Origin of the sequence: Rhodococcus sp. ARP2 (assembly GCF_001029585.1) — a bacterium.
GTDB classification, from domain to species: Bacteria; Actinomycetota; Actinomycetes; order Mycobacteriales; family Mycobacteriaceae; genus Rhodococcus_F; species Rhodococcus_F erythropolis.
Map to the genome: position 1 here is coordinate 1 of NZ_LEKE01000118.1, position 57,671 is coordinate 57,671.

52 protein-coding genes (1 of these 52 running past the window's edge) are annotated in these 57,671 nt (G+C 63.0%); 28 read left to right on the forward strand and 24 right to left on the reverse strand.

What is annotated here, in order from left to right; genetic code table 11:
- The coding region (locus ABX74_RS28360; protein ID WP_047890249.1) for a glycosyltransferase family 2 protein at positions 1-200 on the reverse strand (200 nt) is incomplete at its 3' end.
- Between the two features lie 43 nt (positions 201-243).
- Positions 244-1,083 carry a dTDP-4-dehydrorhamnose reductase gene (rfbD, locus tag ABX74_RS28365; RefSeq protein WP_019747764.1) on the reverse strand — a complete coding sequence of 280 codons (840 nt, stop codon included), beginning with the start codon at positions 1,081-1,083 and terminating at the stop codon, positions 244-246.
- 114 nt (positions 1,084-1,197) lie between these two features.
- Between rfbD and ABX74_RS28370 the strand changes: the two genes are divergently transcribed.
- Entirely contained in the window at positions 1,198-2,682 is a 1,485-nt protein-coding gene (locus ABX74_RS28370; RefSeq protein ID WP_047890283.1) for an LCP family protein, read from the forward strand.
- A gap of 21 nt (positions 2,683-2,703) precedes the next feature.
- Positions 2,704-3,417, forward strand: coding sequence for a TIGR03089 family protein (locus ABX74_RS28375; RefSeq protein WP_020969208.1), 714 nt, complete (start codon positions 2,704-2,706; stop codon positions 3,415-3,417).
- A gap of 3 nt (positions 3,418-3,420) precedes the next feature.
- Here the strand turns inward: ABX74_RS28375 and ABX74_RS28380 are convergent, their stop codons facing one another.
- The 7 genes from ABX74_RS28380 to ABX74_RS28410 form a co-directional block, all read right to left on the reverse strand.
- Positions 3,421-5,871 carry an ABC transporter permease gene (locus ABX74_RS28380; RefSeq protein ID WP_047890250.1) on the reverse strand — a complete coding sequence of 817 codons (2,451 nt, stop codon included), beginning with the start codon at positions 5,869-5,871 and terminating at the stop codon, positions 3,421-3,423.
- Positions 5,868-6,665: an ABC transporter ATP-binding protein gene (locus tag ABX74_RS28385; RefSeq protein WP_019747760.1), complete on the reverse strand. Its 798-nt coding sequence runs from the start codon at positions 6,663-6,665 to the stop codon at positions 5,868-5,870. The genes ABX74_RS28380 and ABX74_RS28385 overlap by 4 nt, the downstream gene beginning before the upstream one ends.
- Before the next feature lie 134 nt (positions 6,666-6,799).
- On the reverse strand, positions 6,800-7,492 hold the full coding sequence (locus ABX74_RS28390) for a response regulator (RefSeq protein ID WP_019747759.1): 693 nt from the start codon (positions 7,490-7,492) through the stop codon (positions 6,800-6,802).
- Between the two features lie 35 nt (positions 7,493-7,527).
- Positions 7,528-8,715 carry a sensor histidine kinase gene (locus tag ABX74_RS28395; RefSeq protein WP_019747758.1) on the reverse strand — a complete coding sequence of 396 codons (1,188 nt, stop codon included), beginning with the start codon at positions 8,713-8,715 and terminating at the stop codon, positions 7,528-7,530.
- 17 nt (positions 8,716-8,732) lie between these two features.
- On the reverse strand, positions 8,733-9,128 hold the full coding sequence (locus ABX74_RS28400) for a hypothetical protein (RefSeq protein ID WP_047890251.1): 396 nt from the start codon (positions 9,126-9,128) through the stop codon (positions 8,733-8,735).
- Positions 9,129-9,135: 7 nt separating this feature from the next.
- A complete protein-coding gene (gene purE, locus ABX74_RS28405) occupies positions 9,136-9,648 on the reverse strand; it encodes a 5-(carboxyamino)imidazole ribonucleotide mutase (protein WP_047890252.1) in 513 nt (170 codons plus the stop codon).
- Positions 9,632-10,831, reverse strand: a complete 1,200-nt coding sequence (locus tag ABX74_RS28410; protein ID WP_020907084.1) for a 5-(carboxyamino)imidazole ribonucleotide synthase — start codon at positions 10,829-10,831, stop codon at positions 9,632-9,634. Before ABX74_RS28410 ends, purE begins: the two co-directional genes overlap by 17 nt.
- 191 nt (positions 10,832-11,022) lie before the next feature.
- Here ABX74_RS28410 and ABX74_RS28415 point away from each other — a divergent pair, with 191 nt between their 5' ends.
- Entirely contained in the window at positions 11,023-11,658 is a 636-nt protein-coding gene (locus ABX74_RS28415) for a GtrA family protein (protein WP_047890253.1), read from the forward strand.
- A gap of 26 nt (positions 11,659-11,684) precedes the next feature.
- On the opposite strand, the gene ABX74_RS28420 is transcribed toward ABX74_RS28415, so the two are convergent.
- From ABX74_RS28420 to ABX74_RS28440, 5 genes are all read right to left on the reverse strand, one after another.
- Positions 11,685-13,007, reverse strand: coding sequence for a sensor histidine kinase (locus tag ABX74_RS28420; RefSeq protein ID WP_019747754.1), 1,323 nt, complete (start codon positions 13,005-13,007; stop codon positions 11,685-11,687).
- A gap of 26 nt (positions 13,008-13,033) precedes the next feature.
- The gene (locus ABX74_RS28425; RefSeq protein ID WP_003940916.1) at positions 13,034-13,714 is read right to left on the reverse strand and encodes a response regulator transcription factor; all 681 of its coding nucleotides are present in this window, start codon (positions 13,712-13,714) and stop codon (positions 13,034-13,036) included.
- A 37-nt stretch (positions 13,715-13,751) separates the two neighbouring features.
- Positions 13,752-14,318: a PH domain-containing protein gene (locus tag ABX74_RS28430; protein ID WP_021343702.1), complete on the reverse strand. Its 567-nt coding sequence runs from the start codon at positions 14,316-14,318 to the stop codon at positions 13,752-13,754.
- A 58-nt stretch (positions 14,319-14,376) separates the two neighbouring features.
- Entirely contained in the window at positions 14,377-14,952 is a 576-nt protein-coding gene (locus tag ABX74_RS28435) for an HdeD family acid-resistance protein (RefSeq protein WP_003941007.1), read from the reverse strand.
- A gap of 118 nt (positions 14,953-15,070) precedes the next feature.
- Positions 15,071-15,925, reverse strand: a complete 855-nt coding sequence (locus tag ABX74_RS28440) for a biotin--[acetyl-CoA-carboxylase] ligase (protein ID WP_019747752.1) — start codon at positions 15,923-15,925, stop codon at positions 15,071-15,073.
- 115 nt (positions 15,926-16,040) lie between these two features.
- On the opposite strand from ABX74_RS28440, the gene ABX74_RS28445 reads away from it, so the two are divergent.
- Genes ABX74_RS28445 through ABX74_RS28455 form a run of 3 tightly spaced genes read left to right on the forward strand, consistent with a single transcriptional unit; the run spans position 16,041 to position 18,676 of the window.
- Positions 16,041-17,681 (forward strand): acyl-CoA carboxylase subunit beta, encoded by a 1,641-nt coding sequence (locus ABX74_RS28445; protein WP_003940853.1) that lies wholly within the window; start codon positions 16,041-16,043, stop codon positions 17,679-17,681.
- The gene (locus ABX74_RS28450; protein WP_019747751.1) at positions 17,678-18,019 is read left to right on the forward strand and encodes an acyl-CoA carboxylase subunit epsilon; all 342 of its coding nucleotides are present in this window, start codon (positions 17,678-17,680) and stop codon (positions 18,017-18,019) included. The genes ABX74_RS28445 and ABX74_RS28450 overlap by 4 nt, the downstream gene beginning before the upstream one ends.
- Before the next feature lie 15 nt (positions 18,020-18,034).
- Positions 18,035-18,676, forward strand: a complete 642-nt coding sequence (locus ABX74_RS28455) for a Maf family protein (RefSeq protein WP_007731146.1) — start codon at positions 18,035-18,037, stop codon at positions 18,674-18,676.
- Positions 18,677-18,800: 124 nt separating this feature from the next.
- Here the strand turns inward: ABX74_RS28455 and ABX74_RS28460 are convergent, their stop codons facing one another.
- Positions 18,801-20,105, reverse strand: a complete 1,305-nt coding sequence (locus ABX74_RS28460; protein WP_047890254.1) for an HNH endonuclease signature motif containing protein — start codon at positions 20,103-20,105, stop codon at positions 18,801-18,803.
- A 64-nt stretch (positions 20,106-20,169) separates the two neighbouring features.
- A complete protein-coding gene (locus ABX74_RS28465; protein WP_019747749.1) occupies positions 20,170-21,867 on the reverse strand; it encodes an MFS transporter in 1,698 nt (565 codons plus the stop codon).
- Positions 21,868-22,017: 150 nt separating this feature from the next.
- Here ABX74_RS28465 and ABX74_RS28470 point away from each other — a divergent pair, with 150 nt between their 5' ends.
- The 9 genes from ABX74_RS28470 to ABX74_RS28510 all read left to right on the forward strand — a co-directional run bounded on the left by ABX74_RS28470 (position 22,018) and on the right by ABX74_RS28510 (position 30,962).
- Positions 22,018-23,511, forward strand: coding sequence for a condensation domain-containing protein (locus ABX74_RS28470; RefSeq protein ID WP_047890255.1), 1,494 nt, complete (start codon positions 22,018-22,020; stop codon positions 23,509-23,511).
- The gene (locus ABX74_RS28475) at positions 23,511-24,974 is read left to right on the forward strand and encodes a condensation domain-containing protein (RefSeq protein ID WP_020907076.1); all 1,464 of its coding nucleotides are present in this window, start codon (positions 23,511-23,513) and stop codon (positions 24,972-24,974) included. Before ABX74_RS28470 ends, ABX74_RS28475 begins: the two co-directional genes overlap by 1 nt.
- A gap of 118 nt (positions 24,975-25,092) precedes the next feature.
- Positions 25,093-25,998, forward strand: coding sequence for a sulfurtransferase (locus ABX74_RS28480; RefSeq protein WP_019747746.1), 906 nt, complete (start codon positions 25,093-25,095; stop codon positions 25,996-25,998).
- Positions 25,995-26,411 carry a SufE family protein gene (locus tag ABX74_RS28485; RefSeq protein ID WP_019747745.1) on the forward strand — a complete coding sequence of 139 codons (417 nt, stop codon included), beginning with the start codon at positions 25,995-25,997 and terminating at the stop codon, positions 26,409-26,411. Before ABX74_RS28480 ends, ABX74_RS28485 begins: the two co-directional genes overlap by 4 nt.
- Positions 26,412-26,415: 4 nt before the next feature.
- Complete coding sequence (locus ABX74_RS28490; protein WP_020969197.1) at positions 26,416-27,816, forward strand: condensation domain-containing protein; 1,401 nt, start codon at positions 26,416-26,418, stop codon at positions 27,814-27,816.
- Between the two features lie 138 nt (positions 27,817-27,954).
- Complete coding sequence (locus tag ABX74_RS28495) at positions 27,955-29,751, forward strand: acetyl/propionyl/methylcrotonyl-CoA carboxylase subunit alpha (RefSeq protein WP_019747743.1); 1,797 nt, start codon at positions 27,955-27,957, stop codon at positions 29,749-29,751.
- Positions 29,752-29,827: 76 nt separating this feature from the next.
- Complete coding sequence (locus tag ABX74_RS28500) at positions 29,828-30,253, forward strand: DUF1707 domain-containing protein (RefSeq protein WP_029255031.1); 426 nt, start codon at positions 29,828-29,830, stop codon at positions 30,251-30,253.
- Positions 30,253-30,603 (forward strand): hypothetical protein, encoded by a 351-nt coding sequence (locus ABX74_RS28505; protein ID WP_003940792.1) that lies wholly within the window; start codon positions 30,253-30,255, stop codon positions 30,601-30,603. Before ABX74_RS28500 ends, ABX74_RS28505 begins: the two co-directional genes overlap by 1 nt.
- Positions 30,600-30,962, forward strand: a complete 363-nt coding sequence (locus tag ABX74_RS28510) for a VanZ family protein (protein ID WP_019747741.1) — start codon at positions 30,600-30,602, stop codon at positions 30,960-30,962. The genes ABX74_RS28505 and ABX74_RS28510 overlap by 4 nt, the downstream gene beginning before the upstream one ends.
- Here the strand turns inward: ABX74_RS28510 and ABX74_RS28515 are convergent, their stop codons facing one another.
- Positions 30,963-31,763, reverse strand: a complete 801-nt coding sequence (locus tag ABX74_RS28515; protein ID WP_047890256.1) for a tyrosine-protein phosphatase — start codon at positions 31,761-31,763, stop codon at positions 30,963-30,965.
- Between the two features lie 116 nt (positions 31,764-31,879).
- Between ABX74_RS28515 and uraD the strand changes: the two genes are divergently transcribed.
- From uraD to ABX74_RS28545, 6 genes are all read left to right on the forward strand, one after another.
- A complete protein-coding gene (gene uraD, locus ABX74_RS28520) occupies positions 31,880-32,398 on the forward strand; it encodes a 2-oxo-4-hydroxy-4-carboxy-5-ureidoimidazoline decarboxylase (protein WP_020969193.1) in 519 nt (172 codons plus the stop codon).
- Positions 32,395-32,724 (forward strand): hydroxyisourate hydrolase, encoded by a 330-nt coding sequence (uraH, locus tag ABX74_RS28525; protein ID WP_047890257.1) that lies wholly within the window; start codon positions 32,395-32,397, stop codon positions 32,722-32,724. Before uraD ends, uraH begins: the two co-directional genes overlap by 4 nt.
- A 64-nt stretch (positions 32,725-32,788) precedes the next feature.
- Complete coding sequence (pucL, locus tag ABX74_RS28530) at positions 32,789-33,706, forward strand: factor-independent urate hydroxylase (RefSeq protein ID WP_189637361.1); 918 nt, start codon at positions 32,789-32,791, stop codon at positions 33,704-33,706.
- Between the two features lie 53 nt (positions 33,707-33,759).
- Positions 33,760-35,073 (forward strand): 8-oxoguanine deaminase, encoded by a 1,314-nt coding sequence (locus tag ABX74_RS28535; protein ID WP_262982288.1) that lies wholly within the window; start codon positions 33,760-33,762, stop codon positions 35,071-35,073.
- A 7-nt stretch (positions 35,074-35,080) separates the two neighbouring features.
- Positions 35,081-35,890 carry an FAD binding domain-containing protein gene (locus ABX74_RS28540; protein WP_029537912.1) on the forward strand — a complete coding sequence of 270 codons (810 nt, stop codon included), beginning with the start codon at positions 35,081-35,083 and terminating at the stop codon, positions 35,888-35,890.
- A complete protein-coding gene (locus ABX74_RS28545; protein WP_047890258.1) occupies positions 35,887-38,598 on the forward strand; it encodes a molybdopterin-dependent oxidoreductase in 2,712 nt (903 codons plus the stop codon). The genes ABX74_RS28540 and ABX74_RS28545 overlap by 4 nt, the downstream gene beginning before the upstream one ends.
- Here ABX74_RS28545 and lat read toward each other — a convergent pair.
- Positions 38,595-39,923 carry an L-lysine 6-transaminase gene (gene lat, locus ABX74_RS28550; RefSeq protein WP_047890259.1) on the reverse strand — a complete coding sequence of 443 codons (1,329 nt, stop codon included), beginning with the start codon at positions 39,921-39,923 and terminating at the stop codon, positions 38,595-38,597. The genes ABX74_RS28545 and lat overlap by 4 nt on opposite strands.
- A 66-nt stretch (positions 39,924-39,989) precedes the next feature.
- Entirely contained in the window at positions 39,990-40,454 is a 465-nt protein-coding gene (locus tag ABX74_RS28555; RefSeq protein WP_019747732.1) for an Lrp/AsnC family transcriptional regulator, read from the reverse strand.
- Between the two features lie 30 nt (positions 40,455-40,484).
- On the opposite strand from ABX74_RS28555, the gene ABX74_RS30990 reads away from it, so the two are divergent.
- Positions 40,485-43,319 carry an aldehyde dehydrogenase family protein gene (locus ABX74_RS30990; protein ID WP_411269034.1) on the forward strand — a complete coding sequence of 945 codons (2,835 nt, stop codon included), beginning with the start codon at positions 40,485-40,487 and terminating at the stop codon, positions 43,317-43,319.
- On the opposite strand, the gene ABX74_RS28570 is transcribed toward ABX74_RS30990, so the two are convergent.
- Genes ABX74_RS28570 through ABX74_RS28580 form a run of 3 tightly spaced genes read right to left on the reverse strand, consistent with a single transcriptional unit; the run spans position 43,270 to position 46,488 of the window.
- Entirely contained in the window at positions 43,270-44,055 is a 786-nt protein-coding gene (locus ABX74_RS28570; protein WP_047890260.1) for an alpha/beta fold hydrolase, read from the reverse strand. The two genes, ABX74_RS30990 and ABX74_RS28570, sit on opposite strands and share 50 nt — an antisense overlap.
- Complete coding sequence (locus tag ABX74_RS28575) at positions 44,052-45,116, reverse strand: isopenicillin N synthase family dioxygenase (protein WP_047890261.1); 1,065 nt, start codon at positions 45,114-45,116, stop codon at positions 44,052-44,054. The genes ABX74_RS28570 and ABX74_RS28575 overlap by 4 nt, the downstream gene beginning before the upstream one ends.
- Positions 45,097-46,488 carry a uracil-xanthine permease family protein gene (locus tag ABX74_RS28580; protein ID WP_019747727.1) on the reverse strand — a complete coding sequence of 464 codons (1,392 nt, stop codon included), beginning with the start codon at positions 46,486-46,488 and terminating at the stop codon, positions 45,097-45,099. The genes ABX74_RS28575 and ABX74_RS28580 overlap by 20 nt, the downstream gene beginning before the upstream one ends.
- Positions 46,489-46,622: 134 nt before the next feature.
- On the opposite strand from ABX74_RS28580, the gene ABX74_RS28585 reads away from it, so the two are divergent.
- Genes ABX74_RS28585 through ABX74_RS28595 form a run of 3 tightly spaced genes read left to right on the forward strand, consistent with a single transcriptional unit; the run spans position 46,623 to position 49,374 of the window.
- On the forward strand, positions 46,623-47,186 hold the full coding sequence (locus ABX74_RS28585; RefSeq protein ID WP_003940980.1) for a helix-turn-helix domain-containing protein: 564 nt from the start codon (positions 46,623-46,625) through the stop codon (positions 47,184-47,186).
- A 57-nt stretch (positions 47,187-47,243) separates the two neighbouring features.
- On the forward strand, positions 47,244-48,248 hold the full coding sequence (locus ABX74_RS28590; protein ID WP_020907059.1) for an acyl-CoA dehydrogenase family protein: 1,005 nt from the start codon (positions 47,244-47,246) through the stop codon (positions 48,246-48,248).
- A gap of 34 nt (positions 48,249-48,282) precedes the next feature.
- Positions 48,283-49,374, forward strand: a complete 1,092-nt coding sequence (locus tag ABX74_RS28595; protein ID WP_020907058.1) for an N-formylglutamate amidohydrolase — start codon at positions 48,283-48,285, stop codon at positions 49,372-49,374.
- Between the two features lie 37 nt (positions 49,375-49,411).
- On the opposite strand, the gene ABX74_RS28600 is transcribed toward ABX74_RS28595, so the two are convergent.
- A complete protein-coding gene (locus tag ABX74_RS28600; protein WP_020907057.1) occupies positions 49,412-50,743 on the reverse strand; it encodes an anaerobic C4-dicarboxylate transporter family protein in 1,332 nt (443 codons plus the stop codon).
- Between the two features lie 106 nt (positions 50,744-50,849).
- Here ABX74_RS28600 and ABX74_RS28605 point away from each other — a divergent pair, with 106 nt between their 5' ends.
- On the forward strand, positions 50,850-55,397 hold the full coding sequence (locus tag ABX74_RS28605) for an ATP-dependent helicase (RefSeq protein WP_047890287.1): 4,548 nt from the start codon (positions 50,850-50,852) through the stop codon (positions 55,395-55,397).
- 48 nt (positions 55,398-55,445) lie between these two features.
- Positions 55,446-56,237 carry a DNA-formamidopyrimidine glycosylase family protein gene (locus tag ABX74_RS28610; protein WP_047890262.1) on the forward strand — a complete coding sequence of 264 codons (792 nt, stop codon included), beginning with the start codon at positions 55,446-55,448 and terminating at the stop codon, positions 56,235-56,237.
- On the opposite strand, the gene ABX74_RS28615 is transcribed toward ABX74_RS28610, so the two are convergent.
- Entirely contained in the window at positions 56,224-56,793 is a 570-nt protein-coding gene (locus tag ABX74_RS28615) for a TetR/AcrR family transcriptional regulator (protein WP_019747721.1), read from the reverse strand. The two genes, ABX74_RS28610 and ABX74_RS28615, sit on opposite strands and share 14 nt — an antisense overlap.
- Positions 56,794-56,880: 87 nt before the next feature.
- Here ABX74_RS28615 and ABX74_RS28620 point away from each other — a divergent pair, with 87 nt between their 5' ends.
- Positions 56,881-57,671, forward strand: the 5' portion of a protein-coding gene (locus ABX74_RS28620) for an oxygenase MpaB family protein (RefSeq protein ID WP_019747720.1). It continues 151 nt past the right edge of the window; 791 of the gene's 942 nt are visible here — the first part of the coding sequence; the start codon lies at positions 56,881-56,883; its stop codon lies beyond the right edge, outside the window.

Below are 57,671 nucleotides of genomic sequence, written 5' to 3' on the forward strand. Positions count from 1 at the left end.
CCGATGTTTCCCCCTGTACGAAGCAGACGAACATGCTCGTACTTGGCATCCGCCGCCTCCGGCGCACCATCGGTCGACCCGTTGTCGGCCATGATGACCTGGGGTTTTTCTGTCGTCGCCGCGGCGAGCGTGCTCAAGAAATTCTCGAGATGCTCGCCTGGGGAGTACGTCACCGTTACCACGGCCAGCTTGGGACTCACGCCGGTCAGCCTAGCCGCCCACGGGCACTGCCCCGAACAATGCTCACGCCAGAGCGGCGTGCAGAGCCTCTCGCCACGGACGCAGCGGCGTCATTCCCGCGGTAACCCACGCGCGCTCGGACAAAACCGAATATGCCGGGCGGGGCGCAGGGCGCACGAAGTCCGCGCTGCTGCACGGGCGCACCCGCGCCGGGTCTGCTCCGATCTCCTCGAACACCGCTCGCGCCAACTCGTACCAACTGGCTTGCCCGCCGTTGGTCAGGTGGAACGTCGACGCACCCGTGAAGTCCCGCAGCGCGAGTTCGACGATGCCGCCGGCCAGATCGACGCTGTACGTGGGTGACCCGATCTGGTCGTCCACGACGTTCACGAATTCTCGTTCGGCTTCGAGCCTGCGCATCGTGGCGACAAAATCCGTACCGCCACCCGAATACACCCACGCGGTACGGACAACGGCCACGTCGGCGCCCGACTCTCGTACTGCGATCTCGCCGTCCAGCTTGGTTCGGCCGTAGACCGTCGCGGGACCGGTCGGTGCATCGACGTCGTATGGAGTGCTCGCGTCACCCGGAAAGACGTAGTCCGTCGAAACGTGGATCAACCGCGAACCGGCCCGCGCACACGCTCGCGCGAGATTCAGCGGTCCGATCTCGTTGACCGCCCTCGCTGCCTCCTGGTCGGTCTCGGCGGCGTCGACCGCCGTGTACGCAGCGCAGTTGATCAGCACCGAATCGGGCGAGACGAAGTCGTCGACCGCGCGGCTGTCTGTGATGTCGAGCTCGCGGGAACCGACGGCCGTCACAGTGTGACCCGCCGACGTTGCGAGAGCATCGATACGTGTTCCGAGCTGCCCTCGGGCGCCGGTGAGCAGGATATTCGTCACATGGTTGAGTCTGGCACGCCGCGTCGAGGTACCCGCGGCCGAGCATCGGACCAGTAACCTGAAGGGGTGTCCCACCAGCAACCGCAGCGCCGCGCGCGTCCACGACCTGCGCCGATTCGGACCAAGACGAGCCCGGCTCGCATAGCGGTCGCGGTGCTCTCCGTGCTCGTACTGCTGGTCACCGGGTTCGCATGGCGAGGTGTGGACTCGTTGAGAAACAGCCTTGCCACTGCAAGCGGACTCGGCCTCGGTGGGGGCAAGGACGGAGCCATCGACATTCTGATGGTGGGAACCGACAGTCGCACCGACGCACACGGCAACCCGCTTTCACAAAGCGAGCTCGACTCGTTGCGCGCTGGTGAGGAAGTTGCGTCCAACACCGACACCATCATCTTGATCCGCGTCCCCAACGACGGAAGTTCGGCAACCGCGATCTCGATTCCCCGAGACGCGTACGTCAACGTCCCCGGTATCGGTATGTCGAAGATCAACGCCGCGTTCGGTGCCACCAAGGAAACCGAGCGACTGAAGTTGGTCAACAACGGGTCGTCCGACAGCGACGCAGACAAGAAGTCGACGGAAGCCGGCCGGACCGCGCTCATCGGAGCGGTAGGAAATCTGACCGGCATCACCGTCGATCACTACGCCGAAGTCGGTCTACTCGGATTCGTCCTGCTGACCAACGCAGTGGGCGGAGTCGACGTCTGCCTCAACGCGCCAGTCGACGAACCGATGTCCGGAGCCAACTTCGCAGCCGGGAAACAGACACTCGACGGCGCCGACGCGCTGAGCTTCGTGCGACAACGACACGACCTTCCTCGCGGCGACCTGGACCGGATCGTGCGCCAGCAGGTGTTCATGGCGTCCCTCGTCAGTAAGGTACTCAGCGCAAAAACCCTCAGTGACCCGGGCAAGCTCAGTCAGTTGACCTCGGCCGTTCAGCGTTCCGTCGTCATCGACGACGACTGGGACATCATCGAATTCGCCAAGCAGTTGCAGAATCTGGCCGGCGGAAAGGTGCAATTCGAGACCATTCCCGTTCTCGACATCAACGGCATGACCGATTACGGCGAGTCCATCGTCAAGGTCGATCCCAAGGCCGTCAAGAAGTACATCGCCGGATTGGTCGGCGCCGACAGCGAGGACTCGGAGGAGACCTCCGAGGCACCGACCACCGTGAATGCATCCTCGATCACGGTCGACGTCGCTAATGCCAGTGACGTCGCGGGGTTGGCCAGCGGGGTTTCCGAGGCATTGAGTGCCCTCGGGTACAAGCAGGGACAGGTCGGCAACAACACCGGCTCCTACGTCTCCGAATCGACGGTGTTCGCAAAGTCCGCGGACGACGACGCTGCACTCGCGGTGGCCGAGGCACTCGGCGGTCTGACGGTCAAGGCGGATTCGTCATTGTCCTCGGGCAAGGTTCGGGTTGTCATTGCCGAGGACTACTCCGGACCGCAATCCGCGGATGCGGTATCCCCGTCCGAAGGCGCAGCGACCACGACTGAATCGGCGAGCACCACCGAGACCAGCCCAACCCCGGCACCGCCCGGTCCCCCGATCGATGCAGCCTCCAACGGTCCCCGCTGTGTTAACTGAACGGCTGCGTAAGCTGATTACGTGCCTTCGCCTGTAGACAACCTGACCGACGCCCTCCTCGGACCGATCCTGGCTGCCGACCCGGCCGGCCCTCGCGTGACCTACTACGACGACGCCACCGGTGAGCGCATCGAATTGTCTGCGAGCACTCTGGCCAACTGGGCGGCAAAGACAGCGAACATGGTTCGGGACGAGTTCGCTCTCGAGCCCGGCGGCAAAGTTGCCGTGCTGCTTCCCGCGCACTGGCAGAGCGTCGCCGTCTTGCTGGGTGTGTGGTGGGCAGGCGGTGAGGTCGTCCTCTCCCCCGACGCCGACGCCGAACTGGCTTTTGTCACTGCCGACCGCCTGGACGATGTTGCGGACGTACCGGAAGTAGCCGCACTCTCACTCGACGCGTTCGGCAAAGGTTTGAGCGATCTTCCGCTCGGCGTCGCCGACTACGCAACCTCCATTCGTGTTCACGGCGACCAGTTCCGTAGCGCCGGAGCCGGTTCGGCGCTGGAAGGCCGGTCCGTAGCGGACACGATCGACGCCGCACGGGCATCGGCGAAGAACGTCGAATTGGCGTCGACGGATCGTGTCCTCTCCAGCCGCACGTGGGACACGGCAGACGAATTGATCGACGGGCTTCTGGCCGTTCTCGCCGCGGGCGCCTCACTCGTGCAGGTAGCCCACCCGGACGCGGAAGCTACCGCGCGCCGAGTGGGCACCGAGAAGGTCACGAAGCAGTTCTGAACGCTAGCTCGCGAGAGCTGTCACCGGTGACACCAGCCCCGCCCGCCTAGCGGGGAGCAGTGACGCGATCACACCGCAGATTCCGCCGATCAACACGATGGCTACCAATTGCGCCCACGGCACTGCGCTGAGGGCGACGTCCTCGATCCCGAACACCGAGGCGGTACCGGCTACACCGAACACCATCCCGAACAGCACTCCGATCACCGATGCGACTCCTGCCACCAGCAGTGCTTCCCAGATCAACATGGCTCGAATTCCCTTCTTGGTCAGTCCGAGTGCGCGAAGCAGTCCGGATTCGCGGCGCCGTTCGAGAACGGACAGTGCCATGGTGTTTCCGACGCCGATCAGAGCGATCAACACCGCTACCGACAGCAACCCGGCAACCACCATGAGCATGGTGTCGAGGATCGAATCGAGCGCCGAGCGCATTTCGGTCATTCCTTGAACATCGCTGCCCGGAGCTTCCTGGCGTGCCAGTTCGGTGATGCGGTCGGTGGCAGCGAGCGCCTCTTCGTCGGTGTCCGTCCCCAACCTGACCCAGTAGGAATCGGTGGTCGACGTGGTGGCGGCTGCACCCAGATCGCCTCGATCCAACAGCGCTGGTTGACCTTTCACACCTTCGATCACGCTGACGTTCACGGCACCGCGATCCCCACGCACCGTCGCCGTCTCACCCGCCGAGAGTTTGTATTCGGTCAGGTCAGCGGGTGAGAGCACCAACTGACCGGCCGCGGGTACCGAGATCTCGGTACGCAGAACATCTTTCACCCGAGCAGCGTCGACACCGAACCCGGCCAACGAACCGCGCCCGTCGATCGTCAGTTCGGCCTTGTCCAGACCGCTCACCGCGCCGACGCCGTTGACCGCGGCGATGTCTGTGCCCAACCCTGCGGGAAGCGGTGCCGAACCGGAACTGCTCACCATGACGTCGACGGGGAATTGACTGTCCATCGCCGCGGGTGCGGCTTCCTTGACCGTCGCGATTCCCACGACGAGCGTGCTCGTCAAGGCCACACCGATCAACAGGGCCGTGGCTGTCGCCGAGGTCCGGCGTGGGTTCCGACCGGCGTTGCCTGCTGCCAGGCTTCCCACCGGACCGATCAGTCTCGCCAGCACTCCGCCGGCGGCATTGATCAGCGCGGGCACGATTCGCCCGGACAGTGCTGCGATCCCCAGGAACGAAAAGAGTCCACCGGCAGTCGCCGCCGGCACCTGCTGATTCGTCACTCCCAGAACGGTCATCGCGATTCCCGCGAGCAGTATCACGACGCCCAGAACCCGGCGCACGACCGACACCTGAACGCTCTCGGGCTTGGACTCCATCGGCTGCAGTGCCGCCAGCGGGGAGAGCCTCGTTGCCGCCCGCCCGGGCGCAGATGCAGCGAGCATCGTCATCACGATGCCGACGGCAAGACCGACCAGCACGGTCACCGGGGTGACGCTCAGTGACGAAAGAGGCACCGGCACATCTGCGGCCGTTGCTACGCGACCGATCGCCCAGGCAAGTCCGACACCGAGTCCGACGCCGATCACCGAGGCGATCACGCCGACCGCAGCGGCTTCGCTGCGAATGCTCCGGCGAACCTGTTTGGCTGTGGCGCCGACGCATCGCAGCAACGCGAGTTCCTGAGTGCGCGCGGCGAGCAGAACGGCAAACGTATTGGCGATCACCAGCGCGGCAACAACAACGGCAATGGCACCGAAGGCGAGCAACACCGTGCTGAGGATCTTGGTGCCACCCATGTATTCCGCTGCCGCGTTGTCGGTGGCTTCTTCTCCCGTCAACACGGTGGAGTCCGCGGGCAACGCGCTCGCGATCGAATCCACGAGTTGTTGCTGAGAGCGCGAACCGTCACCGGCGACACGGAACTCACGTTTGGCGCTGTCCCCGGCCCACGCGCTCACCTGCTCGGCGGTGGTGAATATCTTGATCCCACCCAGCCGTTGCGCCGAACCGGAGAGATCGACCAGCCCGACCACCTGCGCGGTGGGCGCAGCGACACCGACCGTCGAATCCCTTGCCGTGACAGTGATTCGGGCACCCGTCGGTATCCCGGAGTCCGCGCTCACCAACACCTGCCCCAGACCGGCCGGAAGCGAACCCTCCGACAAGTTCTCCCAACGCAATTCGGGATTGTCGGCGATCGAGAGAGCATCCCCGTAGGACGCGCCCTTTGCCTCGGAGTCGACGCGAACATACGTCGACACGTCGTCGGCGACTGCCGAGACGCCCGGCACCGCACCCAGCAGTGCTTCCGTCACGCCTGGACCGGAGGCGACGACATCCGTGGTTTCGTATTGCGTCGCAAGTGATTTACTCACACTCGCATCGACCGTCGAGCTCAATGTCAAAGTCGCGACGATGTATCCGACTGCGATCACCACGGCGAGTATCGAAGCCACATAGCGCCCGGCATGTGCCCGCGCCTGGGCAAAGGCCAGACCCCTCATCGCAGTGCACCCGAAACTGCAGGAACATCAGCCAGGTCGTCGGCACCGAGTGCTCGCATGGCACCGATCACCGAGTCGACGGTGGGATGGTCGATCTCTCCGGCAATACGCCCGTCCGCGATCAACACGACTCGGTCCGCATACGACGCCGCCACCGGATCGTGTGTCACCATGACAACCGTCTGACCGGTCTCCCGAACACTGGTGCGCAAGAGGCCCAGAACCTCGGTCCCGGAACGGGAATCCAAATTTCCCGTGGGCTCGTCGGCAAAAATCACGTCGGGCTGCGGCAGTAGTGCGCGGGCGACAGCTACACGCTGCTGCTGACCACCGGACAACTCGTGCGGCAGGTGGTCGAGGCGCTTCGACAGGCCCAGTTTCCCGATCACCTCGTCCATCCACTCGGGCGAGGGTTCACTACCCGCCAGCTTCATCGGCAGCAGCATGTTCTCCCGAGCAGTGAGCACCGGCAGCAGGTTGAACGCTTGGAAGACGAATCCGATTCGCTCGCGTCGAAGTTCGGTGAGTTCTGTGTCGCCGAGTTTCGTGACTTCGGTGTCGCCCAGGAAGACCTGTCCGCCCGAAACCGTGTCGAGCCCGGCCAGGCAGTGCATGAGCGTCGACTTTCCGGAGCCGGACGGGCCCATGATCGCGGTGAACCGCTCACGACCGAAGTCCACGTCGACCCCGCCGAGCGCGTGAACCGTGGTCTCACCGGTGCCGTACACCTTGGTGACACCGCGGGCAGTGATCGCCGGCACTGCGGCTGGTTCCGTCGTGGTGTGCGCATGCATTTTTTGCCCTCCGTAAAGCTTCTCGCTATGACGGAATCGACGTTATTGCAGCGCAAGTGGTCTCCGCGTCGGAGCGCGGGGCGATCTTGGAGAGCCCGGTGTCATCCCGGGGTAGGACTGAACAGGGCTGCGCGTCAGCCCTCGGTGCCGAGGAGATCTGCGCGCCGGACAAGTCCGATCTGGAAGGCAAAGACGACGGCCTGCACACGATCACGTGAATGGGTCTTCGAAAGAACCCGTCCGACATGGGTTTTCACTGTCGTTTCGGAGACGTGGAATTTTGCGGCGATCTCCGAATTCGACAGCCCGTACGCCATGGCCTCGAGCACCTCGACCTCGCGCGGTGTCAGCTCTTCGGGCAACTGCGATTCGGGCGCCGAACCTTCCAGGAGAGGTCCGACGTGCTGAAGCAGTCGCCGAGTGGCCCGAGCTTCGATCACCGCGTCCCCGCGATGCACGGTGCGGATGGCGTCGAGCAACTGTTCCGGTGGCACGTCCTTGAGCAGGAAGCCGCTGGCGCCCGCCCTGATTGCCGACATCACGTACTCGTCGTTGTCGAAGGTGGTGAGCACCACGACCTTCGGCGCATCGGGGTCGGCCAGGAGCCGACGGGTCGCCTCGATGCCGTCCATCTTCGGCATCTGGACATCCATCAGGACGACGTCGACATGTCGGGCCGCCAACTCGGTCAATGCCTGCTGACCGTCCGAAGCCTCGACCACCACGGACAGATCCGGCTGCGAGTCGATGACCATTCGAAAACCTGCGCGGACCAGCTGCTGATCGTCGATCAGTGCCACTGCGATCGGAGCCACGTGTTCGTCCATGCCACTCACCTTAAGACCTTCAGACGTTTCAAGACCTACCCAGACGTTCGTTCATACGGCAGGACGGCCCGGACACTGTATCCGCCGCCTGATTTCGGCCCGGCGGTTACTTTGCCTCCGTGCAGCTTGGCTCGCTCGGCCATTCCGATCAGTCCCTGTCCGCCTGGTGACGATTCGACCAGCGCGGCGCTGCCGCCTCGTCCGTCGTCGGTGATGCCGAGAACGAGTTCGGTTTCAGCCCACGTCATCTCGACGCTCGCCTGTGCTCCTGGCCCCGCATGTTTGAGAACGTTCGTCAGCGATTCCTGGACGATGCGATACGCCGTCAACCCCGCACCCGCAGAGAGTTCGCGTGGTTCACCGGTCACACTGACGGCGATGTCGAGTCCGCTGCTGCGTAACTCGTGGAAGAGACTGTCGATATCGCCGGCGCCCGGGATCACCGAGAAATCCCGGGGCGTGTCCTCACGCAGGACGGACAGAAGCGATCGCATGTCGGTCAACGCTTGGCGACCGGTGGAGGCAATGGTTTCGAGCGCCTGAATTGCAGCCTGAGGATCCTTGGCCGCGCTGTAACGTCCGCCGTCGGCCTGAGCGATGACAACGGTCAACGAATGCGCGACGATGTCGTGCATCTCGCGCGCAATCCTCGAGCGTTCGCTGATCGTCGCGATTTCCGCTTCCTGCGCACGCTCGAGTTCGAGCAACCGTGCGCGCTCGGTCAGACCTTCCAATTGTTTGGTGCGAACTCGACGCAAATCACCGAACGCCCAGACCGCGAGCATGAAGATCATGACGGCCACGGACTGCATGACCTGCGAAGACACCGGGATTCCGTCGTAGCCGAAGTATCGAACAGTTCCGGCAATCGAGCCGAGCAACGCGAGCACCAGGCCGGTGAGCGAACTCCACCGAGCGCCATAGGCGGCCAGCGCGTACAGGGAGATGGGCACGACAACGGCCGATGCGAGCAGTGTGTTGCCGATGAAGATCACGTGTAGAACTGCGAACCCTGCGATCACCATGCCGGAGAGTTCGGGGCGCGAGCGTCGCCATGCCAACGGAACGGTCATACCCAGCGAGACGAACACCGCCAGCGGACTCGCCTCGACCGCAACGACAACGCTGAACAGTGCGGCAACCGTCGCAATGCAGATGTCCACACCGCGAGCATGTTCCGCGCTCCAGCGGACGAAGCGTTCACTAGTCGGAAAACGAGCCATGCCGCCAAGAGTAGCTTTTACTGACGAGCTTTCACTCGGGTGCGGTAACCGCCGTCTTCGAGACCGGCCTCGATTTCGAATCGGTTCCGCGGACCGCGATGACGCAACTCCTCACGCAGGTACAGCAGCCCGAATACGATTCCGTACCTGGCCCATTGGTCCGCGTGAACTGCCTCGTGACGAAGGACGGATCGAGTCGTGTTTCGCCGGGTGAGGTACACACCACCGAGAGTTGTTCCGCCTCTGGCGAACCCGCCGCGCAGCCCGGAAGCGACAAAGATCCCGGACTCGTCGTCGAAGCGGATGTCCGCGCCGAGAATCCCGGCGTAGAACAGGGCGACGCGAGTGACGAATGCGGACTGCGCGCTGCCCCGACTCGCTCGGATCAGCGGCAGCCCACGCCGTGCACACACGAGAAGATCAGCCCAGCAGTTTCTCGCGAAGCGCCTTGTCCTTGTCGAGCACCATCGCCTCGAGGCTCTCCTGGAAAGCCACCATCCGCTGCTGCAGTGCGGGATCCGAAGCGCCGAGGATCCGAGCAGCCAACAGACCGGCGTTGCGAGCGCCGCCGATCGAGACCGTCGCCACCGGGACGCCGGCCGGCATCTGCACGATCGAGAGGAGTGAATCCATACCGTCGAGGTACTTGAGCGGCACCGGAACACCGATGACCGGCAACGGCGTAGCCGAGGCAACCATGCCCGGAAGGTGCGCGGCGCCACCGGCACCGGCGATGATGACCTTGATTCCGCGGCCCGCGGCTTCCTTGGCGTAGTCGAGCATCCGCTGAGGCGTGCGATGCGCCGAGACGACACCGACCTCGAACCGGATACCGAACTCGGCCAGAGCTTCGGCTGCAGCTTCCATGATCGGCCAATCCGAATCGCTGCCCATGATCAGGCCGACCTGCGCGCTCTCACTCACCGTGTACATCCCATCCGTCGGTCCAAACTGCATACGAAAGCCAATGTGCTGCGCGCTCGGCGCGTTCCCGAACTGCGGCAACGTAATTCGGGTCGTCGATGGATCCGGCGCCGCCGACGATGTTGACGTGGCCGATCTTGCGATCCTTGCGCTCACCCTTGCCGTACAGGTGGATCTTCGCATCGGGCATCCGCGCGAAGAGGTGATGGACACGCTCGTCCATCGTCATCTCGGGCGCTTCCGGCGCACCCAGAACGTTTGCCATCACCGTGACCGGCGCGATCGGCGAGGTGTCGCCGAGCGGGTAGTCGAGAACGGCACGCAGATGCTGTTCGAACTGAGAGGTGCGTGCGCCGTCCATCGTCCAGTGACCGGAGTTGTGCGGGCGCATTGCCAGCTCGTTGACCACGAGAGTGCCGTCAGTCGTCTCGAAGAGTTCGACGGCCATCGAGCCGACGACACCCAACTCGGAAGCGATGCGTAGCGCCAATTGTTCGGCTTCCTCGGCAACGGCACTCGAAAGGGCGGGGGCAGGTGCGATCACGACGGCGCACTGGCCGTTGCGCTGAACGGTCTCTACGACCGGCCACGTAGCGCCCTGTCCGAACGGCGACCGCGCAACCATGGCAGACAGTTCCCGACGCATCGAGACCATTTCCTCGACGATCAGCGGAACACCCTTGTCCAGCTGCTCGGTGACAATGGCTTCTGCTTCGTCCTGATCATCGGTGATCCAGACGCCCCGGCCGTCGTAGCCTCCGCGGGTTGCCTTGATGACAAGCGGCCAACCGTGTTCGGCACCGAAACGCACGACGTCTTCCGCCCACGTCACTTCGGCGTACGCGGGTACAGGTGCGCCCAGTTCGGCAAGTTTGCGACGCATCAGCAATTTGTCCTGAGCGAAGATCAGAGCCTGCGGCGGAGGCTGAACGTTCACGCCTTCGGCAACAAGAACCTCGAGATGTTCGGTCGGCACGTGCTCGTGGTCGAACGTCAACGCGTTGGAACCGACCGCTGCGCGGCGAAGAGCGTCGAGGTCGGTGTGGCTACCGAGCACGACATCGGGGCTGACCTGAGCTGCCGGCTCGTCCGCAGTCCCGGAGAGCACTCGGAGCGTCTGGCCCAGGGCCACCGCCGCCTGGTGAGTCATCCTGGCCAACTGTCCGCCACCGATCATGGTGACGACGGGCATGGATGCTTTTGCCGGTCGAGGGGTGGTCGGGCGGGCGGGGATCTGCGCGGGATCGTTGTTGCCGGTCACGGCTCTCTATGTTGTCATGTGCCGTGTTCGCCCGTTCATTCAGCGTTCCCAATCTGTGATTCTGCTGATGAATCCGCGGCAAATTGGTGGTAACGCGGTTTCGTTTCGTAAACTCATCTGTTGTGCCATTTGTCGACGGGGTCATTGCCCGCATACCCCAACCGTTTCGTGACATCGCTCTGCGTCACAGCGAGCTGATCAAATTCGCGATCGTCGGCGGAACTACCTTCCTGATCGACTCGGGCATCTTCTACACACTCAAGCTGTCGATCCTCGAATCCAAGCCGATCACGGCCAAGATCATCGCCGGCGTCGTCGCGGTGATCGCGTCGTACATTCTCAACCGCGAGTGGTCGTTCAAGAACCGTGGTGGCCGTGAGCCAGCGCACGAAGCTGCGCTGTTCTTCATCATCAGCGCCATCGGCGTCGTCATCAGCTTCATCCCGCTCTACATCTCCAGTTACGTCTTCAACCTGCGCGTACCCGAAGTCAGCTTGGCGACGGAGAACATTGCCGACTTCATCAGTGCGTACGTCATCGGCAACCTGCTGCAGATGGCGTTCCGATTCTGGGCCTTCCGCAAGTTCGTGTTTCCCGACGAGAATCCGGAACCGCTCGAACTGTCCGACACCACAGGATTGTCCGAAACCACAGCGTTATCCGAAACCACGGCGTTATCCGAAACCACAGCGTTATCCGAAACCACGGCGCCTGACCCGGTCATTCCTGATGCCGAAGAGGAACTCGGGCACTCCTGAGTTTTCCGTCTGCGCGAGCCTTTCGGTCAGCGCGGTTCGCGGTGCGGAACGACGTCCGCGGTCGGCGCAGTGTTGGCCACCGGCAGGAAGACCGCGAACAAGGCAGGCTTACGCCTCTGCAGTTCCAGTCGGCCCCCGTCGGCTTCGATCAGTGCACGTGCGAGCGCCAACCCGACGCCGGTGGACCCGGCCCCCGAAAATCCTCTGTCGAAGATGTGCGGTGCAAGATCGTTCTCCACGCCGGAGCCTTCGTCGGTGACCTCGACGCACACCATCGAGTCACGACGAGACGAACTGCGCCCGGTACCGTCGATCAATCGGACAGACACCGTGCACGTACCTTCACCGTGTTCGAACGAATTGTCGACCAGAACGGAAACAGCTTCACGCAGACGCGAACCTGTGGTCGCGGCCATCACCGCGCGATCGCCGCGTAGGCGGAGCCTGCGTCCCTCTCCGTCGAATTGAGCCTGCCAGTCGCGGGTCACCTGTTCCAGCTCGCCGACTACCGACACCAGACTCGCCGATGACCCACTGGTGCGCGACGAGCGAATCAGGTCGTCGATTCCGTCGGTGAGCCTGTCCACTTGCGCCATGGCTTCCTCGGCCTCGTTCACGACGTCAGGATCTTCGTGAACGGACAACTCGTCCAGTCGCAGCCGCACTGCAGTCAGTCGACTGCGCAGTTGATGCGAGACGTCCGCAACCAGCGCGCGCTCTCGTTGCAGCCGCACCGAAATCTCCACAGTTGCCGCGTCGAGGACGTCGGACACGCGGTCGAGTTCGGGGATGTCGTGCCGACGAGGATCCGGCCGGAAGTCACCTTCGGCGAGGCGTGCCGCCCGGTCGGCCACATCCTGCAGCGGATCGGCAAGCCGACGCGCAGTGACCACAGCGACCACGGTGCCTGCCGTGATGGACAGAAGCACGAGCACACCGACGGCCATCACCGCTTGCTTCTGCTGGGTGCGCAAGTTCTCCGACGGCACCTCGAGGCGCAACGAGCCGGACGTTCCCATCGCGAGCGATTCGACGAGTGCGTTCTTGACCGTCGCCTCACCGACGTCGACGCGTGCAGCGCCGTCGACGACGGTCGGATACACGACGACGAGGCGCCCGTCGTTCGGGGTGAGAACCTTGAGCGAATCGGTGTTCAACGCACCTTCGACGAGTCCGTTCGTCCCCTCTTGCGCGATGACCTCAGCGGCCATCCGGTCGAGGCGCACCCGGAGATCACTTCGCGTCACGTCCTCCACCCAGAGCCACGCCGTGTAGATCAGCGGAACCCCCAGCAGCAACGCCGTCATGATCACGACAGCGAGAATCGACTGCAATATGCGACGCCGCATGCCGGCAGTTCCTGATTCTCGAGAAGTTAGTCGGTGTTGATTCGGAAACCGACACCGCGGACGGTGGCAATTCTGCGTTCCACGGCAGGGCCCTCGTCACCGATCTTGCGGCGCAGCCACGACATGTGCATGTCGAGCGTCTTCGATCCACGAAGCTCGACGTCGCCCCACACCTCACGAAGGATCGTATCGCGCGATACTACTTCCCCGGCATGTTCGAGGAGGACCCGCAGAAGTTCGTATTCCTTGTTGGCCAAGGCGATTTCGGAGCCGTTGACGAGTACCCGTCGTGCCGCGGGCTCGAGCCTGATGCCACCGACCTCGACGATCGTGTCCTCGCGGCCACCGTGGCGACGCAGGAGTGCTCGCACACGTGCCATCAACTCGGCGAGACGAAACGGCTTGCTGACGTAGTCGTCGGCGCCGGCGTCCAACCCGACCACGAAGTCGACTTCGTCGGTCCTGGCGGTCAACATCAGCACGGCGAGCGAGGTGCGATGCGCACGAATCTGTCGACAGACCTCGAGGCCGTCCATGCCCGGAAGGCCGAGATCGAGAATCAACAGATCGAAATCACCTTCGAGCGCCTGCTGCAACGCAGCGGGTCCGGTCGGTTCGACCGTCACCGAATACCCTTCACGCCCCAGTGCGCGGGAGAGGGGTGCGGCAATGGCCTCGTCGTCTTCGGCTAGCAATACGGCAGTCACACGAACAGACTACGGACAACACGCCTTTGCACGTTGATTACCAGCCATTTCGATCGTTCGGGTCGTCGTTTTCACCCGCCGGCCGCTGCGGTGGCTGCGATGGTGGCTGCTGCATGGAATCGAAAACCTGGTGATACAGCAGGGCGTGAACGTGCTCGACGTCAGGAATGTCGTCGAACTCGAGCGGATCGTCACTGGCAGAGGCGATGACCAGAGTTCCGGTCTTGAGCATTCGATCGATCAAGCCGTGGCGGAACTGAACATTGCTGATCCGCCCCATGGGGATGTCGATACCGGTATGCGTGAGCACTCCGTGGCGGATGAGCACTCGCCGATCGGTGACGATGAAATGCGTGAACTTCCAGACCGTGAACGGCGCAACCGATCGCCAGGCCACGACACCGAGCCAGATGATTCCGATGGCGATGGACGACACGGTGCGAGCCGTGCCGTCCAATCTCGTCTGTGCGAGGCCCAACAAGAACCCGGCTACGGCCGTCGCAAGCACGAACGTCAGCGCCGGAAGCACCAACATCTTCCAATGAGGATGGCGATGCAGTATCAGTTCCTCGTCCTGAGCGAGGGCGTCTTCGGGATATCCCATGACGGGAAGTCTGCCATCCCGCACCGACTTTCAGGCACACCCACGTTCAGGGCAACGCTCAGGGCTGAGCGATCTTTCGCAGCACCAACGGGGTCACGACGATGATGATGCCGTACAGCACCATCCACACGCCGACCACGATGCGGAAGACGTCGAGCGAGAGTTCGGGCTGCAGAAGGACGATTGCACCCGCGACGATGCTGATGACTCCGAGCACGATCGACAGACCGCGATCGACGGTGTGCCCGGACGCCGCGTCGACCAGATCGAGAACGCCACGGAATACCCACCAGGCACCGATCACCAATGCGATCAGAACCACCGTCTGCAAAGGGCTACGGAGAACCAGGAATCCGAGGAGCACTGCCAACGCGCCGGAGATCGCGACAAGCGTCCGAGTTCCACCCGAAGCCGTCACGTCCGCGAACGAACGGATGATCTGGACGATTCCGAATCCGAACAACTGAATCGCAATGACCACCGCGACCACGAAAAGGGTGGCATCCGGCCATGCGAGTACCGCGATACCCAGGCCCAATGTGAGGACACCGAGCAGCACCGTCACACCGGTGAGTACGCGGCGAGCGCTCTCGGCCGTCTCGGCTTCGGTCGGAACAACGATCGGTGTGGTCATGACGCCCCTAGGCAGCTCAGTAAATCCCGCAGTTAAATGAAATGAAGGACGGACGGTTGGTTCGAAAACCGGCCAGGGCCAAAAATTAGCACTTTGGTGCCAGAAAATCCGGCAAGGCTCACGATTCGGCTACCGGGGCGGCCCGAAGGTGCGTGATATCACCCGCAGCGACCGCAAAGGTCTCCCCATCTGTTCCTTCGATTTCGATGACAACGCGGCCGGAAGTGTCGACGTCGGTCGCGATACCGAACACCTCCTTGTCGCCCGGCAAGACCGCGCGGACTCGTTTGCCCAGCGTCCCGCAACGCTGCCGGTATTCGGCAGCCAACACAGATGTATCCCATTTCGATGATTCCCAAGCACGGAATTGCGTCGCCAACTCACGGGCGATTGCTCGAACGAGGGTGTCGCGGTCGACAGTCGATGCTTCTTCGATGAGGAGTGATGTAGCGGTCGGGACGGGCAGCTCCTCGACACCCAGGCTCACGTTCAACCCGATGCCCACCACCACCGCGGGATCGGGCGCTGTCCTTGCCACCTCGGCCAGAATTCCGGCGACCTTCTTGTCACCGATGAGAACGTCGTTCGGCCACTTGAGTTCTGCGGGCACTTCGGCCACGTTCCGCAGCGCGTCGACGACCGCGATTCCCGACAGTAGCGGGAGCCAACCCATGTCCGTGAGATTCATTCCGGGCATCGACAGCAGAACCGACATCGAGATCTGCGCTTGCGGCGGACTCACCCAAGTGCGCGAATGACGGCCGCGGGCACTCGCCTGATACTCGGCGATCAGAACGTGACGGTCGGCATCCGGATCTGCCGCTCGCGCAAGGAGATCCGCGTTCGTCGAACCGGTCTCCTCGACAACGTCGAGGCGGTTCCAGAAAACGCGCGCGTCGTCGTTGTCACTGCGCACGAGTGCGCGTCGTAGGGCATTGCCGTCGAGGGGCGGTCGGTTCAAGTCGGTCCACATAGCCCCAGCCTATGACGACAGCGAGAATGTACTGGTCAGTAGCTTGAGCCTGCAAGACAGCGACAATCGGACCTGCCTTCGAAGCCCCCCACGCACTCTCGTTAAGCTCACGTCCATGACCACTGTCCAAGAGCCGAACGCGCCGGAGGCGGCGGCCGCACCCGATATCCACACGACCGCGGGAAAGCTCGCGGACCTGCGGAATCGCCAAGCCCAGGCGCAGGCACCGAGCGGCGAAGCCGCCATCGACAAGGTGCACGCCAAAGGCAAGCTGACCGCCCGCGAGCGCATCACCGCCCTCCTCGACGAGGGCTCCTTCGTCGAACTCGACGCACTGGCACGGCACCGAAGTGTGAACTTCGGTCTCGCTGACAACCGCCCGGTCGGCGACGGCGTCGTCACCGGTTACGGCACCATCGACGGCCGCGACGTCTGTGTCTTCTCACAGGACGCCACCGTTTTCGGCGGATCGCTCGGCGAAATCTACGGTGAGAAGATCGTCAAGGTCATGGACCTCGCGATCCGCACCGGTCGCCCCCTCGTCGGCATCAACGAAGGTGCAGGCGCGCGCATTCAGGAAGGCGTCGTCTCGCTCGGCCTCTACGGCGAGATCTTCCACCGCAACGTCCAGGCCTCGGGTGTCATCCCCCAGATCTCACTGATCATGGGACCCGCCGCCGGCGGCCACGTCTACTCCCCCGCACTGACCGACTTCGTCGTGATGGTCGACGAGACTTCCCAGATGTTCGTCACCGGCCCCGACGTCATCAAGACAGTCACCGGCGAAGACGTCACGATGGAAGACCTCGGTGGTGCTCGCACCCACATGGTCAAGTCCGGAGTCGCCCACTACGTCGCTTCCGGCGAGCAGGATGCCCTCGACTACGTCAAGGACCTGCTCAGCTACCTGCCGTCCAACAACCAGGCAGCAGCTCCCCGCGGCGAGATCACCGACCCGATCGTCGGTTCGATCGAAGACAGCCTGACCGCTGAGGACATCGAACTCGACACCCTCATCCCGGATTCGGCCAACCAGCCGTACGACATGCACGAGGTCATCCGTCGCATCCTCGACGACGACGAGTTCCTCGAGGTCCAGGCCGAGCGCGCGATGAACATCATCGTCGGTTTCGGTCGCGTCGACGGCCGCTCGGTCGGCATCGTCGCCAACCAGCCCACCCAGTTCGCGGGCTGCCTCGACATCGACGCCTCGGAGAAGGCCGCTCGCTTCGTGCGTACCTGCGACGCGTTCAACGTCCCGATCATCACCCTCGTCGACGTTCCCGGTTTCCTCCCCGGAACCGAGCAGGAATACAACGGCATCATCCGTCGCGGCGCGAAGCTCCTCTACGCGTACGGCGAGGCAACGGTCGGCAAGATCACGGTCATCACCCGCAAGGCTTACGGCGGAGCGTACGACGTCATGGGCTCCAAGCACATGGGCGCCGACGTGAACCTGGCATGGCCGACCGCTCAGATCGCCGTCATGGGTGCATCCGGAGCTGTCGGATTCGTCTACCGCAAGCAGCTTCTCGAAGCCGCGAAGAACGGCGAAGACGTCGATGCATTGCGCCTCAAGCTGCAGAACGAGTACGAGGACACCCTCGTCAACCCGTACGTCGCCGCTGAGCGCGGATACGTCGACGCTGTCATTCCTCCGTCGCACACCCGCGGACAAATCGTTTCCGCATTGCGACTGCTCGAGCGCAAGGCTGTTTCCCTTCCGCCCAAGAAGCATGGGAACATTCCCCTATGACCGCAACCACCGAGGACATTCTCAGCGAAGATGTCGCACTGGCGGAGACTGCACCGACCAACGGTGCGGTCGTCGAGGGAAGCGCGACGGACGCTTCGCTCACGGAGCTGACCGAGACGTCGACCTCCGACGCGTCGGTCATCAAGATCGTCAAGGGTTCGCCCACCGACGTCGAGATCGCGGCACTGGTCAGCGTGCTTGCCGCGGCTGCCGGCAGCGGTCAGGCTCCCGAGTCGAATGTTCCCGCGGAGACCTGGGGCGATCCGACTCAGTTCCACCGCACGCGTGCGCCGTTCTCGCCGTACGCGTACCTGAACCCCGCGATCCGTCGCAGCTGACGATCACTTGCTGACGTGACTCAACTGGTTCTAGCTTCAGCGTCCCCGGCTCGCCTCGCAGTTCTGCGGGCGGCCGGGGTTTCGCCGCTTGTGCGTGTCTCCGGCGTCGACGAGGACAAGATTGCCGACAACCTCGGCCCCGACGCCGCTCCCGAAAAAGTCGTGACGGTGCTGGCGGAGGCCAAGGCCGCCGAGATCGTTCCCGGCCTCGCCGCCGACAATCTCACCGACGTAGTCGTTGTCGGGTGCGATTCGATGCTCCTGATCGACGGGCAACTTCAAGGCAAGCCGGGCAGCGTAGACATCGCCCGAAAGCGATGGGCCGCAATGGCCGGACGCAGCGCCACTCTCTTGACCGGGCACTGTGTCCTACGCGTCGCCGACGGCCGCATCGTTCGCATGGCCTCGGATCACAGCGCAACAGTGGTTCATTTCGCGCAACCGTCCACCGAAGATCTCGAGGCATACCTGGCAACGGGCGAACCGCTCCAAGTCGCCGGAGCATTCACGCTCGACAGTCTCGGCGGCTGGTTCGTGGAGAGGATCGAGGGTGATCCCTCGAGTGTCATCGGTATCGGATTACCTTTGGTACGAACACTTCTCGAGCGTGTCGGGGTTTCCGTCTCGGATCTCTGGCGCACGCAGAGCATCTTCTGACACGATTTCTCCAAGCACGTTTTCTCCACGCACGTTTTCTCCAAGCACCACTGACCAGCCTCGCATCGGGTTCATGCCGATGCGAAGCTGGTCGTTTTTGTTGTCGCCGAAGAGGCTTGACCCCTCAGGTTTTGAATGTGGTGTTCGCGGGCCGCGGGTGCTGCCGCGGGTCGATCGAGGGCGGCGGGATGAACCACGGTTTGTTGTCGACCCCGATTCGGATCACCCATTTCCCGACGAACCTGGATTTGCGGTGCATCAGCCGGTGATGCGAACGGCACAGCAGGACAAGGTTGCTCATCACCGTCGGCCCGCCGTTGGCCCAGTGCCGAATATGGTGCGCATCCGTCCAGGCCGGTACACACGTGCAGCCGGGGAATGCGCAGCCTTTGTCTCGGGCGATCAACGCCACTCGCTGTTCGGCAGAGACCAACCGTTTCCCGGGTTTCGCATCCAACGGCGCCCCGTGGTCGTCGAGCAGGACAGTGGAGAGGAAACAATCGCAGCCGAGGAGTCTGGTCTGCGAGACCGAGAGTGGCCCGAGCCAGGGCATGTGCCCGACATCGAGATCCGACACAGCCACTCCACCACCATCGGGCGAGGGTGCGGCGGCGCAGTCCCGATGCTCAGCCAAATCACGCGCGTTGATGTGCACGTTCACGTGCGGCCGCTGACCACCATCCGTACCGGTCTTCGCGCAGTCCAGATAGCGGCGGATCAGTTCCGTGAACCCGTCCGCGGTCCGTTTCGCTGCCGACCTTGAGTCCGGGGTTCCATCGGGTGCCGGGGTGGGCATCGTCAGATTCGACAACGCCGACAACAACATTTCGCCGGTGAGAGCGTCGAAATCTCCGCGCACCACCACCCGGCCGTTCAATGTCGACGCGATGCGGAGTTCGTTCCGGTCGTCATCTTCGGCGGGTGGAATCTTGTCGGATTCGAAGATTCGCTCCAAGGTCGCGATGACGTTTCGCACCTTCGTGGTCGTCGCCTCCACCCCGGACGCGGCAGCCAACAACAAATCGACACAGCGAGGGAGCGCTTCCTCCGGCATGCCCTTCGGTGGTGATTCGCAGAACGCCACGATCAACACGGCATGATCGAAGGAGCAGTCCCCGCGATCGAACCGGGCCGCCACCGCCGGAAAAGGCCGCAGCGCTGCACCGAGGGCGGCGATCTTCTTCCCGTCCCGGACCTGCAGCATCGTGTTCGCCGCCAACCAGCAACCCACCCCGCGGCTGGCAATCACCTGATCATCCGGCCGCAACGACAACTCGTCCACCACCGCCACCCGCACCGCCTCGAGACGAAGAATCTCCGCGCTCGCCGACACCGCAGCAGCACGCAACTCAGAAGCCGTCAACCGCCACAGTCGTCCGCGCAACCCCACTGCAGAACCCGACACCACATCCGACAACAGCACGCTCATTGAATCCCCCGATCCCCTACTCAGGAGAATACTCGAACACCCGTTCGAGTCAAGGGTATTTTTTTCAGACTGGGGAATTGACCCGCGGCAGGGCAGTCGAGGCCAATCCGATGCCGAGCGCAATTGCTGCGATGATCGCGAGCACGCGGCGTTGGGCTTCGAGAAACGCTTCGCCAGCCGCCGCGCGAGTAGATGCGTACGCGGCATCAACTGCCACTTGAACGGATTGGCCCCCGGCGCCGGCAGTTCCTTCGCGGCGACATTCCGGCGCCACCTCCATCGGTGTTCCGGATGCCAATTGACTTGTCGCGCAATCGACAAATGCCTTTTCGGCGATGTCGACCAGGCCGGGATTCACGCCGGCAGCTTCAAGATTCGCAACGTACTCGGGCCGCTCCCCCTGCACTGCTTGCGGAGCTTGCCCCGCGACGAGCGAGAAGAACACCACTCCGATCAAGGCCAGTCCGATCGAGCTGCCAACCTGCTGAACGGTCGGTAGCAGTCCCGACACCGAACCCGCGTGCGCGGGTTCGACCGTCGCGAGGATCGCGGTTTGCAGTGGCGCCACGAACAGTCCGAGCCCTGCGCCCCCGAGGAGGAGAGGACCGGCGAGCGCGAGCCAGCGTGGATCAGTTCCTTCGTGTTCGAGGATGACCGACAACGCGATCAGCGAGCCGGCAAAGACGACCATCCCCAAGATCAGGACGCGGTTTCCAAGCATCCGGTACACCGCGGATGAGAGAACCGCAGCCACGCCCATGCCGACGGCCCACGGGAGCGTCATCACGCCCGCTCGCAATGCGGAGAACCCGAACCCGAACTGAAGCGTGAGACTGATGGTGAAGATCAACGAAGTCAGGGTTCCGAAGAATACGAACGCAAGAACCGCGCCGATCGCGAAGGCTCGGTCGCGGAAAAGCTCCAGACGAAGGACCGGATCGCCGCCTCGTTTCGCCAGACGCGATTCGTAGAGCACAAACGCCAATGCCACAGGCACCGACATCGCGAGCATGACAACAAGACCTGTGGGCCATCCACGCGCCCTTCCCTCGGCCAGGGGAAGGATCAGCAGGAACAGCGCCAGCGATGACAGTGCGGCGCCGATGAGGTCCAGTGAGCGCACATGCTCAGCGCGAGCATCGACGAGATGGAAATACCCGAGAATCAAGGCGGCGATGCCGATCGGAATGTTGACGAAGAAGATCAGGCGCCAGCCCCAGTCGAAGAGATTCCACTCGATCAGCAGCCCGCCGATCAGAGGCCCACTGACCGTTGCGAGCCCGATGGTCGCACCGTAGATCCCGAACACTCGCGGATGCCTGGCCTTCGGAAACAGACCCGAGATGATGGCAAACGTCTGGGCGGACATCGAACCGGCCGCCAACCCTTGCAAACCCCGGAAGACGATCAACATCGTCGCGCTCTGAGCGAGCCCGCACAGCAACGAGGCCGCGACGAATACGAACAGGGCGGTCAGAAAAACAACCCTACGACCGAACAGGTCCCCCAACCTGGCCGCGGTGATCAACGAACACGCAAAAGCCAGGATGTACACGCTGACCATGAGCAACTGCGCCGATACGCCTGCTTGAAGATCGACGGCGATACTCGGAAGCGCGACGTTGACGATCGTCGCGTCGAGCAACTGCATGAACGCCGCCGCCAGACTCGTCGCCAACCCGAGCCAGGGCGTCAGAGAACCAGCTCGCCGTCCGCCCTTGTGGTCGGCGCCGACAGCGTCACCTAAAGGGTCCGGAAGCACCGAATGATCCTAATCGAACAGGACGCTTCTAGAACCTGTTCTTGTTTAGATTGTAGTATTTCGGACAATTCAGTCCCCCAGATGGGATAGTTCGTCGTCTGCCCATTTTCAGAGCAGGCTTCTCGACGACACACGCAGGAGTTCTACTCGATGGATCTGAACTTGATCACCCATTGGCACCCGCTTCCTGGACGGGTAATCGAATGGGGCGTCACGCATGCTTCCGCTCAACGAGCCGCCGAAGCCGAGATCGACCGAGAACTACCCCCGACCACGATGCAGGATCGCCACCTGCGACGCGCCCGCGTCACCGCAGAGAAGGGCGATCCGCAGTCTCCGTGGATCGGTATCGCCTTCGATTTCGCAGGAACACTCGACCGCGACGCCATGACGCGAGCCCTGCAGCGCTACGTCCGTCGCCACGACACGCTCCACAGTTGGTTCTCCTTCGACGAAGCAACCACCGACGCTGCGGACACCGCGTTCGAGGTCCGTCGACACGTGGTGCCGGTCGAGAGCATCGAACTCGCGTACCGCGTCGGCGACGACGTCTCCGAATCCGAGGCGATCCGCGCACTCGTCGCAACCAAGTTCGCAACGGAAACCAGTGCCCTTCAGTGGCCGGCCTTCGTGTTCGGTGCCGTCGAGCACCACCATGCCGACCTCGAAGCCGATCCGAGCTTCACCCTGTTCCATGCAGTCGACCACGCCCATTCGGACATGAACTCGATGGTGCTGATGTACGCGGAATTGCGTCAGCTCTACGCCGCGGAAACGACCGGGTCACATCCCGAACTGGGCCCCGCGGGAAGTTACGCACAGTTCGGTCGCGTCGAACGCGAGCGAACAACCGAACTGACGATGCAGTCACCCGAAGTGCACCAGTGGCTCGGTTACCTCATGCGCAGCGGCGGCTCGTTCCCCGGATTTCCGCTCCCGCTCGGGGCGGAAGACGCGCCCAAACCGGCTATCGGTTCACGCTTCGACCTGGCCGATGACATCGAGTGCGAGAAGTTCGGTGCGGTCTGTAAAGCCTACGGCGCCAACTTCATCGGTGGAATATTCACCGCCCTCGCGATTGCGGAATTCGAACTGGCCGGACGCGACAAGTACATCGCCCTCTCGCCGGTCAGCACACGAACCGAGGCCGACTCGTTTGCACAGGGCTGGTACATCAACCTGATCCCGGTCGGCATCGACGTCGACGACAAGCGACGCTTCACCGAGTTGGCAAAGCTCGGGCAGCAGGGGTACCACGACGGCAAGGCACTCCTCGATGTCTCTGTGCAGCAAGTCATCGACCTGGTTCTGTCGAGCTTGGCCGAGTCGGATTCCGCACCCGGCGGATTGTCGAAGACGCTCACCCCGCCGCCGATCGTCTCGTACATCGACGGCCGCCGCATGCCGGATCCATACAGTTACGCCGAGACGAAGGCAACGGGAATCGTCGGCGGCAAAGAGACGCAGATCGCGTCGATGTGGATCAACCGGATGCACACCGGTACCTGGATCGCCGTGTCCCACCCTGACACCCCCATTGCCCACGAATCGGCCACCCGCTTCGCCGAGCACGTCTCCAAGATCATCAAAACTGTTGCAGCTCAGGGCGACTACTCGTTCTCGGCACCAGAGGGAGCGTCCTGATGCATGTCACCTCGATCGATCGATACGGACTCGAGCCCGGAATCGTCACCGAATGGTCGCTCCAGCCCGCGGACGGCGCCGTCACCGAGTCGGAAGTACCACCGTCGTACAACCAGCATTTCCATCTCGAGACTGCGCGAACACACGGCATGGGCCGGAGTGTGTGGATGGCAGCCGCATTCGACCTTCCCGGAGAACTGAATCGGCCCGCACTCGATCTCGCGCTGCGCCTGTTCATCAGTCGCCATGACACTCTGCACACAGGATTCGAGGTGGGCGAGTTCACCACCACCCGAATGGGACTCGATCCCGACGGCACACACATCGAGACTTCGGAACCTGTGAAGTTCGATTCGACCGAAGACCTCCGAGCGCACCTCAAGAAGCGATTCACGACGGTATGCGATCCACTGACCTTCCCCGCCTACACGTTTGCCACGGTCGAACGCGAAGAGCACTACACGGTCCTGAGCGCCTTCGATCACACCCTCGTCGACGGCTACTCGCTGGTCATCGCCCTCGGGGAACTGCGACAGATCTACGAGGGACTGATCGCCATACCCGAACTGACCGACCACGAGGCCGTCGACGCAGTGATGAGCCGACTGGGTGACCCGGGAAGTTTCGTGCGGTACTGCGAACTGGAGGCCGACGCTCTGCTTCCCGTCGACAACGACCCTCGAATCCGAGAGTGGGCAAGGTTCTACGAGATTTGTGGTGGCACATCGCCGAGTTTCCCCTTGGATCTCGGCGTCGAGGCAGGAAAGCCCGCGCCTCAGGGCGCCGATGTGCGCGTGCTGCTCGACGAGGAACTGACCGCGACGTTCGACGAGATCTGCCTATCCGCCGGCGGTAGCGTGTTCACCGGAATCCTCACTGCGATGGGACTTTCCGTCCACTCGTTCACCGGACAGGCGACGCTTCCACTGCAATTCCCGCTGCACATCCGCAAAGATCCACGCTGGGCCGACGCCATCGGCTGGCTCACCACGAGCGCGCCGATCACGGTCCAGATCACTCCCGATGCGGATTTCGGTGCATCCCTTGCACATACGCACGCGTCGTTCCGAGTTGCGTTGACGCTCGAGGGCGTCACCATGGCCCAGGTTCGAGATGCTTTGGGCGACAAGATTCGACGCACGCGCACCGACGTCTTCATGGTGTCGTACATCGATTACCGCAAACTACCCGGCACCGACGATCATGATCTCCTCAACGCTCATCACATCAGCAATGTGACGGTCGCCGACGATGCCCAGTTCTGGATTTCGCGAACGAACCGTGGTCTCTCGCTGCGTTCGCGCTTCCCGGACACCGACACGGCAAACGAAACCATGGTGAATTTCCTCACCGATCTCGACCGGATTCTGAGGGAAGTCTGCGCCCGGGGCGTGACGCCGATCGGAAGTGTCACCGAACAATTGAGAGATTCGAGCGTCGGGGCAGGAACACCGAGGATTTAGGGTCGGCAACGGGTACGAGCAGGCAGAACCCGCTTCCGGGCGTCTCCCCTTGCGCGCAGCGCATAGAATCGATCAAGTCCGTGTTCGAACCGAACGATTCGTCTTCAGGAGTACGCCCGTGCCCGTTGCCCCCGATCCCTCAACCGCGTTTGCCGAGTTCGCGCATCCCGACCGGTTGGTCTCGACGGAATGGCTCTCGGCGAATCTCGGTACGCCGGGCCTCAAGGTCGTCGAATCCGATGAAGACGTGTTGTTGTACGACGTCGGCCACATTCCCGGCGCAGTGAAGATCGACTGGCATCTCGACCTCAACGATCCGGTCACCCGCGATTACATCGACGGTGCGAAGTTCGCAGAGTTGATGAACCGCAAGGGCATCAGCCGCGACGACACCGTCGTCATCTACGGCGACAAGAGCAACTGGTGGGCCGCCTACGCACTCTGGGTCTTCACTCTGTTCGGCCACGAGGACGTCCGTCTTCTCGACGGTGGCCGCGATGCGTGGATCGCCGAGAACCGTGACACCGCATTCGACGTTCCCGACATCACGTCAACGGATTACCCGGTCGTCAAGCGCAACGACGCTCCCATCCGCGCATTCAAGGACGACGTACTTGCGCACTTGGGCGACGGGCCGCTCATCGACGTGCGATCTCCGCAGGAGTACACCGGCGAGCGCACCCACATGCCCGACTACCCCGAAGAGGGTGCGTTGCGCGGTGGACACATTCCCAGCGCTCTCAGCATCCCGTGGGCGAAGGCAGCGGCACCGGACAGCCGCTTCCGCACCCGCACCGAACTCGGCGAGATCTACGGCGGTCTGTCGGCCGACGACAACATCGTCGCGTACTGCCGCATCGGTGAGCGTTCCAGCCACACCTGGTTCGTGTTGACCCATCTTCTCGGCTACCCGAACGTTCGTAACTACGACGGTTCCTGGACAGAGTGGGGCAATGCAGTGCGCGTCCCGATCGTCCAGGGCGAAGAGCCCGGCGCAGTTCCTTCCTCCGTATCGGCGTCATGAGCACTCTTCCTTCGGCTCTGGCCGAGATCGTCGACGACTTCGCAGCCGTCGGCGCCTCGGACAAGCTCACTCTTCTTCTCGAGTTCAGCCGAGAGCTACCGCCGTTGCCGGCGGAGCTCGAGCAGAGCGCGATGGAGCCGGTCCCCGAATGTCAGTCGCCGCTGTTCCTCTCGGTCGACGATTCGGATCGCGACAACGTCCGTCTGTACTTCAGCGCGCCCCCCGAGGCTCCCACGACGCGTGGTTTCGCATCGATCCTCGCGCAGGGGCTCGACGGTCACAGCGCGGACGAGATCCTCGGTGTACCCGACGACTTCTATTCGGCGCTCGGTCTCGCAGAAGCTGTGAGCCCGCTCCGTCTGCGCGGAATGTCGGCCATGCTCGCGCGCATCAAGCGGCACTTGCGGGGCTGAAAACATGGAGTTCACCGAACTGGCCGACTATGCGATTCCGGCCGGCGCACTCGTCGAATGGTTGCCGTGCGCAACCGGGCCTTGGGTTCCGGATCCGCGGCCCGTCTCCTACATTCACGAGGCACATCTCAACCGTTCCGCTGCAGGCGCGGGCGACAAGTCTTGGCTGGGAACAGCTTTCGAGATTTCCGGCCCGCTCGATGTCGATGCGTTCCGAGTCGCCCTCGGCCGCTGGATCGACCGTCATGAAGTTCTGCGCTCGCATACCGTCCTCGAGCCCTCGAGTGGCGAGATCACCCGGCACACCGTCCCGATCGGCGGAATCGACATCGGGGTCGTCAGCCACGGCTACGACGCGTCCAGCCAGGACAACTTCGACCACCTTCACCGCCTGTTCGACGATTACGCGTCCCCGCACAGTTGGCCGTCGTACGTCTTCGCGACGTTGACGCCCCGCGGTGGCGACGGTCCGTTCACCGTGTTCTTCGCGGCGGACCACTCGATCATCGACGGTTTCTCGATCGTGCTGGTCGCTCACGAGATTGCAGCGCTGTACCGCGAGGCCTCGACCGGCAGCGCTGCAAATCTGTTCCCGGTGGGCAGCTACGTCGATTTCGGTGCCGTCGAACGCGAGCAGATGGCCGACATGGAAGCCGAGAAGGCTGCGGTGGAGATCTGGCGTAAGGCTCTCGGAACGGACGGGTTACCCCAGTTCCCGCTACCGATCGGTGAACGCGGAACCGATTCTCAGAACGGCCTGTCGACCTGGCTACTCGACGCCGAGCAGTCCAAGGCCTTCAGTTCGACGTGTGCAGCCGCCGGCGTGGGGTATTTCGCCGGACTACTCGGCGGACTTGCGGCCGTAGGTCGCGAAGTCGCGGGATCCGATCAATTCGAGGTCGTGACGCCGGTTCACACCCGCAGCGCTCAGGAGTGGGCGGGTGCGCTCGGCTGGTTCGTCGGACTGTGCCCGGTCGAGTTCGCCGTTGGATCGGACTGTTCGTTCGGCGACCTCGCGACACGCGCCGCCGAATCGATCGCTTCGGTCAAGCCTGCCGCCGCGGTCCCGTTCGATCGGATCGGTGAGCACCTCGAAACCCCGATTCGACCGCGATTCGTGGTGTCCTACATGGACGTTCGCTTTGTACCCGAGGCCGCACAGTGGCCCGAATGGAACGCCAGAGCACTTCGAAGCAAGGCATACACGCACGACGTCTACATCTGGATCAACCGCACACCCCAAGGCCTCAATCTCGCAGTCAGGTATCCAGGCAACGAGACGGCGAACGCCGCGGTTCACGCCTACGTGGCCGCACTGCGCCGGACCGTCGAAGAAATCGTCGCCGAACCGGACACCGGCACCTCCGGCAGCTACTCATCGGTAGTTTTCGAAACCGTTTCCTAAGCCGGAGTGGGCTTTAGCGATCCGGTTACAGCCAGCGCCGAAGCGATGCATACACTCCGAAGTGATGCCAATCCCCCGATGGTGAAATCCCAGAGGAATACACCGCGGAGACAGACTATGCGAACCACAGGAGGCTCAGTGCCCAGTCATGCCAGCGCGCACATTACGAAGGTGCTTGTCGCGAACCGCGGTGAAATCGCGGTACGGGTCATCCGGGCGGCCAAGGATGCCGGCTACGGCAGCGTTGCCGTTTACGCCGAGCCCGACGCAGAAGCGCAGTTCGTGAAGCTCGCAGACGAGGCATTTGCCCTCGGCGGACAGACGTCCGCCGAGTCCTACCTCGTGTTCGACAAGATCCTCGATGCCGCCAAGAAGTCCGGCGCCGACGCCATCCACCCCGGCTACGGCTTCCTCTCCGAGAACGCCGACTTCGCCCAGGCCGTCATCGACGCGAACCTCATCTGGATCGGTCCGTCACCGCAGTCCATCCGCGACCTCGGCGACAAGGTCACGGCACGCCACATCGCAGAACGCGCGAAGGCCCCGATGGCTGCCGGCACCAAGGACCCCGTCAAGGGCGCAGACGAGGTCGTCGCATTCGCCAAGGAATACGGCGTACCGGTTGCGATCAAGGCTGCCTTCGGCGGCGGTGGACGCGGCATGAAGGTCGCCCAGACCATCGAGGAAATCCCCGAGCTGTTCGAGTCGGCCACCCGTGAGGCCATCGCAGCCTTCGGTCGCGGCGAGTGCTTCGTCGAGCAGTACCTGGACAAGGCCCGCCACGTCGAGGCTCAGGTCATCGCCGACCAGCACGGCAACGTCGTCGTCGCCGGTACCCGCGACTGCTCACTGCAGCGTCGCTTCCAGAAGCTCGTCGAAGAGGCTCCGGCTCCGTTCCTGACGGACGACCAGCGCGCACGCATCCACGCGTCCGCCAAGGCCATCTGCAAGGAAGCCGGCTACTACGGCGCCGGAACGGTCGAGTACCTGGTTCAGGGCGACACCATCTCCTTCCTCGAGGTCAACACCCGCCTGCAGGTCGAGCACCCCGTCACGGAAGAGACCGCGGGCATCGACCTGGTGCGTCAGCAGTTCCTCATCGCCAACGGTGAAGAGCTCTCCATCAAGGAAGATCCCACCCCGCGTGGACACTCCTTCGAGTTCCGCATCAACGGTGAAGACGCCGGCCGCGGCTTCATGCCCGCCCCCGGCCCGGTCTCCGTCTACCGTGAGCCCACGGGCCCCGGCGTCCGCGTCGATTCCGGTGTCGTCGCCGGCGACGTCATCGGCGGACAGTTCGACTCCATGCTCGCCAAGCTCATCGTCACCGGCGCCACCCGCGAAGAAGCCCTCCAGCGGGCATCGCGCGCTCTGGCCGAGTTCGAAATCGACGGCCTCGCGACCGTCCTCCCGTTCCACCGCCACATCGTCGAGAACCCGGCATTCGTCGGTGACGGCGAGAAGTTCGACATCTACACCAAGTGGATCGAAACCGACTGGGAAAACACCATCGAGCCGTACGCCGGTTCCGGTGCACCGGTCGACGACGAGGACGAGGCTCTGCCGCGTCAGAACGTCGTCGTCGAGGTCGGTGGACGTCGCGTCGAGGTTTCCCTCCCGGGCCAGTTCTCGCTCGGCAACGGCGGCGGCGCAGCATCCGGTGCCATCCGCAAGAAGCCGAAGGCACGCAAGCGCGGCGGCGCCGGCGGCGGCGCAGCATCCGGTGACGCCGTCACCGCTCCGATGCAGGGCACCGTCGTCAAGGTCGCAGTGACCGAAGGCCAGGAAGTCGCAGAAGGCGACCTGATCGCGGTTCTCGAAGCCATGAAGATGGAAAACCCCGTCAACGCGCACAAGGCCGGTGTCGTCACCGGACTGTCCGTCGAGCCGGGTGCAGCAATCACGCAGGGAACGGTTCTCGCAGAACTGAAGTAAGGCCTCCGGCCCCGTGCGCCTTTCCGGTAGTCCCCACTACCGGAAAGGCGCACAGTCGTTTGAGTAGGCTGTAACGATGGCTGACGTCCCCGACATTCGCATCGGCACTGCAGAACGCGAGCAGGCACTCGATCTCCTGAGCGAGCACTTCGCCGCAGGCCGCCTCACCGTCACGGAGTTCGACGAGAGAAGCGGAATCGTCAGTGCCGCAACAACTCGCAGTGAACTCGTTCCGGTGTTCGCCGATCTACCGGGCAACTATCAAGCTCCAGGCACCGCTCCCCTGTCGATGGTGACACCTCCCGCCGCACCGGCGGAGCGACGATTCAACCCCGACTGGTCCGGTCGCGTCATGGCCGTCATCCCGATTCTCGCGGTGATCCTGTTCTTCGTCACCGGTACCTGGTTGTGGTTCCTCGCGATTCCCCTCGCCGGTGCACTGCTGTTCGGTACCGACAGGGAACGCAAAGCCAAGCGTCGCCGCGAGCGGGGCTCCGACTGATGGAGCCGATCGAGATCAACGCAGGCGGATGGTATCTGCGAGCACTGCGCGCAGACGAGCGTGTGGACGACCGCCCTGCCCTTGCCGACGGCGGTATCACCGACCCCGATTACGTGAGTCAGCGGAGCGCACAGTGGCACGAAAACAGCGTCTACTCCTGGGCCGTGTGCCAGCCCAACACCGGTGAGCTTCTCGCCGAGGTCGTTCTGACGCCTCTCGACTCCACCGCCCTGCTGACCGGCTGGGCCCGCGACGGGCACACCGAGGCGCTCACGACAGCCGCCGACGCCGTCACCAGATTCGCCGAAGGTGCACTCGGACTCGTCGTCGTCGAGGGGCAGACGAATTGAAGAACAACCGATACTGGCCGCTGGCGATCGCCGTGGTCATTGCCCTGATCATGCTCTTCTCCCCGGGCTCCACCGTCCCGTCGAGCCCGGAGAACACCGACAAGATCACTCACACGTTGATGTTCGCGGTGCTGGCGATCACCTCGTTGCACGCCCGGATCCCGGCGTGGATCACCGCGGTCTGGCTCGTGATTTTTGCTGCGACGTCCGAGGTTCTTCAAGCAGCGCTGCCCATTTCGCGTTCCGGTTCGATCTGGGACGGCACCGCCGACCTGCTCGGCATCGCCATCGGGATCGGTATCGTCAGCCTCGTGATGCGGCGTCGAACGGCCCGCGACGACGAGCCGAGCAGGTCCTGATCAGCTGAGCAGGTTGCTCCGCAATTGTTCCTGGGTCGACGCGTCGATCTTCAGGCCGTCGGTGAAGTAGGCCTCGATCGATCCGTGGACCTGCGCAAGCTCTGCCATCGACGCCTGCAGGTACTCGCGCCTGACACCGAGGACACCTTCGAGCAGGGTCGGATCGATACCCTTGGCCTCGAATCGCTCGAGGAGCGGCGCGAACATCGGCAACAGAACCTTGTTGGTTTCGAGGTAGTCCGCGAAGACCGCGTCCTCGGAGGCACCCAGGAACAGCAGTAGCGCGGCTGCGGCCCAGCCCGTGCGGTCCTTGCCCGTGGTGCAGTGAATGAGTGCCGGCGAGCTGGGCGGCTGCGCCAAGTCGACGAACAGTTGCCGGTACGACGCGACCGCACTCGGCAAGGTCACGAAATCGCGGTAACTTCCCTGAAAGTACTCGAGCGCCTGGCCGCTACCCAACGCTTCGGCAGCAAACGCCGGGTCGGCGATCATCTGCTGCATCTGAGCCGGAATGGCGCGATACTGCTTGTCCGCCAATACGTCCAGGCCGAGTTCTCGGATTCCGTCCGGCGTCAGATCCGGCGCCGTCTCGCGTTCGGACTCGGTGCGCAGATCGTAGATCGTGACGATGCCCAGATCGGCGAGGGTCTGTGCGCCCTCCGCACTGAGCGATGCCAGATCGGTGGAACGAAACACACTCCCGGTGCGGACGGTGCCACCGAAGCTCGATTCGGGGCCACCGATGTCTCGGAGGTTCGCCAGGGACGGTACGACGGAAGACAGCTTCGGAGTATCGGTCATACCTAAGAATGTATCTGTCACCGGAATAGGGCGGCCGGAGAAATAAGATCGAGACACATCATCTCCCGTAATTGCTGCGCTACAGATCCGTAACATGCTCAAGTAATCCTGTGGACATGCCTACAACGAATTCCAGTGGTCTCGGAGCCTTCGATGCGCTCGGTGACCACCAGGCAGTCGCGGCGCTGCTCGAGTGTTGCCATTCCGCCGTGTGGGCACAGGAAATCGCCTCGTCTCGCCCGTTCACCGATCTGGAAGCTCTCTTCGACAAAGCAGATGCCGTGCTGGCCGAGCTTCCCGAGTCCGAAATCGACGACGCTCTGTCCGGCCACCCACGAATCGGTGAGCGAAGCGAAAGCGCGGCCTCGACCCGTGAACAGTCGGAAGTCTCGTCCGCGACAGAAGACGTCCTCGCGGAACTTCGACAGAAGAACGCCGAGTACGAAGAGACATTCGGCCATGTTTACCTGGTCTGCGCGTCGGGGAAATCTGGAACGGAGCTCCTCGACATCCTTCGAGGCCGTCTCCGAAACGACCCGGCGACCGAGCGTTCCGTGCTTCGAACCGAATTGGCCGCCATCAATCGAATCAGACTTGCCCGTCTGATCGATTCACTCGCCGGAGGCGCAGCATGAGCAAGACCCTGAGCACGCACGTTCTCGACGCGACGACGGGCATTCCCGCTGCGGGGATTCGCGTCGAACTTCGTGATCGAGACGGCGTCACGATCACCAGCGCCGTGACCGACTCCGACGGCCGCATCCCCGAACTTGCTCCCGGTGGTCTGGTCACCGGTCACTACACCCTGACTTTCGACACGGGAACGTATTTCGAGACCAACGGACAAGAGAACTTCTACCCGGAAGTGACAGTGACCTTCCGGGTGGACGACACGGCGCGGGGCTATCACGTCCCACTGTTGCTGTCGCCCTTTGCTTATTCCACCTATCGCGGGAGCTGAACACGTGACTACCGAAAACATCACAACCGGCAACATCACGACCGGTGTTACAAGCACCGACCGGTTGAGCGGATCCATCGAACTTACCGGTCACCAGTACGGCAAAGCTGAGAACAGGGTAGTCCGAATCTACCGCGACACTCCTCGTCACGAGATCCACGACATCAACGTCTCCACCTGCCTGCGTGGAGATTTCGCCGACGCGTACCTCACCGGCGATCAGTCGAAGGTTCTGCCGACCGACACGCAGAAACAAACGGCCTATTCCTACGCCAAGGAAAAGGGTCTGATCTCGATCGAGACGTACGGACTCGAACTCGCCCGTCATTTCGTCGACGACATCGAACCGGTCAGTGGCGCGCGGATCGAGATCGAGGAATACGCTTGGGAGCGTGCGATTGTCGACGGCAGCGAGCACGACTACACCTGGATTCGGAAGGGTCAGGAAGTTCGGACGGCGTCGATCACAATCTCCGATACTGGGACAGCCGATGCCGGGACGTGGGTGATCGGCGGTTTGAAGGACCTGGTGATCCTCAAATCGACCGGTAGTGAGTTCTCGGGTTTCCTCGAAGATCCGTACACGATCCTCGAGCCGACAGACGACCGCGTCATGGCGACGACGTTGGTCGCCCAGTGGCGATTCGTCACCACCGACGTCGACTGGGAATCGGTCTACGTGGGTATCAAGGCACAAATCGTCAAACAGTTCGCGCAGGTGCATTCACTTGCCTTGCAGCAGACGCTCTTCCACATCGGCAAGACAATTCTCGAAGAGTTTCCGATCATTGCCGAGGTTCGACTGTCGGCACCCAACAAGCATCATTTCGAATATGCACTCGGCCGCTTCGGAGTCGAGAACGACAACGAGGTGTTCCACGCCGCCGATCGTCCGTACGGGTTGATCCAAGCTGCGGTCAGCCGATCCGACGCACCAGACGCGGGGCCGTCGTGGACACCCTATTCAGGCTGGTTGTCGTGACCGACCCGGCCCTCGGGACCACTCTCGTCGTCGCCAATGCCCATGTGGTCACGATGGACAGCGAGCGTTCCGAGCACCCCGACGGCTACGTCGTGATCTCGGGCAACAAGATTGTCGACGTGGGGGCCGGAAAGGCTCCCGTGTACCCCAATGCGCACGTGATCGACGGCAACGGTTGCCTGATCACGCCCGGTCTGGTGAACACACATCATCATCTCTACCAATGGATCACCCGTGGCCTGGCAGCAGACTCGACGCTCTTCGAGTGGCTGACCACGCTGTACCCCGTCTGGGCGGGTATCGACGCCGACGCCGTCCACGTGGCGGCCACCGGCGGACTCACCTGGTTGGCAAAAACCGGATGTACGACCACCACCGACCACCACTACGTCGTTCCCCGTGACGCCGGCGACGTTTTCGAAGCCGAGATCACCGCCGCTGCGCAGGTTGGCCTTCGATTCCACCCGTGTCGTGGGTCGATGGACCTCGGTCAGAGTTCCGGCGGACTGCCACCGGATCACGTCGTGGAAAGAATCGACGACATCCTGACCGGCACGCAGTCGGTGATCGACCGCTGGCACGATCCGAATGCGGGGTCGATGCTGCAGATCGCGGTAGCTCCCTGCTCACCCTTCTCGGTGACGGAGTCACTGCTCCGAGAGTCCGCGACGCTGGCCCGCGAAAACGGCGTGCGAATGCACACGCATCTCGCCGAGACCCTGGACGAGGAAAGCTTCTGCCGAGAGCTTTTCGGTTGCACGCCGGTCGAATACATGGAACGCGTCGGCTGGGTGGGTGCGGACGTCTGGTACGCACACGCAGTCCATCTCGACGACGCCGGTATCGAGACGATGGCGCGAACCGGAACTGCCGCGGCACACTGTCCGACCTCCAATGCGCGACTGGGGGCCGGTATCGCCCGTGCCGCCGATCTGGTGAAGGGCGGGGTCACCGTGGGGCTCGGTGTGGACGGCGCGGCGAGCAACGAAGCATGCAGTCTGATCGAGGAGTCTCGTCATGCGCTTCTGTTTGCTCGCGCCAAGGGCGGACCGCAGACGATGACGGTGCGAAAAGCCTTGGAATTGGGAACGATCGGCGGCGCACGAGTTCTGGGCCGCGAGGGCGAAATCGGATCGATCGAGGTCGGAAAACTTGCCGACCTGGCGGTGTGGAAACTCGACACCGTCGCGCATGCCGGCATCACCGATCCGGTGGCGGCGCTCGTACTCGGCTCGACGCCCCCGCTGAAGTTACTACTCGTCAACGGGCGAATCGTAGTTGCCGACGGACGAGTCACCACCGTCGACGAGGACGTCGTGGCCTCGGATGTCGCACGCGCACACCGCGACCTACTCGGAAAGGCTTGAGTCAGCGATGGATCTGCACAGCGTCGACGAAGTTCTGGTGCCGCGGACCCGCGCCGAGCTCCCCTGTGCCTCACCCGGTATCGGGTTCATCGGCGGCGGCACCTGGCTGTACTCGGAACCGCAGCCGCACCTGACCACTCTTGTCGACCTTGCGGGCTTCGACTGGAAAGCTGTCGCGGTCGGCGATCTCGGTCTCGAAATCGCGGCCACCTGCACCATCGAGGAACTGTGCCGCGCCGATCTTCCCACCTCATGGTCCGCCGCAGCGCTGTTCCAACACTGCGCCGACGCACTGCTCGCATCGTGGAAGGTGTTGCGATACGCGACCGTCGGCGGCAACATCGCGCTCTCCTTCCCGGCCGGAGCGATGACGACTCTGTGCACCGCTCTCGATGCCGAACTGACGATCTGGCGTCCGGACGGTACCGAATACTCAGTCCCCGTAGTCGATTTCGTCATCGACGATTCTCGCAACGTGCTCGGCCCCGGCGAGATCATCCGCAGTATCCGGATTCCCGTGCATGCACTGACCGCACGTACCGCGATGCGAAAGCTGGCACAGACGTCACTCGGGCGATCGGCCGTAGCCGTTGCCGGACGCTGCGGTGCCGACGGTTTCACACTGGCGATCACCGCCGCGACCCGCCGTCCGTACGCTCTGAAATTCGACGAACTCCCCGACGCCGCTGCACTTGCGGATGCGTTGCACAGCAGGATTCCGGAAGACGCCTACTTCACCGATGTCCATGGAACTGCGCCGTGGCGGAAGGCGATGACTGACCTTCTCGCCGAAGAAATCCGAGGTGAACTGGAATGAAGTACTCGGTGGACGGAGTTCCCCGCGACGACCAGCCCCGCCCTGGACAGTGCCTGCGAACCTTCCTCCGCGAGCACGGAGCGAACTCCGTCAAGAAGGGGTGCGATGCCGGAGACTGCGGCGCCTGCTCGGTTCTGGTCGACGGACACCCCACCCATTCGTGCATATTTCCCGCCCACCGCCTCGGCGGCCGCGACGTCGTCACCGCCGCCGGCCTCGGAACACCGGAGAAACTTCACCCCATTCAACAGGCATTCGTGGACGCCGGTGGATTCCAATGTGGTTTCTGTACAGCGGGAATGGTAGTCACCGCATCAGCGCTGTCGGTCGAACAAAAATCCGATCTCGCGTGCTCGATGAAAGGTAACCTGTGCCGTTGCACCGGTTATCGGTCCATTCGTGACGCCCTCGCGGGTACATCCAATACCGAGACCGCCAAAATAGGCGGGGCACAAGGGCGTTCCATCGCAGCCCCGGCGTCCGTACGCATCGTCACGGGGACCGAGCAGTACACCATGGACTTCTCCCCGGGTGAGAAGCCGATCGGTCTGCTTCACGTCGCAGTACTCGGCAGTCCGCACGCACACGCACACATAACCCGGATAGACACGGCAGCGGCGGAAGCGGCGCCGGGCGTCGCCGCGGTCCTCACCTTTCAGGACAGTCCGGACGTGCTGTTCTCGACCGCCCGGCACGAGGACCGCAACGACGATCCGGACGACACGCGGGTGTTCGACAGGACCGTCCGTTTCCGCGGCCAGCGCGTCGCCGCGGTCATCGCCGAAACCCCGACGCAGGCGGAACGTGCACTCTCGCTGATCGAAGTCGACTACGAGGTACTCGACGCGGTATTCGAACCAGATCTGGCGCGTTCCCCCGGCGCTCCGCTCCTGCACGGCGACAAAGACGAGAGCTCGCGGATCGCAGAAGTCCCTCGCAACGTGGTTGCCGCGCTTCACGATGGTGTCGGCGATCTGGACCGTGCGCTCGCGGATGCCACCGCAGTCGTCGAAGGTACGTGGAAAACTGCGCGAGTCCAGCACGTGGCCTTGGAAACTCACGGCGCAGCGGGGTGGCTCGACGAGGACGGCCGTCTCGTCATCAGAAGCAGCACACAGGTGCCGTTTCTGGTTCGGGACGAATTGGCGCACATCTTCGATCTCGATCGCAGCCGAATCCGGGTGTTCGCCAAGCGGGTAGGTGGAGGCTTCGGCGGGAAGCAGGAACTACTCACCGAAGATCTCGTCGCACTCGCCGTCCTGCGAACGGGTAAGCCCGTTGCTTACGAGTTCAGCCGCAGCGATCAGTTCACCATCGCACCGTCACGGCACCCGATGCGAGTTTCGGTTCGCGCCGGCGCCGATGCCGACGGAACTCTCACTGCACTGGCCATCGACGTCCTTTCCGACGCCGGGGCGTACGGGAACCATTCGATCGGAGTCATGTTCCACGGTTGCGCCGAATCCATGGCGGTCTATCGCGCTGCAACCAAACGCGTCGACGCCGAAGCGGTCTACACGAACAACGTTCCGTCCGGCGCCTTCCGTGGTTACGGGCTCGGCCAGATCATCTTCGCCGTCGAGTCGGCCATGGATCAGCTCGCTGATCGTCTCGGCATGGACCCCTTCGAGTTTCGGCGGCGAAACGTCGTCGTACCCGGAGACGATTTTGTCGACTGGCACGTCGAGGACGGTGATCTCGAATTCGGCAGCTACGGACTGGACCAGTGCATCGACCTCGTCGACAGTGCACTGTCGAGCGGACGCGGCGAGGCTGCACCGGCAGGGTCGCGTTGGCAGATCGGTCGGGGCATGGCAATTGCCATGATCGCGACGATCCCGCCGCGTGGTCACTTCTCCGACACCACCGTCGCACTCGAGGCCGACGGTCGGTACGTTGTGAACATCGGCACCGCTGAGTTCGGCAACGGAACCACCACGATTCACCAACAGATCGCGGCCACCGAATTGCGGACGACAGTCGATCGCATCACGATTGTTCAATCCGACACCGATGCCGGCGGATACGACACCGGAGCATTCGGGTCGACGGGAACGGTGGTCGCCGGCAAGGCGCTCCTGATCGCCTGCGAGCGCCTTCGCGAGCGAATACTGACCCGTGCGGTGCGATTGAGTGGCCGCGGCGCGCAGATCGACGATCTTTCGCCGGACGGGGTCGAAACGTCCCACGGTTGCCTCGATTTCGCGACGCTACTCGAAGGTGGCCCGCTCGCCGCTGACGGTCGCCACGACGGAACACCGCGCTCGGTCTCGTTCAACGTTCACGGTTTTCGCGTTGCCGTCGACACGGATACCGGCCGGGTGAAGATCCTGCAGTCGGTTCAGGCCGCCGATGCCGGCACCGTCATGAACCCGGCACAACTGCGAGGGCAGGTGGAAGGCGGTGTCGGACAGGCCCTCGGCGCTGCACTGTCGGAGGAAATCGTCATCGAAGAAGGCCGAGTGATCAATCCTCAGCTACGCAATTACCACGTTCCACAGATCGGAGATTTGCCGATCACCGAAGTACTGTTTGCCGACACGTACGACAAACTCGGGCCTTTCGGCGCAAAATCGATGAGTGAGGCCCCCTTCAATCCCGTAGCACCGGCGTTGGCAAACGCGATAGCCAACGCGTGTGGAGTGCGTATGCACTCCACACCGATGACACCGGATCGAGTGTGGAGCGAACTCCAGGCCAGAGCCTAGACTTCGCGCTCGAGCACTCGCTCGACTGCGTCGACCGCGTCGTCCAACTCACCGGTGGTCACCGTCAGCGCGGGACGGAATCTGATTCCTCTCTTCCCGGTTGGCAGTATCATCACATGCTCGTCTTCTCGCAGTCGCTGGACGACGCGATCACGAAGGTCACTGTCCGCCAACGTAATCGCGCACATCAGACCACGACCGCGCGGCTCGGTCGCCGCCGCGTAGCGCCCGCAGACTTCGGTCAACCGGGCAAGGAGATGCGCACCCGTGAATCGCGCGCGGTCGATCAGTCGGTCCTGCTCGATGACTTCGAGTATCCGCCGGGCGCGCACCATGTCGGTGAGGTTGCCACCCCACGTCGAATTGATCCGGGAACTGACGTGAAACACATTGTCGCGCACTTCATCCACTCGACCGCCTGCCATGATGCCGCACACCTGCGTTTTCTTACCGAAGGCAACCACATCCGGATGCAATCCCAATTGCTGATAGGCCCAAGCGGTTCCGGTGATTCCGCATCCCGTTTGCACCTCGTCGAGAATGAAGAGGGCGTCATTCTCACGACACAGCTCTTGCATCGCCTGCAGGAATTCCGGCCTGAGGTGATGGTCACCGCCTTCGCCTTGGATCGGCTCGGCGATGAAACAGGCTATATCGTCGGGGTTGTCGGAAAACGCTCGGTGCGCTTGCTCGAGAGCTTGCCTCTCCGCAGCTTCGACATCGCGACCGTCTGCGAGATACGGCGAGTCGATCCGGGGCCAGTCGAACTTGGGGAATCTCGCGACCTTGCCCGGTTCGGTATTGGTGAGCGACATCGTGTATCCGCTACGACCGTGGAAGGCCTCGGTCAAATGCAGGACCTTCGTCCCCAGATCGCTTGACAATCCACGGCTTTCGTTCAACCGACTCTTCCAGTCGAAGGCAACCTTGAGCGCATTTTCCACCGCAAGTGCCCCACCGTCCACGAAGAACAAGTGTGGGAGCGCCGAATCCCCCAGGACCCGAGCGAAAGCCGCAACGAAGCGCGCCATAGGCTCGGTGTAGATGTCGGAATTACTCGGCTTGTTGGAGGCGACAACGGCCAATTCCTGCTGGAATTCCTCGTCGTCGGCGATCGCGGGGTGATTCATCCCCAGGGCGGAAGAGCCGAAGAAACCGAACATGTCCAGAAACTCGGTGCCGTCTCGCAGGTCGCGGAGATACGAACCCTGCGACCTTTGCACATCGAGAATCAGATCGAATCCGTCGACGAGAATGCTGGCCTTCAGCACCTCGTAGACCGGAAAGAGCGCACTGTCACCGAAGTCTCGCATCGCAGTACTCATACTGCGAAGATTATGTCAATTTTACGAAAGTGTCGATAGGAAGCCGTAAAAGTTACGGAACACCCGTCATTCGTCGTAAAAAGTTTGTAGGATGATGGTGCTTCGCGTGTTGACGTTGGCTGCCGTACGGATCTCCTGCAGCAATCGTTCCAACGCCCGAGGTGACGCCACCCGGACCAGGAGGACGTAGCTTTCGCTCCCGGCCACGGAGTGACACGAGACGACGGCCGGTAGATGACGCAAGCGAGCAGGCGCATCGTCGGGCTGCGAAGGATCGAGAGGAGTGATGGCGACAAATGCGGACAGATTATGACCGAGTGCCTCCGGATCGATCTTCGCCGAGTAGCCACGGATCACCTTGCGAGACTCCAATCGACGCACTCTCGACTGGACTGCAGAGATCGAGAGTCCGGCCTTCTCAGCAAGACTCGCGAGAGTGGCACGGCCGTCCAAGACCAATTCACGCATCAAAAGTCGATCGGTTTCGTCGACCGGAACCCCGGCAGCGTCACTGGTTTCTGTTTCTCGCACCTGCGCAGGCTAACGCAATCGGACATTCGTATGGTTGAAACCTGGGAGCTACGTGCACGGTTCGCAGCGGCCCTCGCCAAGATGTATGGGGACGAGGTCCCCGCTTACAACACCTTGGTAGATGTAACGATGCAGGTGAACCGTGATTTTGCCGCCGAGCATCCGGATTCGGCGGAGCGCCTGGGCAGCCTGGCGAGAGTCAGCGCCGAGCGTCACGGCGCCATCAGACTGGGGACTCTCGACGAACTACGTGACGTAGCCACCGTCTTCGGCGGATTCGGTATGTTTCCGGTCGGCTACTACGACCTCCGGCTCACCGACTCCCCCATTCCCGTTGTCTCGACGGCGTTTCGCCCCACCGAACCTGCCGAACTCGCCCGGAACCCGTTTCGTGTTTTCACTTCGGTACTGACCGGCTCCGATTCCAGGTTCTTCGACACCGACCTCGAGCGTCGGATCACCGGGTTCCTGCGTCGCCGCACCCTGTTCTCTCCAGAACTTCTGCAGTGGGCACGGCAAGCGAACCGCGAGTGCGGCCTACCGGAGCCCGAGGCGACACAATTCGTCGAAGCGGCGACCTCGGCGTTTCGGCTCGGCACCGATCCCATCGACGCCGGTTGGTATCGCGAACTTGCCGCGATCTCACCTGTCGCCGCAGACATCGCCTGCCAGGGCTCGACACATGTCAACCACCTCACCCCGCGAGTGCTCGACATCGACGAGTTGTACCGCCGAATGACCGAGCGCGGCATCATCATGATCGACCGCATCCAAGGCCCACCGAGATGGAATGGACCGCCACTGCTTCTGCGGCAGACGTCGTTTCGCGCACTGGCCGAAGACAGACGTTTTCGGCGGCCGGACGGATCGGTCACCACAGAACCTGTCCGCGTCAGATTCGGCGAGGTGGAGGCACGCGGAATCGCGTTGACCCCCAGCGGGCGTGCGATCTACGACCGACTGATCGCAAGGCCCGCGGACGCCGACTGGGACAGCGAATTTCCGCACAGCGAGGACGGACTCGACGACGCGGGGTTGGCGTACTTCACGTACCGAAACGAAGGAACTGTTGTCGTCCGCGACCCGATCGTCTACGAGGACTTCCTACCGGCATCCGCGGCCGGGATCTTCGCGTCCAATCTCGATTCCGTGACCGGATTCGTTTCCGATGCGCCCGGCGCCGAATACGGGCAGGATCGATTGGAGGGCGCCATCGACCGCACCATCGAAGATCCGTTCGAGCTGTACCGCGCACAACAAGAGGCATCACGTGCCCTGCTTTCTCCCGCCAACAACCACTCCCGCCTACAAACACTTCCGCCTTCAAACACTTCCGCCTTCAAACACAGAGGACTCCCCGTGAACCTGCCTGATCCTTCGAGCCTCGCCGATCGCGCCGAGAGAGCCCTCGCTGCCTGCGGTGTCGAGTGGCCCGCCGGTGATCTGAGCGCACACACGCCGATCACCGGCACACAGCTGCGTACGGTCCGGCAGCACTCCGGCCGAGAGGTCGACGACGCCGTCGAGGCGGCTCATCGAGCGTTCCTCACCTGGCGCACCGTCCCCGCTCCGGCGCGCGGCGCGGTGGTGCGGCGGCTGGGCAGCCTACTTACCGAGCACAAGGAGGATCTCGCGGAGATCGTGACGCTGGAGGCAGGCAAGGTCACCTCGGAAGCTCTCGGCGAGGTACAGGAGATGATCGACATCTGCGAGTTCGCGGTCGGTCTCTCCAGGCAGCTCTACGGGCGCACCATGCCGTCCGAACGTCCCGGCCACCGGTTGTCGGAAACGTGGCACCCGCTCGGCGTTGTCGGGGTCATCTCTGCGTTCAACTTTCCGGTAGCGGTGTGGTCGTGGAATACCGCCATTGCTCTGGTCTGCGGCGACTCCGTCGTCTGGAAGCCTTCGGAAACCACTCCGTTGACCGCTCTGGCATGTCATGCGCTCCTGCGACGTGCGCTCGCGGATTGTGAAGCACCGATCGACGTGCACCAGTTGGTCGTCGGCGGACGTGACGTCGGTGAGGCGCTGGTGGACAACCCACTCGTGGCCTTGGTCAGCGCCACGGGTTCCGTGCGGATGGGCCGCGCCGTGGCTCCGCGGGTCGCCGCGCGCTTCGGACGAAGTCTTCTGGAGTTGGGTGGGAACAACGCCGCAGTCGTCACGCCGTCGGCGGATCTCGAGCTTGCCGTGCGCGGAATTGTCTTCTCCGCCGCGGGAACTGCCGGGCAGCGCTGCACCTCACTGCGCCGACTCATCGTTCACGAGTCGATCGCCGACAACGTCGTCGACCGCATTGCGTCCGCGTACGCGCAACTCCAGGTCGGTAGTCCCTTCGATTCCGGTGTTCTGGTCGGACCGCTGATCAACGAAGCCGCGTACGAGGCAATGCAGAAGTCCCTCTCGGCCGCGCGCGGCGACGGCGGAACCGTGGTGTGTGGCGGTGATCGCGTCGGCGAATCCGGGTTCTACGTGACACCTGCTCTCGTTCGCATGCCCGCACAGACCGAGGTGGTACGGGCGGAAACATTTGCACCCATCCTCTATGTCTTGACCTACACCGACTTCGACGACGCTATTGCGCTGCACAACGGTGTACCTCAAGGACTTTCATCCTCGATCTTCACACTCGATCAGCGAGAAGCAGAGCGCTTCCTCGCCGCCGACGGCTCCGATTGCGGCATCGCGAACGTGAACATCGGAACGTCCGGTGCGGAGATCGGCGGCGCATTCGGCGGCGAGAAGGAGACTGGCGGCGGACGCGAATCGGGTTCGGATTCATGGAAGGCCTACATGCGCCGAGCCACCAATACCGTCAACTACTCGGACCAGTTGCCGCTGGCTCAAGGCGTCGAGTTCGGCTGAATGCGTTCTGGGCAAAATCGGCGATCGCTTCGATCAACTCCGGGAGCGCCGACAATTGCGGGGCGTGGTCGGTGTCCAGGCTGACCACCTGGGCACCGGGAACAAGTTTCTGCATGGCACGCTGAGCTTCGATCGGCACGGTTCGATCGAGCGTGCATTCGACATACAAACGCGGGACGGTTCCGAATCGTTCTTCCGTCCAGACGGGTGCCATCAGGCGGGCCGACTCCAGTTGTGGAACGAGCATGCGCGCGGCGAAGATCGCATCAGCCACCGGCGCTTCGTGGAAGAACACAGCGGCACCGGCTTCGGTCGGAACCACCGTCGCATTCCCGTCGTCCACGGGGACCAACCAACGTGAGATCCCGACCGGACTTGCCAGACCGACTTCGATGCAGAGCATCCCGAAGTCCATCTGCGATGGAAGCATCATCCCCGCGACGTACACAAGACCCGCTACCCGCGACGGCAGTAACTCAGCCACCTGTGAGGCCACGATGCCTCCGCCGGAGTGACCGACGAGGGTGCACTGCCCGTCCAGGGACTCGACTACTGCCACAACATGTTCGGCAACTGCGTCGAGATCGATCACGTCGTCGGGGTTCCAACTTCCCGAGCCTGGAAGCTCCACCACAACGGGATTGAAGCCGGCCGATTTCAGTGGGCCACACACACGATCCCAGACCCAACCGCCGGCCCACGCTCCGTGGATGAGGACGATGTTCCGTGCACTCACTGCTTGATCTCGAGCTCTGCAGCCGAAAGTACCCGAGCCGCCTCACGACCTGCGGCGGCGTTGGACTTTCCCTGCCTCGACCCGGCCAATTTGGCCTTGATGTGATCGCGAACGGTAATGGATTCGTACTCCAAGCCGGAGTCGTCCTGAAAACTCGGCAGAGTCGCAATCACCGCGTCGACGTTTCCGTCGTGGAAGAAGGCCGCCGATCGCCGACGCTTGATGGTGCCGTTCACCACCGGAGGCGCAACTCGGTGCAGCGTGGACATCCACCTGTCGTTGGTCAGTCGCGCGGTGAGATCCCCGAGATTGACCAGTAGCGCGCCGTCGACCGGCCAGACATCGTGCCAGCGTCGGTCACTCCCGAGTACTTGCAAACCTTCGACCTGATCCGCCCACAGCACGGTGACCAGCCCGAAATCGGTATGTTCGCCCATACCCTTCAACTCACCGTCCAATGTCACCGTCCCTTCGGGTAATGCGTAGTTGTTCATCCGCAGTACGTCGATGGAATGATCGGTGATCGACTCGAAGAATCCCGGGGTCAGACCGAGCGCATCTTCGAAAATGGTGGTCAGTGTGCGTGCCACCCGCTCGCCATGGGCGTAGTAATTCTCCACTCGTTCCGTGAAACCTGGCACTGCGGGCCACAGATTGATTCCGTAATCATCCTCCGACAGTTCGAGTTCGGTGAATGATCTGGCTTCGGTTCCGACGTTGAAGGCCTCGAAGAAGTCATTCATCCGAGTCGCGGATTCGACGCCGAGGCTCAAGCTCAGCGACTCGCTCTTCGGCGGGCTGTATCCACGATTCGCGCCCTCGATTCGGTAGCCCGACTTCGTCTCCATCGGCAGTCCGAAGAAGTCGTCCATGGCTTCGGCGAGGCCGGAAGAAACATCGGTCGGAACACCGTGGCCCCGAATCTGGATGAAACCGACAGTCCGACAGGCATGGTCGACTTCGGCGGCTACTCGCGCCTTGTCCTGGTCGGCACCACCGAGCACGTAGGGCGAGATGTCGATGACGGGAACTTCGAAGGGATCATACTGGGACGATGGCACTGGCGTCTCCTGCAGAGCTGGTAGCGGGTTCAGTTTGTGCAGTGGGGTGGAGGCTCTCTCGCGATCGCCTCGCGAGTTCACCGAGTCGGGTGTGATTGAACAGCAGATTGAGTGAAAAGGCAGAGGCCGCAGCCAAGGTGATGCCGCTACCGAGGAGGATCTGAGCCGAGGAGGGGAATCGCTCGAACATCCCCTCCGCAAATTCCGGCAGAATACCGATCCCCACCGATACGGCGGCGATCGTGGTGTTGATCGGGTCACTGAGATCGACCTTGCGCAGTGTGTTGATTCCGACCACGGCGACAGTGGAGAACAAGATGATTCCGACGCCGCCGACCACCGGGTCAGGCAGGGCTGCAACCACTTCACCCATTCGCGGGATGAGGCCGAGAACGATCAGAATGGCACCGCTGGTAGCGGTCACGTACCGGCTGTACACCCGGGTCGTGGCAACGGCGCCGACATTCTGCGAGAAAACGGTGTCGACAAAGGCATTGAAGATTCCGCCCAGAACTCCCGACATGCCGTCGGCCACCAGCCCGCGTGCGAGATCTGCTTTTTTCAAAGGCTTTCCGGTGATCTCGCTGACCGCCAGCATGCTCGCCGTCGATTCTGCGAAGACGACTGCCATGACGATACTCATCGCCACCACGGCGGTGACGGGAAACTCCGGAGCGCCGAAGTGGAACGGCATCGGGAAGCCCACCCAGGCCGAGCCGCCGACGCCACTCAGATCGATCAGACCCATCGGGATGGCGATCACGGTACCGATCACCAGTGCCATCAGTACACCGAGTTGCGTCCACATCCCGCGACCGAGGCAGATGAACGCCACCGCGACCACAACGACTGCGGCAGCCAGCGCCAGGTTCTTCGGATCGGCGAACGACGGGGAGGTCGGGTCGTTTCCGACGATCAGTCCTCCCGCGACACCGATCAACGAGATGCCGATGACTGTGAGGACGACGCCGGTGACCAGGGGTGGGAAGTATCGGACGATTTTGGCGAACGGAACGGCCAACGCTATGCCGACCACGCCACCGACCAGCATGGACCCGTACACGGCCTGCAGGCCGTACTCCTTGGCGATCAGAATCATCGGCGTCAGCCCGGCGAACGTCGCACCGCAGACGATCGGCAGGCGGACACCGGCAACCTTGCCGACGCCCAGGCTCTGAATGATCGTGATGATGCCTGCAACGAGCAAGTCCGCACTGATCAGCATCGCGACCGTGCTGCGGTCCAGCCCGACTGCGGCACCGAAAACCAGCGGAACCGTGATGCAACCGGTGTACATGATGAGGACGTGCTGAAGAGCAAAAGCAGACTGGCGGGCAATGGGGAGCCGCTGGTCGACTGGATGGATGGCCATGCGCCGATCTCCGTCCGAAGCTGGAAGTGTTTCGTGTACGTGACTATTCAGCACGTCGATAATTTCTTACCGTGGTCGAATTTGTTTCGTCTGTGTAATCAAAACTTTCACCAGAGCACTGCTATCTTCGGCACATGGACGACGACCAGAGAGCGATAGCGACCGCAATCGGGGCAGCCGTGCGGACAGCGAGAAAAGAAGCCGGTTTGACGTTGCGTGAGGTTGCCGTGAAGTCAGGGTTGTCGCAGCCATTCCTGAGCCAAACCGAAAACGGGCACGCAGTACCCAGCGTCATGAACCTTCATCGCCTCGCGCAATCGCTCGGCACCACGGCGCACTCACTCTTGGCACAGGGCGAGCGAACTCCGTCCAGCCTCGTCCGCGCCGGCGAGGGGCGAACCTTCGAACTGGCACACGATTCGGTGATCCGATTCTGCTCGACCGGTTCACGGACCATGGAACCCAACGAGATCACGGCAGCACCTCACTCCGAGGCAGGTGAGCACACCGAGCATGCCGGCGAAGAATTCATTCATGTTCTCGAAGGATCTGTCGAGGTCGAGGTCGGGCTGGACGAGCATCACGTTCTTCATGTCGGCGATACCCTCCTCTACACCTCGACCATCCCGCATCGGTGGTTCAATCGCACCGCTGCAGTTGCGAGATTCCTCATCGTGAGTTCACCGCCGTCCTTCTAGATACGCCACCGCTGCAGTTCCACACCACAACCCCGGCTCACGGCTTACCCTGACAGCGTGACCAAGTGGCCGGAACTTGCGCGTGAGATCGCCGATACCGTTCTGTTTCCCGTCGCCGACAGCGTCGACGCCGACGGAGAAATCCCCAGCAGCCATTTCGACGCGCTCGCCGCCGACGGCTTCTACGGCATCGCCGCCCTCGGTGAGGGTGGCCCCAGCAGCGAAGAACTGGTCGAGGTCCTCGAAACCTTGTGCGGCGGTTGCCTCGCGACGACGTTCACCTGGATGCAGCATCACGGCGTCGTCGGAGCCCTGGCAGCGAGTACCAATACGTCTCTGCGCGAACAATACTGGGACGGTCTGGTTTCCGGCACGATTCGCGGTGGGGTTGCCTATGCCGGCGCCATCCCCCGCCCACCGCTCCTGTGGGCGAAGCGGGTGAACGACGGCTACGTCCTCGACGGGATCGCACCCTTCGTCACCGGTTGGGGCATCGTCGATGTTCTCTTGGTGTCGGCGCGCGACGAGTTCGACAATTCCATCGTTCATTCCGTCGTACCGGTGGGCGAGGCCCCGGGTCTGACGATCGAGGAGCTTCCACTGATCGCGGCGCGCGGGAGCAACACCGTCCGAATCGTGTTCGACGCTTTCGAAATTCCCGATACCGACGTCTGTGCTGTCGTCAGCGACGAACAGTTCCAGAGCACCCAACTCCCCGGCTTGTGGCTCAATGGCGCGATGGCCATGGGCATCACCCGCCGCGCCGTGACCGAACTCGCGGATCTGGGAGTCGACGCCGACGCGTTCGAAGAACAAGCCGCCCGGGCGCGCGCCGATCTCGATGCAGCACTGCGCGGCGGCGGCGACATGTCGGCCGCACGCGCCCGCGCATCGGAACTTGCGATACGAGCATCGGCCGCGCTCGTCACTGCGACCGGAAGCCGCGCCCTCGTCGGCAGCAACACCCCCGAGCGGCTCATGCGAGAAGCCACCTTCACTCTTGTCGCGGCTGGTCGACCGGAGATCAAGACAGCTCTCGTGGAACGACTCAGCGGATACTGAGTCTGCACGGTTGCACTCGATTACGCTGGGGCTCATGACCAGTGGAGAACCAGTACTCATCCCGGCCGGAACCGTGTTCACGCCGGAGGACCTGACGTTCTATGCCGATCGCGACTCCCGCAGTCTCGACGACGCCATCGCCGAAGCCGACCTTCTTGTCAGTTGCCCACACTCGGGTTCCGCGATTCCAGCAGAACTCTCACGTTTTCTCGCACCCGAGTTCACACAGCGGCTGCAATTCGACTTCACCGACATGTCCACCAGTCCCATCGTGCGCCGTTGGGCCGAAATAGATTCGCGCATCGTGTACGTGGAGAATCCGCACCCTCGCATGATTCGCGATCCCAACCGTGCGAAGCCCGAAAACCTGGAAGCGTCACTGCGCGAAGCCTTCGCCCGCGTCCACAAGGCCGGTGCAGGCAACAAAGCAGACCTCACCGGCGTCGACGCAGTTCGCCCTGTCACGTTCTCGTTCTACCCCCTGTTGCTCGAGCCGACCGACGACGCGGGCTGGAAGAACCTCGCCGAGACCTTCACCGAGACAGCCGAACACGGTTTGGGTGTCTACGAAAGAACTCGCGACGCACTGATCGAAGGCATGGTGGAGAAGAGCTTCGAACTCGGTCGATCGTTCACGACGTTGTCGTTCCACGACACGATGAACCACACCACCCGGCGGGACGGCGCCGTCAATGTCGAACGGCCGGAAGCAGATCGACTCCCCGACGTCGTCGCACTCTCCAATCGTGGCGACCACCACGGCAATCGACGCGGCGACAATCCCGTGACGATGGATCCGGAGCTCATTCGCACACTTGCGGTCTCACATCGCAAGGGATTTCAGGTCGACGATCCAGATGCCGTCGCTCTCAATCAGCCGTACCTCGGCAGTTTCGAAATCATCCGAGCCGGAGCCAGATTCGCCGAATTGAGCGCCCGCGCCGCCGAAGCCGGGATCACGTTGAGTGCGGTTCAGGCCGAATTCAAACGAGAATTCCTACTGGGGAACGAACTGGCCGCATACATCATGAAACCCGGCCTCGACTGGCCTACACCCGACGCCGAACGGGTGGACCAGCTCGCCCACGCGTGCAAGGCGAGCTGGGACCACTACCGCAACAGCTGACTCAGCGATATCACTCAGGCTGACTCAGCGGTATCACTCAACCGAGCACCACTCCGAACACCGCGCCGGCCGCAATCGTCGTGACGGCCAAGATGATGGTCGGCAGGAAGAACGAGTGGTCGACGAGCTTGGAGCCGAGCTTCGTGCTGCCCGAGAGGTCGAAGTTCGCAGCTGCGATCTGCGAACCGTTTGTCGGCAACAGATAGACACCGGCAAACGCTCCGGCCCACATGCCGCTCACCAGGCCGGGTGCAATCCCGGCAGCGAGACCGATCGGCACGATGGTCCTCGTCGCGGTCGACTGGCTGGTCGTCAGGACACAGACCAGGAAGACACCGAGCGCGAAGATCCATGGCGCGGCGTTGACCCAGTCGCCGACGGTGCTCGTGATCAGCTCCGAATGTGCACTGATGAACGTGTCCGTCAGCCATGCCAGACCGAACAGCGCGATGGCCGAGACCATGCCGGCACGGAACACCGTCGACGAGGGCACGTCGGCAACGTTCGGGCGGCACACCAGCAGGATCAACGTACCCACGACGAACATCAGCATTTCGATGATCGGTGTCATCCCCATCGGGGAACCGTCGGCGGCTTCGGGGCGAATTCCCTTGAACAGGCCGAAGATCACGATGGCCAGAACGCCGGCCAGGAAGATCAGTGCCGCGTTTCGTCCGGTCTTCGTCGAGACGAGTTCGGTCTTGGACGCTGCACCAGGTCCGGCCAATTCGCCCGACTTCATCTTCGCCTGTATGTCCGGGTCGTCGTCGAGATCCTTACCGAGCCTGTTGACCGCGATGGAGGAGAGGACGATGCCGACGACAGCGGCCGGGAAGGTGATCTTGATGATGTCGATGAGTTCGAAATCGTAAGGCGGCACGTCGGTCAGCGTGACCATCGCCGCCATCGCCGCGGACACCGGACTACACGCCAGCGCCACACCGGTCGAGACAACCGACAGCGACAGCGGCCGTGACGGCCGCACACCGTTCTTGTACGAGACGTCGTAGATGACGGGGAGCAGCGGGTAGAGGATGTTGGACGTACCGGCACCGACCGAGAACAGGAATGACACCAACGGCGCGATCAGCGTGATCTGTTTCGGGCGAGATTCGATCAACTTGGCCGCGATGGTGACCATCCAGTCGATACCACCGGCCGCCTGCATCATCGACGACGCGAGGACAACGGACAGGACGATGAGGAGAGCGTCGACCGGCGGACTGCCGACGTCCTCTCCGAAGACGAACACGAGGACGGCAACACCTGCGCCGCCCCACAGACCGAGAGCGACACCGCTCGATCTGGTACCCATGACAATCGCCCCGAGCACTACCGCCAGCTCGAGGACAATCTTGACTGCTTCCATCAGGCACTCGCCTTCTCGATAACAAGAGAATCGCTATAACAGGGCAAATAGTATGCTCTGCACTTCGGCTGCGGGCACGAACACGCTGTCGGTGGGAAGGGGCAATATGGTGGTCGTGACCAATGTCCTCGGTAGGTTCTCGCCCGCCACACGCGAGTGGTTCGGTGGCGCGTTCAGCGCTCCGACTGCTGCGCAGCTCGGTGCCTGGGAATCCATCGCAAGTGGCTCTCACACACTTGTCGTCGCACCAACCGGCTCCGGCAAGACATTGTCGGCGTTCCTGTGGGCTCTCGATCAACTCGCCGCGAAGGACGAAGGCGAACGCGCCACCAAAGTCCTCTACATTTCGCCACTCAAAGCGCTGGGCGTGGACGTCGAACGGAACCTTCGCGCGCCGCTGGTCGGCATCACACAGACTGCGAAACGTCTGGGCCTCACCCCGCCCGAGATCACCGTCGGTGTTCGTTCCGGCGATACGTCACAGGCCGATCGGCGCTCGTTGATCAAGCGTCCTCCGGACATCCTGATCACGACGCCGGAGTCGTTGTTCCTCATGCTCACCTCCGCTGCCCGGGAAACACTGGTCGGCGTCGACACCGTGATCGTCGACGAGGTTCACGCGGTGGCGGGTACCAAGCGCGGCTCGCACCTTGCGCTCTCTCTGGAACGTCTGGACGGCTTGCTCGAGCGTCCGGCGCAACGCATCGGATTGTCGGCCACTGTCCGTCCCCACGAGGAGATCGGGCGGTTCCTCGCAGGTTCGGCACCGATCCGAATCGTGGCACCGCCTGCCGCCAAGACCTTCGATCTCACGGTCCGTGTCCCCGTCGAGGACATGACCGAATTGGGTATCGCGACGCCCGCCGACGGTTCCGAATCCCCCACCCCGCAAGCCGGTTCGATCTGGCCCCACGTCGAGGAACAGATTGTCGACCTCGTGCTCGATCACCGATCGTCCATCGTGTTCGCCAACTCTCGTCGCCTCGCCGAACGATTGACAGCCAGGCTCAACGAGATTCATGCAGAACGCATCGGTCTGGCCGTCGAGAAAACACCTCGCCCGCCCGCGCAGATCGGAGCTCCCGCCGAGGTCAACTACGGCGCAGAACCCCTCCTTGCTCGCGCCCACCACGGATCGGTCAGCAAAGACCAGCGAGCCCTCATCGAAGACGACCTCAAATCGGGTCGATTGCGATGCGTCGTCGCCACCAGCAGTCTCGAACTCGGAATCGACATGGGCGCCGTCGACTTGGTCATCCAGGTGGAGGCGCCGCCTTCGGTTGCCAGCGGCCTGCAACGTGTCGGTCGCGCCGGCCACCAGGTCGGCGAGATCTCACGAGGCGTCGTCTTCCCCAAACATCGCACCGACCTGATTCACTGCGCGGTGACCGTCGAGCGCATGGTCGAAGGCAAGATCGAGGCGATGGCCGTTCCCGCCAATCCCCTCGACATCCTTGCCCAGCAAACTGTTGCGGCCACCGCTCTGGAACCGATCGACGTCGACGACTGGTTCGAGACGGTGCGCCGAAGCGGTTCCTTTGCAACGCTTCCCCGTTCGGCCTACGAGTCGACTCTGGATCTGCTCGCCGGGCGGTACCCCTCGGACGAGTTCGCCGAATTACGTCCGCGCCTGGTCTGGGATCGCGAGTCCAACACTCTGACGGGCCGCCCGGGTTCGCAGCGCTTGGCAGTCACTTCCGGCGGCGCCATCCCCGACCGCGGCCTCTTCACGGTCTACATGGTCGGTGAGAAAGCATCAAGAGTCGGCGAACTCGACGAAGAAATGGTCTACGAATCCCGGGTAGGCGACGTCTTTGCGCTCGGCGCCACCAGTTGGCGGATCGAGGAGATCACCTTCGATCGGGTTCTGGTCAGCCCCGCCTACGGCATGCCGGGTCGTTTGCCCTTCTGGCATGGCGACGGACTCGGTCGCCCTGCCGAACTCGGACAGGCGTTGGGACAATTCGTTCGAGAGACCGCGCTGGGTAATGAAGCCGACGTCGTCGAGCGTTGTCGCGTGGGCGGGCTCGATCACAACGCCACAACCAATCTGATCCAACTCGTCGGTGAGCAGAAGAATGCCACCGGGCAGGTCCCGTCGGATCGAACATTGGTTGTCGAGCGCTTCCGCGACGAACTCGGCGATTGGCGTCTGGTGCTGCATTCCCCGTACGGCCAACGGGTTCACGCACCGTGGGCCCTCGCCATCGGGGCCCGCTTGCAGGAACGATACGGCGTCGATTCCAGTCCGACGGCCTCCGACGACGGCATCATCATCCGTCTCCCCGACACCGAGAACGAACCTCCCGGCGCCGAACTGTTCACCTTCGACGTCGAGGACATCGAAGATCTGGTCACCCAGGAGGTGGGTGGCTCGGCATTGTTCGCCTCCAGATTCCGCGAATGTGCCGCCCGCGCACTGCTTCTCCCACGCCGCAATCCCGGCAAGCGTGCTCCACTGTGGCAGCAACGTCAGCGGTCGGCGCAACTGCTGGACGTCGCTCGCAAGTTCCCGACATTCCCGATCCTGCTCGAGACCGTGCGTGAGTGCTTGCAGGACGTCTACGACCTGCCGGCACTGAAGGAATTGTTCGGCAAGATCGAACGGCGCCAGATTCGAATAGTCGAAGTGGAGACGCCCTCGCCTTCACCGTTCGCAAGTGCGCTCCTGTTCAACTACGTGGGCGCGTTCATGTACGAGGGCGACAGCCCCCTGGCCGAGCGACGCGCCGCCGCACTGTCGTTGGACTCCACGCTGTTGGCCGAACTCCTCGGCCGCGTCGAACTGCGCGAGCTGCTCGACGCCGGAGTGATCGAGCAGGCAGAACGTGAACTGCAACGGCTCGCTCCGGACCGCAAGGCCAAGGACCTCGAGGGCGTCGCCGACCTCCTCCGTATGCTCGGCCCGCTGACCACCGAAGAAGTCACCGAACGCTGTCTCGAAGACCCGGTCTCGTGGCTCGACAAGTTGGTCGCAGACAAACGTGCCCTCCACGTCTCCTATGCGGGCGAGAGCTGGTGGACCGTCGTCGAAGATGCAGCGCGCCTTCGCGATGGACTCGGCGTTCCCCTACCCATCGGGGTTCCGGCCGCGTTCATCGAGCCGGTCGATCAGCCACTCGACGACCTCCTGAGCCGATACGCACGCACCCACGGACCATTCACTCTCACGGATGCGGCTGCACGCTTCGGTATCGGAGTATCCGTCGCGCGTGACGTTCTCGGTCGGCTCGCGCTCGAAAAGCGTGTTCTCGAAGGAGAATTCCGCCCGTCTGCAACTGGGAGCGAATGGTGCGACGCCGAAGTCCTGCGCCGCTTGCGGCGTCGCTCGCTCGCCGCGGCACGGCAGGAGGTCGAGCCGGTCAGTACCGCAACGCTCGGACGTTTCCTTCCCGGTTGGCAGCATGTGGGCGGCACGCTGCGCGGAATCGACGGTGTTGCAACGGTAGTCGATCAACTTGCGGGCGTACCGATTCCGGCGTCCGCCCTCGAATCGTTGATCCTGCCGAGCCGAGTCGCCGACTACTCCCCCGCGATGTTGGACGAACTCACCTCGACGGGCGAAGTCCTGTGGTCCGGATCCGGAGCAATCTCCGGCAAAGACGGGTGGGTAGTGCTGCACCCCGCCGACCTGGCACCGATCACGCTCAATTCGCCCGCCGACACCGACGTCTCGGAGTTGCAGAAACGCATCCTCGACCTGCTGTCCGGCGGCGGTGCCTACTTCTTCCGCCAGTTGGTCGACGCGTTGCAAACTACGGAGTCGGCTGCGGACACGGTCGACAGTGCGGTGACGACGGCACTGTGGGAGTTGGTGTGGCTCGGACACATCGGTAACGACACCGTGGCACCGCTGCGCGCACTTCTCTCGGACACCACCAGAACCACCACAAGTCACCGATCGCCTCGACGAGTTCCTCGTGCCCGTCCGTACCGCGGAATGGCGCGCGCTTCCACCCCGGCGCGCACGGGACCGGCAACCGCCTCCGGTCGGTGGTTCCAGCTGCCAGGTATCGAACCTGACCCCACTATCCGGGCGCACGCCACGGCTGATCTGCTGCTCGAACGGTACGGCGTAGTCACCCGCGGTTCTGTGATGAGCGAGAACGTGCCGGGCGGTTTCGCGTTGATCTACAAGGTACTGAGCACGTTCGAGGACAACGGGCGCGCTCGACGCGGATACTTCGTGGACACCCTGGGCGGCGCTCAATTCTCGACGCCTCCCGTGGTCGACCGCTTGCGCACGTTCGGTGATTCCATCGAGGGGCGCCACACCTCCTCGGCTGCAGTCACTCTCGCGGCGTGCGACCCGGCCAATCCATACGGCGCAGCACTGCCGTGGCCGGCGTCGGGGGGCGAAGAGTCACCCGGACACCGACCCGGACGTAAGGCGGGAGCACTGGTCGTTCTGGTGGAGGGCGAGTTGGTTCTGTTCGTCGAGCGCGGCGGTCGCACCATCCTGACATTCACCGACGACGGCGGAACTTTGCGCCTGGCAGCGCTGTCGCTTGCCCAGAAGGTGACTTCTCGTGCTGTCGACAAGTTGGTAGTGGAGAAGGTCGACGGAGAGACCATCCACGGCAACGATTTTGCTCCCGTCCTGGTCGAAGCCGGCTTCGCCGCCACTCCTCGCGGATTCCGGTTGAGGTCATGAGGATTGAGGTCATGATGGTTGCGATCGTGAAGTGCTGGAGCGGCGACCATGCCTGAGGGCGATACCGTGTGGCGGGCCGCCAACGATCTGCGCGCTGCCCTGGCCGAGAAGGTACTCACCACCTGCGATGTCCGCGTTCCTCGCTATGCCACCGTCGATTTATCGGGACATCGTGTGGATTCCGTCGCCAGCCGCGGAAAGCATCTGCTGATCCGCGTGGGCGAAGCGTCCATTCACACGCATCTGAAGATGGAGGGTCAGTGGCAGATTTATCTCCCCGGCGAGCGCTGGCGCAGACCCGCCCACCAAGCGCGCATAATCTTGGCCACCGAAGACTCTGTAGCAGTGGGCTTTTCACTGGGAATCACCGAGATCCTCGAACTGGGGCAGGAACAGGAGGCCGTCGGGCACCTCGGACCGGACCTGCTCGGGACCGATTGGGACAGTTTCGTGGCCGTCGAGAATCTTCGCGCTGCAGACTCCGTACCGATCGGAATCGCGCTCCTGGATCAGCGCGTGATGGCCGGACTGGGCAACGTGTACCGCAACGAGATCTGCTTCCTACGAGGCATTCACCCGAAGACGCCGACACACCGCGCCGGGAACCTCGACGCGATTGTGGATCTGTCATTCCGCACCATCAACGTCAACAAGTCGCGTCGCATCCGGGTCACCACCGGCGACACCCGCCCAGGTAGGCAAACGTGGGTGTACGGCAGACGCGGAAAACCTTGCCGCCGATGCGGAAGCCGCATCAGAGAAGACACCCTCGGACCGGATCAGCTCACCGAGCGAAATATCTTCTTCTGCCCCGTGTGCCAGCCGTTCACGCCTGGTTAGCGTTGATCAGCAGCCGGACGCAATGGCGCACAAATCGCTCGCGCTCGACGACGATCGAGCCGTCCAGATAACCGATGAACAGTGTGAACAACGCCCCGACCAGCCCGACTGCCACCAGCTGCTTGTCCACCGGATCGGCAATCTCGGACAACTGGTCGTACACCAGGTCCACGAACGCCGGCATCGATTCGATACCGCGTCCGCTCAGCACCGGCTCCGAGAGCGGAGCGATCAGAAGCACTCGCCCCATTGCCGGGTCGTCGACCATCAGCTTGACGAAAGCGTCGACCGCAGCGGTGGCGACTGCCTCGGATGTCGTCTCGGACTCCACTGCCGTGGCGAGCGCCGACTGCGCGCGCTCGGCGACAAACGTGTGGACCGCGACAACGTACTGATCGCGATCGGTGAAGCTCTCGTAGAAGTACCGCTCGGTCAGACCAGCGGCCTTGCAGACCGCTCGCACGTTGACGGCCGGACCGTCGACCGCACCGAGCAGTGTCACTCCGACGTCGAACAACGTCGCCTTTCGAGTGGCCCTGCGTTCTTCGATGCTCACAACTTCCCCACTTCGCCGACACTTGTTCTTCAATGCGCCCGGTATTCGATCCTTGACTACCGCTGTTGTCGATCCTAATCTGACAACATGCGTAGTCAACTTGGCGACAGCAGCACCCCGGTTCCCCTCGGTCCGGATTCCCTGACCTGGAAGTATTTCGGCGACTGGCGCGGGATGCTCCAAGGTGTCTGGGCAGGTTCGATGCAAAACATGCACCCTGGTCTCGGCGCCGGGGTCGAGGAGCACTCGCAGTTCTTCGACGAGCGCTGGGAACGGCTGTACCGCTCGCTGTATCCCATTGCCGGCGTGGTCTTCGACGGCGATCGCGCGCAGCAGACAGCCGAAGAAGTCCGTGGCTATCACACACGGATCAAGGGCATCGACAAGCTGGGACGCCGGTACCACGCACTTGATCCCGACACCTTCTACTGGGCGCACGCGACATTCTTCATGGGCACCATCGTCACCGCCGAGAACTTCTCCGGTGGCCTGACCGAGGCCCAGAAACGACAACTCTTCACCGAGCACATTCAGTGGTACCGCCTGTACGGGATGAGCATGCGCCCGGTTCCCGAAACCTGGGAGGCATTTCAGGAGTATTGGGACCACATGTGCCGCAACGTACTCGAAGACAACAAAGCGACCCGCGACGTCTTGGATTTGTCGGGGCTGGGAAAGCCCCCGTACATGACGTGGCTACCCGATCCGTTGTGGCGGCTCACGCGGATTCCCCTCGCCCGCGGATTCGTGTGGCTGACAGTGGGCATGTACGACCAACCGGTTCGCGACCTTCTCGGCTACTCGTGGACCAGTCGCGATCAGAAAATTCACAACGCTGTCGGCCGCACCGTCAACGCCGTCTTCCGCCTGGTGCCGTG

Bases quoted from the DNA above. Each gene is read 5' to 3' on its own strand.
- ABX74_RS28380 (WP_047890250.1), bottom strand. From the start codon at position 5,871: ATGAGGGGTCTGGCCTTTGCCCAGGCGCGGGCACATGCCGGGCGCTAT.
- ABX74_RS28385 (WP_019747760.1), bottom strand. From the start codon at position 6,665: ATGCATGCGCACACCACGACGGAACCAGCCGCAGTGCCGGCGATCACT.
- ABX74_RS28390 (WP_019747759.1), bottom strand. From the start codon at position 7,492: ATGGACGAACACGTGGCTCCGATCGCAGTGGCACTGATCGACGATCAG.
- ABX74_RS28395 (WP_019747758.1), bottom strand. From the start codon at position 8,715: ATGGCTCGTTTTCCGACTAGTGAACGCTTCGTCCGCTGGAGCGCGGAA.
- purE (WP_047890252.1), bottom strand. From the start codon at position 9,648: ATGTACACGGTGAGTGAGAGCGCGCAGGTCGGCCTGATCATGGGCAGC.
- ABX74_RS28410 (WP_020907084.1), bottom strand. From the start codon at position 10,831: ATGCCCGTCGTCACCATGATCGGTGGCGGACAGTTGGCCAGGATGACT.
- ABX74_RS28420 (WP_019747754.1), bottom strand. From the start codon at position 13,007: ATGCGGCGTCGCATATTGCAGTCGATTCTCGCTGTCGTGATCATGACG.
- ABX74_RS28430 (WP_021343702.1), bottom strand. From the start codon at position 14,318: ATGGGATATCCCGAAGACGCCCTCGCTCAGGACGAGGAACTGATACTG.
- ABX74_RS28435 (WP_003941007.1), bottom strand. From the start codon at position 14,952: ATGACCACACCGATCGTTGTTCCGACCGAAGCCGAGACGGCCGAGAGC.
- ABX74_RS28440 (WP_019747752.1), bottom strand. From the start codon at position 15,925: ATGTGGACCGACTTGAACCGACCGCCCCTCGACGGCAATGCCCTACGA.
- ABX74_RS28445 (WP_003940853.1), top strand. From the start codon at position 16,041: ATGACCACTGTCCAAGAGCCGAACGCGCCGGAGGCGGCGGCCGCACCC.
- ABX74_RS28450 (WP_019747751.1), top strand. From the start codon at position 17,678: ATGACCGCAACCACCGAGGACATTCTCAGCGAAGATGTCGCACTGGCG.
- ABX74_RS28460 (WP_047890254.1), bottom strand. From the start codon at position 20,105: ATGAGCGTGCTGTTGTCGGATGTGGTGTCGGGTTCTGCAGTGGGGTTG.
- ABX74_RS28470 (WP_047890255.1), top strand. From the start codon at position 22,018: ATGGATCTGAACTTGATCACCCATTGGCACCCGCTTCCTGGACGGGTA.
- ABX74_RS28475 (WP_020907076.1), top strand. From the start codon at position 23,511: ATGCATGTCACCTCGATCGATCGATACGGACTCGAGCCCGGAATCGTC.
- ABX74_RS28485 (WP_019747745.1), top strand. From the start codon at position 25,995: ATGAGCACTCTTCCTTCGGCTCTGGCCGAGATCGTCGACGACTTCGCA.
- ABX74_RS28490 (WP_020969197.1), top strand. From the start codon at position 26,416: ATGGAGTTCACCGAACTGGCCGACTATGCGATTCCGGCCGGCGCACTC.
- ABX74_RS28500 (WP_029255031.1), top strand. From the start codon at position 29,828: ATGGCTGACGTCCCCGACATTCGCATCGGCACTGCAGAACGCGAGCAG.
- ABX74_RS28505 (WP_003940792.1), top strand. From the start codon at position 30,253: ATGGAGCCGATCGAGATCAACGCAGGCGGATGGTATCTGCGAGCACTG.
- ABX74_RS28515 (WP_047890256.1), bottom strand. From the start codon at position 31,763: ATGACCGATACTCCGAAGCTGTCTTCCGTCGTACCGTCCCTGGCGAAC.
- uraD (WP_020969193.1), top strand. From the start codon at position 31,880: ATGCCTACAACGAATTCCAGTGGTCTCGGAGCCTTCGATGCGCTCGGT.
- uraH (WP_047890257.1), top strand. From the start codon at position 32,395: ATGAGCAAGACCCTGAGCACGCACGTTCTCGACGCGACGACGGGCATT.
- ABX74_RS28535 (WP_262982288.1), top strand. From the start codon at position 33,760: ATGGACAGCGAGCGTTCCGAGCACCCCGACGGCTACGTCGTGATCTCG.
- ABX74_RS28540 (WP_029537912.1), top strand. From the start codon at position 35,081: ATGGATCTGCACAGCGTCGACGAAGTTCTGGTGCCGCGGACCCGCGCC.
- ABX74_RS28545 (WP_047890258.1), top strand. From the start codon at position 35,887: ATGAAGTACTCGGTGGACGGAGTTCCCCGCGACGACCAGCCCCGCCCT.
- lat (WP_047890259.1), bottom strand. From the start codon at position 39,923: ATGAGTACTGCGATGCGAGACTTCGGTGACAGTGCGCTCTTTCCGGTC.
- ABX74_RS30990 (WP_411269034.1), top strand. From the start codon at position 40,485: ATGGTTGAAACCTGGGAGCTACGTGCACGGTTCGCAGCGGCCCTCGCC.
- ABX74_RS28580 (WP_019747727.1), bottom strand. From the start codon at position 46,488: ATGGCCATCCATCCAGTCGACCAGCGGCTCCCCATTGCCCGCCAGTCT.
- ABX74_RS28585 (WP_003940980.1), top strand. From the start codon at position 46,623: ATGGACGACGACCAGAGAGCGATAGCGACCGCAATCGGGGCAGCCGTG.
- ABX74_RS28595 (WP_020907058.1), top strand. From the start codon at position 48,283: ATGACCAGTGGAGAACCAGTACTCATCCCGGCCGGAACCGTGTTCACG.
- ABX74_RS28600 (WP_020907057.1), bottom strand. From the start codon at position 50,743: ATGGAAGCAGTCAAGATTGTCCTCGAGCTGGCGGTAGTGCTCGGGGCG.
- ABX74_RS28605 (WP_047890287.1), top strand. From the start codon at position 50,850: ATGGTGGTCGTGACCAATGTCCTCGGTAGGTTCTCGCCCGCCACACGC.
- ABX74_RS28610 (WP_047890262.1), top strand. From the start codon at position 55,446: ATGCCTGAGGGCGATACCGTGTGGCGGGCCGCCAACGATCTGCGCGCT.